This is a genomic window from Type-C symbiont of Plautia stali (assembly GCF_059730935.1).
Genome location: NZ_AP035923.1, coordinates 858,747 through 916,417, shown reverse-complemented (window position 1 = coordinate 916,417; position 57,671 = coordinate 858,747). Strand labels below are relative to the sequence as shown.

Genomic DNA, 57,671 nt, shown 5'->3' with positions numbered 1-57,671 from the left:
ATGATAAACAGCACGATGCCTTCCAGGCACAGCTCGTACAGCTGTGACGGATGGCGCGGCAGCACGCCGTACGTGTTCAGCAGTTCCTGATATTGCGGGTTGTTGGCCGCCAAAGCGAGGTCTTCGCTGCGCGAACCCGGGAACAGCATGGCGAATTTAAAGTCAGGCGCCACGCGGCCCCACAGTTCGCCGTTGATGAAGTTGCCGAGACGGCCAGCACCGAGACCAAACGGGATCAGCGGCGCAATGAAATCAGAGACCTGGAAGAAGGTGCGTTTGGTACGGCGGGCGAAGATTAGCATCACCACGATCACCCCAATCAGACCACCGTGGAATGACATGCCCCCGTCCCACACTTTGAACAGATAGAGTGGGTTGTCGAGGAACAGCGGCAGGTTATAGAACAGCACGTAGCCGATGCGGCCGCCGAGGAACACGCCGAGGAAGCCCGCGTACAGCAGGTTTTCAACTTCTTCTTTCTTCCAGCCGCTGCCGGGTTTGTTGGCGCGGCGCACCGCCAGCCACATAGCAAACACAAAGCCTACAAGATACATCAGGCCGTACCAGTGCAGCGAAACCGGTCCGATGGAGAAGATCACCGGATCGAATTGGGGAAATGAAATGTAGCCGTTAGTCATCTTTCACCATGTTTTTTCTGCCCGCAAAAGGGCGTGGCTAAAGGGCCATACAATAAAAGGCTGCGCATCATAGCACAGCCGCTTTTCACAATTTCCGCAGAAATGTAAACAGTTAACGTCCGCCGCGAATCAGTCCGCCCAGGCCGCGCCGTTCCATGAAGGCCGACACCAGATGGCGCACTTCCGTTGCGGTGTGCGCCATCACGCCCTGCTGGCTCAGTTTCTGCGCCTCTTCATAATCGAGGTGGCGCAGCAGGTATTTGACGCGCGGAATGTTCTTGCCGTTCATGCTGAGATGGTGATAACCCAGACCCACCAGCAGCGCGACGCACATCGGATCGCCCGCCATTTCACCACACAGGCACAGCTCAAGTTTGGCCTGGCGGGCTTCACTGGCGATGGTTTGCAACGCCCGCAGCATCGCCGGATGCAGCGAATCGTAAAGGTTGGCGACGCGGGTATTGTTGCGATCGACCGCCAGCAGATACTGGGTGAGATCGTTGGTGCCGACGGAGATAAAGTCCACGCGTTGCGCCAGATGCGGGATCAGAAACAGCATCGACGGCACTTCAATCATCACGCCAATACGCGGTTTTGGAATGGCATAACCGAGCATCTCTTCCACTTCGCGACCGGCGCGATCGATCAGGCGCCGCGCCTCTTCGATCTCGTCAATATGACTGATCATCGGCAGCAGAATGCTCAGGTTGCCCGAAGCGACGTTGGCGCGCAGCATGGCGCGCACCTGCACCAGGAAGATCTCCGGCTGGTCGAGCGTCAGACGAATGCCACGCCAGCCGAGACAGGGGTTCTCTTCACTGATCGGCATGTAAGGCAGCTGTTTGTCAGCGCCGACATCCAGCGTACGCAGCGTCACCGGTTTATCGTAAAACAGTTGCAGCATGCCCTGATATTGCGCCACCTGCTCCTCTTCCGACGGGAAGCCGCTTTGCAGCATGAACGGAATTTCGGTGCGATACAGGCCGATGCCGTCAACCCAGTTGTCGAGCGCCTGTTCGTGTTCCGGGCTGAGACCGGCGTTGAGCATCACCTGCACGCGCTCGCCGCTTTTCAGCTCGCCGGGCTGTTCCACCACGTCTTCGGCCATTTTGCTCAGCGCGTTCTCTTCGCTGATCAGCCGCTGATACTCCTGCACCAGCACCGGCTCCGGATCGATCAGCACTTCGCCGCGATAGCCGTCCACGATCAGCAGCCGCTTGTTGAGCTGCGACGGCAGGATATCCGCGCCCATCACGGTCGGAATACCCATGGCGCGCGTGAGGATCGCCGCGTGCGAGTTGGCTGCGCCATCGCGCACCACCACACCCGCCAGCCGCTCCTGCGGCAGCTCCGCCAGCGTGGTGGCGGTGAGTTCATCGGCCACCAGCACAAAGCGTTCCGGCCAGGCGTTGGTGCCCACCAGCGTGTCGTCAAGGTGGAACAGCAGGCGCTGGCCGAGCACGCGCAAATCCCCGGCGCGCTCGCGTAAATAGTGATCCTGCAGGCTGGCAAACTGTGCGGCAAACTTCTCGATCACCGTTTTGACCGCCCACTCGGCTACCGATCCGCGCTCGATCTCGGCAAATAGATCTTTTTTCAGTCGCGCATCGGTGAGCAGGTGCGAGTAGAGATCGAAGATCGCCGCGCTCTCTTTCTGCACGCTGGCCGCAAAACGCTTGCTGAAGCGGCGAAACTCGTTACCCGCCTCGCCCATGGCGACAATCAGGCGCTCGCGTTCACGCTGTGGATCGAGCGTAGAGGCGGCGGACACCTGGTCGAGCAGCGGCTGTGTTTCATCAACCCAGCCAGGTGCGACGGCGACGCCCGGCGCAGCGGCAATCGCTTTGACGCGCGTCTGGCGGAACTGACCGAACAGCTGGCCAAGCTGCGACTGCGACAGCAGCGCGGCCATCTGCGTGGCCAGCGTAACCAGAAATGACTCTTCGCTTTCGTCGAACTGACGATGCTCTCGCTGTTGCACCACCAGCACGCCGAGCAGCTGACGCCGGCTGATGATTGGCACACCCAGAAACGAGCGGTAGCGCTCTTCTTTGACGGAGGGAATGTATTTGAAGCTGGGATGACTTTGCGCATCGGCGAGGTTGATCGGTTCGGCCAGGCGGCCCACCAGACCGACGATACCTTCGTCGAACGCCAGCGTAACCGTGCGGCCGCGCGGCTTTTTCAGGCCGCGCGTTGCCATCAGGTAGTAGCAACGCCGATCGTGATCGGCGAGGTAAACCGAGCAGACCTCGGTCTCCATCGCCAGGCATATTTCGTTGACCAGAATGTCGAGTGCTTCATTCAGACGCGGTGCACTCGCCACTTTTTCTACAATTTCGCGCAACTGAGTGAGCATAAAGGGCGTGGCCTATCCTCTTTTACGTCGATGGGCGGCGTTGTTATTGCGCTGCCCCGCACTCTCCTGCATAGACATCACCACGCCAGCGAATTCCTTCATGACGCGGCGATACACATCGCGCTTGAAAGAGACAACCTGACGTACCGGATACCAGAAGCTGACCCAGCGCCAGCCATCGAACTCCGGCGTGCTGCTGTGTTGCACATTGATATCCGCGTCACTACACATCAACTGCAGAAGAAACCACTTTTGTTTCTGGCCGATACACACCGGCTTTGTGTCCCAACGCACCAAACGTTTTGGCAACTTGTAACGTAACCAGTTACGGGTTGAAGCAAGTATTCGAACATCTTTGCGGTGTAAACCCACTTCTTCGAACAGTTCGCGATACATCGCCTGTTCAGCGGTTTCACCCGGATTGATGCCTCCCTGAGGAAACTGCCAGGAGTGCTGTCCAAAGCGCCTGGCCCATAACACTTGTCCTTGCCTGTTACAGATTACGATACCAACATTCGGGCGGTAGCCATCATCATCGATCACTGGACTACCTCAAAGCTAAATTTGAATAGCCTGATTGTTTCATACTCCTTACAGGCGGTAAACCACTGGATATCCGCGCCGCTGACCGGATAACAATGGGATAACTCACAGATAATAGCCATGTTATAAACAGACAGGGGCATTTAACGGCGATCTTATTCACCTTTTCTGTGGATAGCTTTGTGCAGAACACGGGAATGAGTTGAATAACCGCTTCGGAAAATTCTCATGCACGCCGGGAAGAATAGCACTAAACCCCAAATTTATCATAGTGATAGCCAATTAACCCGTTCAGATACACGGTGTGAAAGCCGGTTATTCTTCCCCACGCGGTTACCGCTGCTCAAAGATCCATCACCGTTGATTTTATCCACAGAGAATGTCCTAAACCTGGGCAGAGAATGGAAAAAAAGCGCGCAGTTCGGCAAAGTCAAGGCTGTAAATGGAAACAGGGGTGGGCAAAACGTGGGGTTATCCCACTTTTCTGTGGATAACTGGGTTTAAGATCCTGTTCATTGTCGATAACAAACCGGGATAACCGCCTCTTACCTTGGATAGCTCCTGGTCAATCGCGCTAAAAAAGCATGCTGAATCATGCTATTATCACGTTTACATTGTCCGGCACGGTGTGGACAACACGCGCTGACCTTTACTGACCATATTTTGACCAATGCGAGTTTTATCATGAATTGCCCTGCCGCCTTGCCTGCTGCGCCCCGTAACGAAGCCGAACTGCTCCAGCGTGCCCAACAGCTGGCTGGTCAGAGCTTTGCCGCGCTGGCCGCGCAGCTTGGCCTGCCGATGCCCGCCGATTTACGCCGTGACAAAGGCTGGGTCGGTATGCTGCTGGAGCTGCTGCTGGGCGCCAGCGCCGGCAGTAAAGCCGAGCAGGATTTTGCGCATCTCGGTATTGAACTCAAAACCATTCCGGTCGACGCGCTGGGTAAGCCGCTGGAAACCACCTTTGTCTGCGTGGCACCGCTCACCGGCAACAGCGGCGTTACCTGGCAAACCAGCCACGTGCGCCACAAGCTGGCGCGGGTGCTGTGGATCCCGGTGGAGGGCGATCGCACCATTCCGCTGGCCGAGCGCCGCGTGGGTTCGCCGCTGCTGTGGCAGCCGAATGCGCAGGAAGAGCAGCAGTTACGTGAGGACTGGGAAGAGCTGATGGACATGATCGTGCTTGGCCAGGTGGAGCGCATCACCGCCCGCCACGGCGCGTGGCTGCAAATCAGGCCAAAAGCGGCCAACAGCAAAGCGCTGACCGAAGCCATCGGCGAACACGGCGAGCCGATCATGACGCTGCCGCGCGGTTTTTATCTCAAGAAGAGCTTTACCGGACCGCTGCTGGCACGGCATTTTCTGCTGTAATTCCCGGTACAACTTCGCCCTTGCAGGATCGCTTTAGGCAGCGCCGCCTGCGCCGTGTATAATTCCCGTTTACTTTTCGTTTAGGAATGAAGGATTCATGTTTGACTGGATTGCTGATCCCAACGCCTGGCTGGCGCTGGGAACATTAACCATTCTGGAAGTGGTGCTGGGTATCGATAACATTATTTTCCTGTCTCTGGTGGTCGCGAAACTGCCGCAGCACCAGCAAAACCGGGCGCGCCGGCTGGGTCTGATGGGGGCGATGTTGATGCGCCTCGGGCTGCTGGCCTCCATCGCCTGGGTGGTGAGACTGACGCAGCCGTTGTTTTCCATCATGGACCACGCCTTTTCCGCGCGCGATCTGATTCTGCTGTTCGGCGGCCTGTTCCTGCTGTGGAAGTCGAGCATGGAGATCCATGAAACCATCGAAGGCGGCGAAGAGGAGCATAAAACCAATGTGCACTCTTTCTTCGGCGCCATCGTGCAGATCATGCTGCTCGACATCATCTTCAGCCTGGATTCGGTGATTACCGCCGTCGGTCTGTCCGATCACCTGTTCATTATGATGGCGGCGGTGGTCATTGCGGTGCTGATGATGATGGTGGCCGCGCGCGCGATTGGTGAGTTTGTTGAGCGGCATCCGTCGGTCAAAATGCTGGCGCTGGCGTTTCTGATTCTGGTCGGCTTTACCCTGATCCTCGAGAGTTTTGGTATGCATGTACCAAAAGGTTACATTTATTTTGCGATGTTCTTCTCCATGGCGGTAGAGTGTCTGAACCTGATGCGCAGCAGGAAAAACAAAGCGTAACCTGTCAAGGGCGAGCGCATCTCGCCCTGTTATTTTAGGAATGATGCGATTACTCCAGCTGGCAAAAGCATTTATTACTACACTTTTGCTGTTGAAGTGGCTTGAGGGAGCTGAGAATGAAAGGGTTGGTAAGTGCAGTGGGCCTGCTGCTGGCGGCGCTGGCATTAAGCGGTTGCAGCAGTGATTACGTTATGGCCACCAAAGATGGCCGCATGATTATGACCGAAGGTAAGCCGTCGATTGATAAAGAAACCGGTCTGGTGCAGTACACCGACGAACAGGGCCATGTTATGCAAATTAATGGTGACGAGGTTTCCACCATCATTGAGCGTTAAGTGCCAAATTGCCTCGCCTGTACGCGTTTTCCCCCTGTGCAGGCGATTTCCCGAACTTTCCCCCCTTCCTTCTGCGCCACTTCACAGGCTATAGTCCCAGAGAACACAACATTCCGTTTCATAATGAAAAAAGGAAGCCGGCAATGCATTATCACCGTATCCCCCATAGCACGCTGGAAGTCAGTCAGCTGGGGTTAGGCACGATGACGTTTGGTGAGCAGAATAGCGAAGCCGACGCCCACCAGCAGCTTGATTACGCCGTTAGCCAGGGTATTAACCTGATTGATACCGCCGAGATGTATCCGGTGCCACCGCGTCCGGAAACCCAGGGCCTGACCGAAAAATACATTGGCAGCTGGCTGCAAAAGCGCGGCAGCCGCGACAAAATCATTCTGGCGAGTAAAGTCGCCGGCCCGGTGCGCGGCAGCGATGCGCTGATTCGCCCCAACCAGGCGCTGGACCGCAAGAACATCCGCGAAGCGCTGGACGCCAGCCTGAAGCGCCTTAATACCGATTACCTCGACCTCTACCAGCTGCACTGGCCGCAGCGCCAGACTAACTACTTTGGCAAGCTCGGTTATCAGTACAGTGATAACACCGCCACCGTTACGCTGCTGGAGACGCTGGAAGCGCTGACCGAACAGGTGCGCGCGGGCAAGATCCGTTACATTGGCGTCTCGAACGAAACGGCCTGGGGCGTGATGCGCTACCTGCAACTGGCGGAGAAGCACGAGCTGCCGCGTATCGTCACCATTCAGAATCCGTACAGCCTGCTGAACCGCAGTTTTGAAGTGGGTCTGGCGGAGATTAGCCAGCATGAGGGCGTGGAACTGCTGGCTTATTCCAGCCTGGCCTTTGGTACGCTGAGCGGCAAATACCTTAACGGGGCGAAACCGGCCGGCGCACGCAATACGCTGTTCAGCCGCTTTACCCGTTACAGCGGCGAGCAGTCACAGCAGGCGATTGCTGCCTACGTGGCGCTGGCGAAACAGCACAACCTTGATCCGTCACAGATGGCGCTGGCCTATGTGCGGCAGCAGCCGTTTGTGGCCAGCACCCTGCTCGGTGCCACCACCATGGAACAGCTGAAGGTTAACGTGGAGAGTTTCAACCTGACGCTGAGCGGCGAGGTGTTAGAGGCGCTGGAAGCGATTCACCGTCAGTATACGTATCCGGCACCGTAATCTCCCTGGTGCGCGTTAACGCGCACCCTACAGGGGTTTGTTACCCTCGCGTACCTGCTGCGGTTTTGGTGCGTGTTAACGCGCACCCTACAGGGTTTGTTACCTTCGCGTATCTGCTGCGGTTTTGGTGCGCGTTAACGCGCACCCTACAGGGTTTATGGCCCTGGCGTACGTGCTGCGGTTTCGGTGCGCGTTAACGCGCATCCTACAGGGTTTGTGTTACCCTCGCGTACCTGCTGTGGTTTTGGCGTACGCGCCGGGCCAGGGTAGGGTCGCCATTCATGGCGACCTGGTCCTTTTCTGCGCCGCTCAGCGACGCGCTCTCCACCACAACACGGCAATCGCCATGGCGAACAGCGCGCCGAAGCCCACGCCCGTCGCGACCGCCGGCGTCCCCAGCTTAATCGCCACAGTATACAGCCCCAGCATCAGCAGCATCGCGCTGTTCTCACCCAGGTTTTGCACCGCAATCGCGTTGCCAGAACCCACGGTATCTTTGCCGCGCTCCTGCAACAGCGCGTTGAGCGGCACCACAAAGAAGCCGCCGAGCGCACCAATCAGCATCAGCAGCAGATACGCATTCAGCAGGCTATGCTGCAGCGAGAACAGCACCACCATCACGCCAATCAGCACGCCGGCTGGCATGCAGCGCCGCACCGTTTGCAGCGTGACCAGTTTTGCCGCCGCGCCCGCGCCGATAACAATACCGATCGCCACCATGGCATTTAACGTGGTCGGCGTTTTGTTGTCCGTGATGCCGAGCGCCACCGGCACCCACAGCACCAGCAGGAAGCGCAGCGTGACGCCGGCGCCCCAGAACAGGCTGGTGCCGAGCAGCGAGAAGCGGGTTTCACCGTTACGCCACAGCAGCTGTGCCGAGGCGATAAAGCTGCGCAGCATCGCGCCAGCGTGCCAGCTCTGGCCGGGGCGCGCTGGCTGCAGACGCGGAATGAACAGGTTCGCCACCACCGCCAGTGCGTAAGTGAGCGCACACACCACCAGCGCCGCCAGCAGATGCCAGTCGGCGAGCACGCCGCCTGCCACCGAGCCGAGCAGAATCGCCGCGATAGTCGACGACTCCATCAGCCCGTTGGCTTTCACCAGCCGCGCGCCGCTGGTGATCTCCGTCAGGATGCCGTATTTCGCCGGCGAATACGCCGCCGCGCCGACCCCTACCAGCGTGTAGCCGAGAAACGGATTAAAGCCGAAGCAGATTACCAGCGCACCGAGCAGCTTAAGGCTGTTGGCAAACATCATCACCCGCCCTTTGGCAAAGCTGTCGGCCATCTGCCCGACAAACGGCGCGAGCAGAATGTAAGTGGCCACAAACAGCATCTGCAGGATCGGCTGGCTCCAGTCCGGATAGAACTGACTTTTCAGCAGCGCCAGCGTGGCGAACAGCAGCGCGTTGTCGCCAAAGGCAGAGAAAAACTGTGCCACGATCACCGCCAGCATACTGCGCGACAGCAACGGCGCGTCCGGATTCACCGACTGACTCATGCCCGCTCCTCTTCTGCCAGCTGTTTCAGGCTGACGTAGTCTGGTTTACCGCTGCCCAGCATCGGCAGCTGTTTCATGTAGCGAATGTCGCGCGGCACGGCCAGCTCTGGCGCCCCCATCTCACGCGCGGCCTGCTGCAGCCGGTCGCGGCTGAGTTCACTGTCGGTGGTAAACAGCACCAGCGCTTCGCCACGCTGGCCATCGGGCCGCAGCGACGCCGCGTGCTGTTTCTCCGCCGAGGCTTTCAGGGCAATCTGCTCCACGCTCTCCAGCGACACCATCTCACCAGCGATTTTGGCGAAGCGTTTAGCGCGCCCCTGAATCTGACAGAAACCGCCCTCGTCAAAGCTGACAATATCCCCGGTATCGTACCAGCCGGCTTCCTGTTCGCCTTCGCCGTTATCCGCCACCGGTGGCTCCAGCACGCCGGGGTTTTCCACCCGCAGGTAGCCGTTCATGATGTTCGGACCGCGCAGCTGCAGCCGTCCGCCCTGCTCAATGCCGGGTACCGCAATCAGACGTGAATCCATGCCCGGCAGAATACGGCCGACGGTATGCGATTTGGCGGCCATTGGTACGTTGATTGCCACCACCGGTGCACATTCGGTCACGCCGTAACCTTCAAGGATGCGGATGCCGTACTTCTCCATGTAGATCTGGCGCGTGCCTTCCTGCAGCTTCTCGGCACCGGCGACGACGTAGCGCAGCCGGGCGAAATCGTACGGGCTGGCAAAGCGCGCATAGTTGCCGAGGAAGGTGGAGGTGCCAAACAGCACGGTGCAGTTACGGTCGTATACCAGCTCCGGCACGATGCGATAGTGCAGCGGGCTGGGATAGAGAAATACCTGCGCGCCGGTCAGCAGCGGCGTGAACAGCCCGACGGTGAGACCGAAGGCGTGGAACAGCGGCAGCGCCGACATAAAGCGATCGCGCGGGGTGAAATCCGCCACGGTGCGAATCTGCTCCACATTCGCCAGCAGGCTTTTATGCGAGTGCACCACACCTTTGGGATTGCCTTCCGAGCCGGAGGTAAACAGCACCATTGCCGCGTCTTCTGGCTGCTGGGCAACCTGTGCCCGGCGTGGCAGCAGCAGGTGCGCGAGGATCCACAGTTTGTCCTGCAGCGTGACGGTATCCTTCAGATCCTCCAGATAGATCCACTGCACCTCCGTCAGCCCCTGCGGCAGGTGCCACAGGTTGCCCTTCTCGAGGAACTGGCGCGAGGTAAACACGGTTTTCACCTGCGAGGCGGTCAGCGCCGCGCGCATGCCGTTGATGCCGGCGGTGTAGTTGAGCATGGCCGGCACGCGACCGCGCAGTGAAGCCCCGAGAATCGCTGCCGCGGTCACCGTGGCGTTCGGCAGCAGCAGGCCAACGAATTCGCCCTGCTGGCTGTAGCGCTCCAGAATGCGTCCGACGCCGAGCGCTTTTTTCAACAGTCCGGTGTAGCTGTCCGGCTTAAAGTTGATGTCTTCGATGCAGGCTTTACTCAGCCCGTAACGGGTGCGCGCATTGAGAAAAGCGTCGAACAGCGTTTCGCGCGGGCGCACCGCCATGCGCGCTTCCATCATCACATGGTGTAAATGCTCACCGGCCAGCACGCGGCGGTCGCGCGCGCGTTTCGCTTCCGGCATGGGAATTACCGTGGCCGGCAGCACCGTCAGGGTAATGCGCGGGAACAGGCGGCGTTTAAACACCCCGGCCAGGCGGCCAAACGGCGTGTACTCTGCGCCTTCAATGCGCATCGGCACCACGGTGGCGGCGGATTTCGCAGCGACGAAGCCAGCGCCGCTGTAGATTTTCATCAATGAGCCGGTGACGGTAATGCGCCCTTCCGGAAAGATCACCACCGGACGCCCTTCGTTGATCATGCGCACCAGATGTTTGATCGACATCGGTTTGGTGGGGTCGAGCGGCACGAAGTCGATGACCGGCCTGAGCAGGCGCATATACCACTGTTCGCTGATCGAAGAATAGACGGCGAACACCGGTTTGATGGGCAGAAACAGCGCCAGCAGCACGCCATCGAGAAACGACATATGGTTTGGCGTGATCAGCACTTTTTCTTTGTGCAGGGCAGTCAGATCGCCACGCAGCTCAACGCGCCATAACAGGCGACAGAGGAAACGCAGAACGGTAAATAGCATGCCAGCTCCTTAGCAGCGGTAAAAAATGGTTCTTACCTTGCAGGATCCGGGGATGTTCGACAAGTAGCGCAGTGATTTATCGTGATGAATTCAGGGTGATTCGCCCTGCCAGCCGCCGCCCAGCGCGGCGATCAGCGCCACGCTGCTCACCCACTGGCTGCTCTGCAGCGACAGCAGGCTCTGCTGCTCGCTCAGGCTGCTGTTTTCCGTGGTAGCGACATCAAGGTAATCAATCATGCCGGCGTCATACTGGTTGCGCGTTACGCGTGCTGACTCCTGTGCCGCCACGGCGGCGCGCTGCTGCGCGGCGATTTCCCCCTGCAAGGTATTCAGTTCCACCAGGTTATCTTCCACTTCTCCCAGCGCGCTCAGCACCGTCTGGCGATAGGTGGCCACGCTGGCATCATAGGCGGCACGCGCCTGCGCCACTTTCGCCGAGGTCGCGCCAAAGTCGAGCAGCGTACCGCTGAGCTCCGGCCCCAGCGACCAGGCGCGATTCGGCAGCGACAATAAGCTGTGGATCGCTGAGGCGGTCACGCCACCGCTGGCGCTGAGCGTCAGGTCGGGATAATAACCGGCAATCGCCACCCCGACCGCCGCGTTGGCGGCCGCCACGTTACGTTCGGCATAGGCGATGTCCGGACGGCGCTGCAGCAACGCCGAAGGCAGGCTCTGCGGAATGGACGGCAGCGTGGCATCCAGCTTCGCCACCAGCAACGTAAAGTCGGCTGGCGCACGCCCCAGCAGCAGCGCCACCGCGTGCTCCAGTTGCGCGCGCTGCCACTGATAATCCTGCGCCGAAGCGCGGGCGCTCTCCAGCTGCATCTGTGCCTGCGCCAGGGTTGCGCGGGATTCGCTACCGGCGCGGTACTTGTTGTTAATCACGCTGAGATAGCGCTGATAAGCTTCAATGCTGCGCTGATAGAGCGCGATCTTTTCGTCGATGATGCGCAGCTGAAAATAGTCCTGCGCCAGTTCTGACTGGGCGCTCAGCGTGACATTGGCCAGTTCAGCCTGGCTGGCCTGCGCGCTGGCCTTATCTTCTTCCTGGGTGCGGCGCAGTTTGCCCCACAGATCCAGCTCCCAGCTGGCATTCAGCGTAGCGCTGTGGCTGTTGCTGACGCTGCGCTGACCGCTGGTGCTGGCACGGCTGCCGCTGCGCGTGCTGCTGACATCGTAGTCGAGTGAGGGAAACAGCGCCGCGCGCGACTGCGCGCTCAGCGCCTGGGCTTCGCGATACTGCGCCGCATAACTGGCGACGTTCTGGTTAGAAATGCTCACCTGGCGCAGCAGGCTGGACAAGGTGGCATCGTGATACACCGTCCACCACTCCCCTTTGCGACTGGCGTCCTGCGGCGTGGCCTGCGTCCAGCCTTTGGCCTCTTTATAGTGCGTCGGCAGCGCCATCGCCGGACGCTGATAATCGGGGCCAACGCTACAGCCAGCAACCAGTAGCGCCGCCGTCAGCGCGCCAATGTTCATCATTTTCATCAATCAGGATTCCACATGACGCACGCGCCGCCACTGACGCTGGGTGGCGCGGCTGAGACGATCCAGCCAGAGATAGACCACTGGCGTGGTAAACAGGGTCAGCAGCTGGCTCAGGGCCAGACCGCCGGCAATCGCAATCCCCAGCGGACTGCGTAAATCAGCGTCGCCACCGCTGCCCAGCGCCAGCGGCAGAGCGCCGAAGAAGGCGGCCAGCGTGGTCATCATGATCGGCCGAAAGCGCATCAGGCACGCCTGCGTAATCGCCTGCTGCGGCGACAGCCCCTGGCTGCGCTCGGCGTGCAGGGCAAAATCGATCATCATGATGGCGTTTTTCTTGACGATACCGATCAGCAAAATGATGCCGATCAGCGCAATCACCGTCAGCTGCGTATTGGTCAGCAGCAACAGCAGCAGCGCCCCGACGCCTGCCGACGGCAGCGTGGAGAGAATGGTCAGCGGGTGAATGTAACTCTCATACAGTACGCCCAGGACGATATACACCGCCGCCAGCGCCGCAATAATCAGCCACGGCATGGTGGCGGTGAGCTGAGAGAACGCTGCGGCGGTGCCGGCAAAGCCCGCCTGAATGCTGGAGGGCAACCCCAGCTGTGCCATCGCTTGCTTAATCAGCGTCTGCGCCTGCTCCAGCGACACGCCGTCGTTGAGGTTGAAGGCGATGGTGCTGGTCGCTGACTGGCCCTGATGCGCAACCGACAGCGGCGCGTTGCCGCCGCTGAAGCGGGCAAAGGCCGCCAGCGGCACGCGATCGCCGCTGTCGTTAATCACATACAGTTGTTGCAGCATGGCCGGATCGCGCGTGTCGCTGTCCTGCAGGGCCATCACCACATGGTACTGATTGAGCGTGTGATAGAGCGTGGCAATCTGTCGCTGGCTAAAGGCATTGTTCAGCAGCGTGTCCAGCATCTGCACGTTGACGCCCAGCCGCGTGGCGCGGTCGCGATCGATGTTGATCACCACCTCCTGTCCGCCGGTTTGCGCATCGGAATCCACGCTGTTGAGTTGCGGTATCGCGGCCAGCGCCGCCTGGACTTTCGGCGTCCAGCGGCGCAGCAGGTCGAGATCGTCAGCCTGCAGGCTGTACTGATAAGTGGCGTTGGCGCTGCGCCCGCCGATGTGCAGATCCTGCGCGGCCATCAGGAATAGCTGCGCCCCGGCAATATGGCGGGTTTTCAGGCTCAGCCGGTTAGCCACTTCGGTGGCACTGGCGCTGCGCTGGTCAAAATCTTTCAGCCGGACAAAAAAGTTGGCGCTATTGCGCGAGCCAAACATGCCGCTGCCCATTGACGACATCACGCTGTCTACCGCCGGATCGGCCTCAATGATTTTGGTGAACGCCAGCATCTTTGGCTTCATCGCCTGGAAGGAGATGTTCTGGTCAGCGCGCAGGGCGCCCATCAGAAGGCCGGTGTCCTGATTGGGGAAAAAGCCCTTTTGCACCACGCTAAACAGAAACAGATTGAGCAGCACGGTGAGCAGCAAACTCAGCAGGGTGATCTTCTGGTGCGCCATCACCCACGCCAGGCCACGCGCGTAGGCGGCCAGCAGCGCGTTGAGCGCATTTTCGATTAGCTGATAGAGCGGATGCGGCCGCCGGGTGACCTGCGGCTTCGGCCGCAGCAGCCGGGCGCACAGCATCGGGGTCAGGCTGAGCGAGACAAACATGGAGATCAGCAGCGAGACCGTCAGCGTCACCGCAAATTCGCGGAACAGGCGGCCAACAATGCTGCCCATCAGCAGAATCGGGATAAACACCGCCACCAGCGACACCGTCATCGACAGCACCGTAAAGCTCACCTCATGGGCACCGCGCAGGGCGGCACGCAGCGGACTCAGACCGGCTTCGATATGCCGGGTGATATTTTCCAGCACCACGATGGCGTCATCAACGACAAAGCCCGTGGCGATGATCAGCGCCATCAGCGACAGGTTATCGAGACTGTAGCCGAGCAGATACATCACCGCGCAGGTGCCGATTAACGACACCGGCAGCGCCAGCGCCGGAATCACCACCGCCTGCAAATTACGCAGGAAGACAAATACCACGGCAATCACCAGCAGCATTGCCACCAGCAGCGTCTCTTCGGTGTCATACAGGGAGGCGCGCACCGTTGGCGAACGGTCTACCACCACTTTGAGCTGGGTATCGGCAGGCAGATCTTTCTCCAGCTGTGGCAGCTGCGCTTTGATGGCATCAATGGTGTCGAGCATGTTAGCGCCGGCCTGACGCTTGATGGCGATCATCACCGACGGCTGTGAATTGAGAAAGCCGGCCTGATACTGATCCTCCACCGAGTCATACACCGTGGCGACGTCATGCAGTCGTACCGCCTTACCCGCCTGGTAGCTGACTATCAGGTCGCGGTACTGTGCTGCTTTGTCCAGCTGGCCGTTGCCGTCCACCATCCAGGACTGGCTGCTGCCCTGCAGCATGCCTTTCGGCAGATTGGTGGTGCTGCTGGCGACGGCGCTGCGCACCGTATCCAGCGCAATGCCATAGTGCGTCAGCTGTTGCGGCTGCAGATCGATGCGGACCGCCGGCAGCGCGCTGCCCATCAGCGACACCTCGCCCACGCCCCTGACCTGGCCCATCGCCTGTTCAATTTTGCTTTCGGCGAGGTCATACAGTTCACCCGGCGTGCGCGTGGCGGAGGTAAGCGCCAGCATCACAATCGGCGCGTCCGAGGGATTCGCTTTGCGATAGGTCGGCAGCGACTCCATAGCACTCGGTAACAGGCTGCGTGCCGCATTGATCGCCGCCTGCACGTCGCGCGCCGCACCATTGATATCGCGGTCAAGTTCAAACTGCAGTATCACGCTGGTCGAGCCCTGCGAGCTGGTCGATGTCATCTCCGTCACACCGGCAATCTGGCCGAGCGAACGCTCCAGCGGCGTCGCCACCGTGGCCGCCATGGTTTCCGGGCTGGCGCCGGCCAGGCTGGCGCTGACCATGATGGTAGGAAAATCCACCTGCGGCAGCGGCGCGACGGGCAGCAGCCGGTAGCCCAGCGCCCCGAGCAGCAGGATCGCCAGCGTCAGCAGCAGCGTGGCAACCGGGCGAAAGATAAACAGCCGGGTGATGTTCATGGCTCGCCCCGCGCCTGCTGCTGCCGGCGCTGCACGTAGCGCTTACCGCGCTGCGCCAGCCCATCAAACCACAGATAGATTACCGGGGTGGAGAACAGCGTCAGCACCTGGCTCACCAGCAGGCCACCGACAATCACCAGCCCGAGCGGCTGACGCAGTTCAGCACCGGAGCCGGAGGCCAGCATCAGCGGCAGCGCCCCAAGCAGCGCCGCCATGGTGGTCATCAGAATCGGCCGGAAGCGCAGCAGGCAGGCTTGGTGAATCGCTTCGCGCGGCGTCATATGCTGCTTATGCTGCGCCTCCAGCGCGAAGTCGATCATCATAATGGCGTTCTTTTTAACGATGCCAATCAGCAGAATGACGCCAATTAGCGCGATCAGGCTGAATTCGCTGCCCGCCAGCATCAGCGTCAGCAGCGCCCCGACCGCCGCCGACGGCAGCGTGGAGAGAATGGTCACCGGATGGATAAAGCTCTCATACAGAATGCCCAGCACCACGTACATGGTGATCAGCGCCGCCAGAATCAGCCACAGCGTATTGCCGGTGGCACTCTGAAACGCCGCGGTTTCACCCTGATAACGCAGCGTTATGCTGGCGGGTAGTTTAAGCTGCTGCGTGACCTGCGCAATCGCCCGCTGCCCCTCCTCCAGCGAATAACCGGGGTTAAGATTGAACGACACCATCACCGCCGGGAACTGATTCAGGCGCATGTGCATCAGCGCCCCGGTCCGCGCATGCACGCTGGCGATGGCGGTGAGTTTCACCATGCCGGTGGTGGTGGTCTCACTGTCGCTGTCACTGCTGGTTGATGCACTGCTGCTCACCGGCAGATAAACGTCATCAAATGACGCCGGCGACTGCTGATACTGCGGCGCCACTTCCAGCACCACGCGATACTGGTTCGCCTGGGTAAAAATGGTGGAAACCAGCCGCTGACCAAAGCTGTTGTACAGCGCGGTATCGACGTCAGCTGCCGTGATGCCGTAGCGCGCCGCTTTATCGCGATTCAGCTCCACATAGGCCACGCGCCCCTGATCCTGCAGGTTGCTGACCACGCCATTAAACTCCGGGCGCTGCTGCAGCGCAGCTATCAGCTGCGGCGTCCAGCGCACCAGGTTTTCGCTGTCGGCATCATCAAGGGTGAACTGGTACTGGCTCGGCGTCACCTGATCGTTGACCGTCAGGTCCTGTGCTGGCTGCAGATAAAGCTGAATGCCGGCGACCTGGCGCGCCGCCTGCTGTAGCTGCGCAATCACCTCATCGGCTTTGACGTCGCGCTGGTCAAACGCTTTCAGGTTGATCTGCAGGCGTCCGCTATTGAGGCTGGTGTTATTGCCGTCGATACCAATGGTTGAGGACACACTCTCGACCGCCGGATTTTGCAGGATCACCGTTGCCAGCGCCTGCTGACGCTGCGCCATCGCCGTGAAGGAGACATCCTGCGACGCCACGGTCACCCCCTGAATCAGCCCGGTATCCTGCGTGGGAAAGAACCCTTTCGGGATGGCCAGATACAGCAGCGCGGTGAGTGCAAAGGTTGCCAGCGCCACCAGCAGCGTCAGCTTCTGATGGTTGAGCACCACGCTGAGCAGGCGGTCATAGCCGCGGACCAGTTTGTCAAACAGCTCGCCGCCTTTGCGCGCAAAGCGTGACTGCTGCGCCTCAGGAATATGCCTTAACAGCCAGGCACACAGCATCGGCGTCAGCGTCAGCGACACCACCATCGACACCAGAATCGACACGGCCAGGGTGATGGCGAATTCGCGGAACAGCCGTCCGACCACATCCCCCATAAACAGCAGCGGAATCAGGACCGCAATCAGGGAAAACGTCAGGGAAATAATGGTGAAGCCAATCTGCTGCGAGCCTTTTAACGCGGCCTGCATCGGCGTTTCCCCCTGCTCCAGCCGGCGCGAAATGTTCTCCACCACCACAATCGCGTCATCAATGACAAACCCGGTGGCGATGGTCAGCGCCATCAGCGACAGGTTGTTGAGGCTGAAATCGGCGAGATACATCACGCCAAAGGTGCCAATCAGCGACAGCGGTACTGCCACGCTGGGAATCAGCGTCGCCGCCACGTTGCGCAGAAACAGGAAGGTCACCATCACCACCAGTGCGATCGACAGCATCAGTTCAAACTGTACGTCGCTGATCGAGGCGCGGATGGTCTGCGTGCGATCGGCGAGCACACGCATTTTCACGCCATCCGGCAGCGCCGCCTGCAGTACGGGCAGCTGCTTTTTAATGCTATCCACCACCTGAATGACGTTGGCGCCGGGCTGGCGCTGCACGCTGATGACAATCGCCGGACGGTTATTGGCCCACGCCGACTGAAAGCGATTCTCCGGCCCCTGTTCGATATGGGCGATATCTTTCAGCCGCAGCGCCGCACCGTTCTGCCAGGTGAGAATCAGATTGCCGTATTCGGCCGCGGTGCGCAGCTGGTCGTTGGCGTCGATGGTCACCGAGTGATATTTGCCGTCGAAGCCGCCTTTCGAACCGTTGACGTTGCTGTTGGCGATCAGCGTATTGACGTCTTCCAGCGACAGCTTGTGCGCCGCCAGCGCTTTTGGATCCATCTGCACGCGAATCGCCGGCTGATTACCGCCCGCCAGGGTCACCATCCCCACACCGTTGATTTGCGACAGCTTCAGCGCCACGCGCGTGTTCACCAGATCCTGCACCTCAGTCAGCGGCAGCGTGTCGGAACTGGCGGCCAGCGTGATCACCGCACTGTCGGCCGGATTGACCTTTTTATACGTCGGCGGATTGGGCAGATCGTCCGGTAGCAGATTATTCGCTGCGTTGATTGCCGCCTGAACTTCCTGTTCAGCGACGTCAAGCGACAGATCGAGGCTGAACTTTAGGGTGATAATCGATGATCCGCCCGAGCTGGCAGACGTCATCTGGCTAAGACCGGCCATCTGACCGAGCTGACGCTCCAGCGGCGAGGTTACGGATGAGGCCATCACGTCCGGGCTGGCGCCAGGATAAAGGGTAGTAACCTGAATGGTCGGATAATCCACCTGCGGCAGCGCCGAGGTGGAGAGAAAGCGATAAGCGAACAGGCCGGCGATCAGCACGCCGATCATCAGCAGAATCGTCGCCACCGGGCGCAGGATAAACAGACGAGACGGATTCATGGCTGGGTACTTTTGCTGTCGTCAGCCAGCTGGACTTTGCTGCCGTTAGTCAGACGATCGATCCCCTCGGTCACCAGACGATCGCCTGGCGCCACGCCCTGCAGGATCGCCTGACGATCTTCCCCCAGTGCCGGTCCGGTGGTGACCGCTTTTCGCGTCACGCTATTATCTTTGTTGATAATAAACACAAAGCTCCCGTCGCTGCTCAGCTGGAGCGCCTGCGCCGGAATCACCGTCGCGTTTTTCAGCGTGCCGGTTTGCAGACGCAGATTAACGAACTGGTTGGCAAACAGCGCTTCGTCCTGGTTAGGAAAGCTGGCTTTCAGTTCGATGGTGCCGGTGCTGGTATCGATCTGATTGCTGATGTACTTCACCTCACCCTGCGCCAGTACGCTGCTGTTGTCCTGATCGAAGGCCGTCGCGGGCAGGCTCTGGCCGTTGCGCAGTGCGCGCGTCAGCTGCGCGATGTAGCTCTGCGGCACGCTGAACGTCACGGCGGCAGGCTGCATTTGCGTCACCACCACAATGCCGGTGGTGTCGCTGGTCTGCACCATATTGCCGGGATCGACCAGCCGCAGGCCCACGCGACCGCTGATCGGCGAGGTGATGCGGGCATACTCAATATCCAGTTTTGCGCTGGCGATTTGCGCCTGATCCGCCGCCACCGCGCCCTGATACTGGCCGACGGTAGCAATCTGGCTATCCAGATCCTGGCGCGACAGCGAGTCCTGCGCTGCCAGCTTTTTGTAGCGTGCCAGCGTCAGTTGCGCACTGTGCAGCAGCGCCTGGTTCTGGCTGAGATCGCCCTGATACTGCGCCAGCGTCGCCTGATAACTGCGCGGATCGATCTGCGCCAGCAGCTGACCGGCGCTGACTTTCTGCCCTTCAGTAAAGAACACCTGCTGCAGCTGCCCGGCCACGCGGCTGGTGACGGTGACGCTGGCGTTGGGGATCACCGTGCCGAGCGCATTCAGGTACACCGGCACGTCGGCCGTCGCGGCAACGCCGCTGTGCACCAGCGTTGCCGGGCCGCTCATCTGCGCCGCGCCGCGATGACCGCCTGGCGGCAGGTCGCCGGGTGCTGCGCCCCGCTTGCCGCCTGCCACACGCCAGATCACGCCTGCCGCGATCAGCAGCACCAGCAACACAAGCAGCCATTTCAGCCAGCGGGAGAAACCAGAACGGGGAGCATGGATAGTCATCAGCGTCTTCAGATCAGCAAAAGTGTGGGTAAAAACCCCGGTAAGCAGGGGATTATTTCAGCGAAAATCATCACGACGCGCATTATCGGCGGATCGCCAGAACGTTTTCTATACGCAAACCGTAAGCGTTTCGTTAAGAGATGCAGGATTTAAACCGCGCCCGGCAGCGGTCGGTGATGGCGCGCGCAGGCGCTATAAACGGGAGAGGAGGACAACTTACAGGCAAAAAAAACCCACGCATCCGCGTGGGTCGGTGCAACCGAACAGGGTGAATACCATAAGGGTATCGCTGCCACAGCAGCCGATCTTCACACCAATCAATACCTCTGGGACCTTTATCGTCGCGCAATGGCGGCACGGATAACAGCCGCAAATCGCAACGGAGTTCGGCGAAATGCAACGAGGTGTGAAAAGCTCGACTGTGCGTTTACATCCTGATTTCGTTAAGATTTATCTGATGCCGGTTTACTGTAAATCGCGTCTGGTGCCACGTTCATGTGTTTCAGCACCGGCCCCATGATGTTGCCAAATACCGGCGCGGCCACCGATCCGCCAAAGTGATCGCCAGCGGTAGGATGGTTAATCATCACCACCAGCGCCACTTCCGGATGGCTGGCCGGCGCGATGCCGGCGGTGTAGTTGACATAGCCGCCGTCATATTTGCCGCTGCTGCCCATCTTCTCCGCGGTGCCGGTTTTGGTCGCCAGCCGGTAGCCCGGAACCGCTGCTTTCACCCCGGTACCGCCCGGCAGCACGTCACTCTCCAGCATGTGCACCACGGTTTGCACGATCTGCGGATCCGCCACCTGCCTGCCCAGCACCGGTGGCGTCACTTTGGTGATCGACAGCGGGCGATAGACGCCATACGAACCGAGCGTGGCGTACTCACGCGCAATCTGCAGCGGCGTTACGCGCAGACCGTAACCGAACGAGAAGGTGGCGCGCTCGATGTCCGCCCAGCGCTGGCGATGCAGCGGGAAGTAACCCACGCTCTCACCGGTCAGCCCCAGCCCGGTCGGCTTGCCGAGACCAAACGCCTGGTAGGTGTTCACCAGCGCTTCCGCCGGCATTGCCAGCGCGATGTGCGACACGCCGATGTCGCTGGATTTCTGCAAAATGCCGGTCATGGTCAGGCGTGGCCAGTGGCCAACATCACGGATCAGGTGGCCGTTGACGCTGTAGGGCGTGGTGTCGATCACCGAATCGGGGCGAACCAGATGACGCTGCAGCCCTTCCATCACCACCAGCGGTTTCACCGTCGAACCGGGCTCGTAGCTGTCGTTGATGGCGGTATTGCGCATTTGCGCCGGCGTGGCGTTGTCATAATTGTTGGGGTTGAACGAAGGATAAGACGCCATAGCGAGGATCTCGCCGGTGTCGATCTTCACCAGCACCGCCGCGCCCGAATCGGCCTTGTTGAGCAGCACGCCGTCGCGCAGCTTGCTGTACAGCGTAAACTGGTCAAACTTATCGATGCTGAGCTGCACCGTCGGCGGCTGCTTCGGCGGCTCGTAATCGATCATCGCAATAATGTTGCCGTCCCCATCCTGGCGATACACCTCTTTACCCGGCTCGCCCTGCAGTACCCGGTCAAAGCCCTTCTCCAGCCCGTTAAGCCCGTTATTGTCCGCCCCGACGATGCCAATCAGCGGCGCCGCGGCCTCACTCATCGGATAAAAACGGCTGTCGTCATACACCGAACTGATGCCTTTCAGATGCAGTTCTGCAATATCTTTGGCAATGCCCAGCTCGATTTTGCGCCCGAGATAGAGGAAGCGCTTTTTCGGATTGGCGGTGATCTGCGCGCGCAGCTCGTCCGGTCGCAGATTCAGCGCCGCCGCCAGATAGCTCCATTTGGCGCTGGTGAAATCGGGATTGGCCTCCAGCACGCGCAGCGGATCGGCGATGATATCGCGCGATGGCACGCTGAGCGCCAGCGCCTGGCCGTCGCGGTCGAGCAGCGTGCCGCGGTTGGTCGGCAGCGTCACGGTACGCAGCGAGCGCTGGTCGGCCTCGTGCTCCAGCATCGGATGATTGATCAGCTGCAGATCGCCGACGCGCGCCAGCAGCAGGCCCATGCAGCCTAATACGCCCAGACAAATCAGACGAAAACGAAACGGGTTAAACGGGGCTTTAATCTGGTCTTTTCCCAGAAATTTTTTAATCGGGGGCATGGCGATCCGCTGCGATAAAAGATGAATCCAAAGGGGTTAGCTGCAGTTATAAAGAAAGGTAAAGCGAGTTGACAGGAAAACAATGTATCAGTTCGTTTATGCCCGATTGAGGTCACCGCAACGGGACGCTTCACACCGGCAGATCGCAGGCAAAAAAAACCTGCGCATCTGCGCAGGTCGGTGTAATCAAGAAAACTGTTGATGTTCACCCATCAATACCTCTGGGACCCTGACTGTAGCAAGTTGCTCAGCGCAGAAACTATCACTCAAACGCAACAGTTACCGGCAAAATGTAACCAGCGGTGAGATTGTTAGCCGATTGTGCAACTGGCGTGTTTTTTGATTTCCACCAGGCAGCTCATGGCGTTCGGGCCCTGAGTTAACGACGAGGTCCCGATGTCGAGCGTCAGCACGTTAGGGTTGCCGGCGCGGTCCCACGGCTGCCACGCTTTGCCAAAACCGGGATCGAACCAGGCGCCGGTGGCGATGATCACCACGCCGGGCGTCAGGCCGTCCGTCAGGCGTACGCCAGCCAGCATACGGCCACGCGCGTTGCTCACTTCAATCTCATCGCCGTCACTGATACCGCGCGCGGCGGCGTCGTCAACGTGCATATACAGCGTTTCGTGACCGGCAGTTTTGCCGGCCTGCACCGTGGCGGTGGCATCCAGCTGACTGTGCAGGCGATCCGCAGGCTGCACCGAAATCATGTGCAGCGGGAACTGCGCGCTGAGCGCTGCGCCAAGCCACTCCTGCGGCGCGCGCCACTCCGGATGCCCGGCGAAATCCGCCAGCTGGTAATCGGCGATGGTCTGGCAAAACAGCTCAATTTTGCCGCTGGCGGTGTGAATCGGATGCGCCTGCGGATCAGCGCGGAAATCATCCATAAACACGTACGGCTTGCCGCCCTGCGGAATCTCAACAAAACCGCGCTGCCAGAATGCCTCGAACTCCGGGAACGCGATGTCCAGCTGCGCATGCGCCTGCGCGCACTGCTGGTAAAGATGCTCAATCCACTGCATCTCGTTGCGTCCTTCGGTAAAGCGATCGCGGTAGCCAAGGCGATCGGCCAGATCGGCAAAAATATCAAAGTCGTTACGCGCCTGATGCTGCGGTTTAATTGCCTGGTGCATCGCCAGCACGAAGCGGTCACGCGAGGAGCCGCCAATGTCGTTGCGCTCCAGCGTGGTGGTGGCCGGCAGCACGATGTCCGCCATCTGCGCCGCGGGCGTCCAGACGATATCCTGCACGATGACCGTATCCGGACGCTGCCAGCCCTCGACCAGTCGGTTGAGCTGCTGGTGATGGTGGAACGGATTGCCGCCTGCCCAGTGCACCAGGTGAATGTCGGGATAGTGCAGCGTCTCGCCCTGAAACGCATACGGCTGGCCGGGATTGAGCAGCATGTCGCTGATGCGCGCCACCGGGATCGACAGGTTCGCCGGATTCGGGCCGGTGCTCATCAGCGGCGCCGGGCCTTCCTGGCGCGGATTGCCGACGCTGTTCATCGAGCCATGGCCAAAAGAGAAGCCGCCGCCCGGCAGTCCCGGCTGGCCCAGCATCGACGAGAGCGCAATCATCATCCAGTACGGCTGCTCGCCGCGATGGGCGCGCTGCACCGCATAAGCACAGGTGATGAAGCTGCGTTTGCCCGCCAGCTGCTGCGCCAGCAGCGCGATACGCGCCGCCGGGATGCCGGTTATCGCACTGGCCCACGCGGGCGTTTTTGCCACGCCGTCGCTTTCGCCCAGCAGATAGGCACGCAGCTGCGGCCAGCCGGTGCAGTGGCTGGCGAGGAAAGCCTCATCGATCGCGTTGCGGCGGGTAATTTCATAGCCGAGCGCCAGCATCAGCGCCACGTCAGTGTTCGGGCGAATCGGAATCCACTCGGCGTTAACGAATGCCGGGCAGTCATCGCGCATCGGGCTGATGTTAATGATCGGCGTGCCTTTGGCGCTCAGCTGCTGCAGCGCCGGTTTCAGGCTGTGCTCGCCGGCGCCGCCGGAGGCCACCTGCGCATTTTTCAGCGCCAGGCCGCCAAAGGCGACGAAAATTTCTGCGTGCTCCACCACCTGCGGCCAGTCGGTGACGCGGCCGGTGAGCGGCATATAAGTGCCAATCACGTACGGCAGAAAGAACTGTGCCGCACCCCAGCTGTAGTTACCCTGCTGATCAACGCCACCGCCGCCCTGGAAATAGAAGCGACGAATCAGGGTGCGCGCATGGTTAACGCGACCGGCTGATGACCAGCCGTACGAACCGTTGAAAATGCCGGAAGCGCCGTAGCGGTCGCGCACCCGGCGGTTCTCTTCCGCCACCAGATCGAGCGCGGTGTCCCAGTCCACGGCGACAAAATCTTCCCGGCCGCGCAGCGTGCGATCGCTGTTTTCACGCGACTTCAGCCACGAACGGCGCACCATCGGCTGACGGATGCGTTTATCCGAGTACACCAGTTCAGGGATAGTGTGGATCATCGGGGAAGGATCGGCATCGGCGAAGAAAGGTTCGCAGGCAATCAGGCGCTGATTTTCGGTGACGGCGGTAAACGCGCCCCAGTGCGCAAGGTGCGGCACACGAGTTTTCATGGTTATGGGTCCGGCAGGCAGGTGTGATTCAGGCTGGCAGCATAGCACGGTGCCGTTACCGGGCTAAAGCCTCACCGTGAGCGTCTGATTTTCCGCACTTTTGCGACAGCGCTGACATTCTGGCGGGTTGCGGCTGCCGGGCTTTTCCGTAACACTGAGAGCATGTGTAAACGTTTTCCCGGATGTCGACCATTGCATGGCTACTATTAAGGATGTTGCCCGCATGGCGGGGGTGTCGGTCGCGACCGTGTCCCGCGTCATCAATAATTCGCCCAAAGCCAGCGAGAGTTCGCGCCTCGCCGTTACCCAGGCCATGGAACAGCTGCAGTATCACCCGAACGCCAATGCCCGCGCGCTGGCGCAGCAATCCACCGAAACGCTCGGGCTGGTGGTAGGCGATGTGTCAGACCCGTTTTTTGGCGCGATGGTGAAAGCGGTCGATGAAGTCGCCGGGCAAACCGGCAACTTTCTGCTGATTGGTAACGGTTACCATAATGAGCAGAAAGAGCGTCAGGCGATTGAACAGCTGATGCGCCATCGCTGTGCTGCGCTGGTGGTGCACGCCAAGAAAATTCCCGATGACGATTTAGAGCTGCTGATGAAGCAGGTGCCAGGCATGGTGCTGCTGAACCGGCTGCTGCAGGGGTTTGAGTCACGCTGCATTGCGCTGGATGACCGCTACGGCGCCTGGCTGGCTACGCGCCACCTGATTCAGCAGGGTCATACGCAGATCGCCTTTATCTGCTCGACGCACACCATTTCTGACGCCGAAGATCGGCTGCAGGGCTACTACGATGCGCTGAAGGAGCACGGTCTGCCGTGCAACGACCGGCTGGTGGCGTGGGGAGAACCGGATGAGGTCGGTGGCGAGCAGGCAATGACGGAACTGCTCGGACGCGGCAAGCAGGTGAGCGCGGTGGCGTGCTACAACGATTCGATGGCCGCCGGTGCGCTGGCGGTGCTGAGCGATAACGGCATTCGCGTGCCCGAAGAGATGTCGCTGATTGGCTTTGATGATGTGCTGGTGTCGCGCTACGTGCGTCCGCGCCTGACCACGGTGCGCTATCCGATTGTGACCATGGCGCAGCAGGCCGCGCAGCTGGCGCTGGCGCTGGCCAACGGCACCGCGCTGCCGGAGGTGACCAATATGTTTAGCCCGACGCTGGTCAGGCGGCATTCGGTGGGTGGACCAGGTTAAACGAGTGCGGGCTTTCCCTCACCCTAACCCTCTCCCTGAGGGAGAGGGAACGTTCCAGAGCGCGCGGCAAGGAGAGCGCGGTCAGCCCCCTCTCCCGCTTGCGGGAGAGGGTTGGGGTGAGGGCCAGCGCGCGCGGTCAGCCCTTGCGGAAAGGGGACGTTCCAGAGAGCACGGTCAGCCCCCTCGCCCGCTTGCGGGAGAGGGTTGGGGTGAGGGCCAGCGCGCACCCAACCTCCTATAAATCCTGCGAATACACCTTCACCTGCACCTCAGGAAACTCCAGCGCATCACACTGATACTGCCAGCCGAATCGCTCGTAGTAGCCGCCAAACGTTGACCACAGCCACACCGTTGCATAGCCGCGCTGGCGGGCATAGTCCAGCACGTGCTGCTGCAGGGCGGCGCTCAGTCCCTGCCCGCGCGCCGCTTCATCCACATACAGCGCGGCAACCCACGGATAGAGATCCTGACGGCTAATCAAATCGCAGCGCCAGAACCCTACCGTGCCGTGCGGCACGTCATCCTCGTCCAGCGCGACAAAGGTCACCGGAAATGCGGCACCGTTCAGGCTACTGCGTACAATGCTGTCGTAAAACGCGCGCGAGGTGCCGTCACCAAACGCCTGCCATAGCCAGTCGGTGATCTGGCTGGCGTGATGCGGCACACTGCTGAGCGGCACGATGCGCATCAGTTCAGCTCCAGCGCCAGCAGTTCCTGAATGGTCTGCGCACGGCGAATCTCACGCGGCACGCCCTGCTCAAACAGCACTTCCGGGATCAGCGGACGGCTGTTGTAGTTGGAGGACATTGATGCGCCGTAAGCGCCGGTATCATGGAACACCAGATAATCGCCGACCTGTGCCGCTGGCAGCGCGCGGGTTTCCACTTTGCCCCCTTCCAGCTGGGTAAACACATCTCCCGACTCACACAGTGGCCCGGCCACCACGCTCTCCACATGCGCCTCACCCGGCGCGCTGCCATCGGCAGGCAGCAGCGAAATATGGTGATAGCTGCCGTACATCGACGGACGCATCAGATCGCTGAAACCGGCATCCACCAGCACAAAGTGACGGCTGCCCATCTGCTTCACCGCCCGCACCTGCGACACCAGCACGCCCGACTCCGCCACCAGGAAACGGCCCGGCTCGATCTCCAGCTTCACCGCATGGCCGAGGTGCGCCGCGATACGCTCGCGCGCGCCGTTCCACAGCCCGTAATAGTGCTGCGTATCAATCGCCTCCTCACCAAAGCGGTAAGGAATCGACAGCCCACCGCCCGCCGAAATGGCCTGCAGGTCCTGGCCAAAGGCCACTACCTGGTCGACCATCGCGTCGCACACCTGCTGCAGATGGCCGTAATCGACGCCGGAACCGATGTGCATATGTAAACCTATCAGCTGCAGGCCATGCTGCTGAATCGCCGCCAGCGCCAGCGGCAGATCGCTGTGCCAGATGCCGTGCTTACTGTTTTCGCCGCCGGTATTGGTTTTCTGGCTGTGACCGTGGCCAAAGCCCGGATTAATGCGCAGCCAGACGCTGTGACCCGGCGAAACCGCGCCAAGCTGATGCAGCATATCCACGGATCCGGCATTTACCGGCACCTTCAGCTCGGCGATGCGCGCCAGCGTCGGCGAGTCCAGCACATCGGCGGTGAACACAATATCCTCGCCGCCCGGCTGAAAACCGGCAGCCAGCGCACGTTCGATCTCGCCGAGCGAGACCGAATCGACCTTGACGCCGGCAGCGCGCATCAGCCGCAGAATATGAATATTTGAGCAGGCCTTTTGCGCAAAGCGCACCACGTCAAACGCGCTGAGCTGCGCAATACGCTGCTGAATGATTTCGGCATCGTAAGCCCAGAACGGGCCGCTGTAGCGCTGCGCCAGCGGCAGCAGATTTGTGGCGTTAAGCGCCGTCTGGGAATCGTTAAGTGGACGTGGCATGAGCATTCTCCTGAGTCGTTGCTGTCATTTAGCCACAGCACAGTGATGCAGAAAAATATCTGTTTAAGCATCAGCTATGCAAATATGATATGGATGACACGGAGGCAAGGATGGCAAAAATTAACTGGCGGCATATCGAAATCTTTCACGCGGTGATGACCAGCGGCAATCTGACCCAGGCCGCCACGCTGCTGCACACCTCGCAGCCAACCGTGAGCCGCGAACTGGCGCGGCTGGAGCAGCAGCTGGGCTTACAGCTGTTTGAGCGGGTGCGCGGCCGCCTGCAGCCCACCGTGCAGGGGCTGCGGCTGTACGAAGAGGTGCAGCGCTCGTGGTACGGTCTGGATCGCATCATGGATGCCGCCGAAGGGCTGCGCAATTTCCGCCAGGGCGAGCTGTCCATCGCCTGCCTGCCGGTTTTTTCCCAGTCGCTGTTACCGCCGCTGCTGCAGCCGTTTTTACAGCGCTATCCGCAGGTGAGCCTGAATATTATTCCGCAGGAGTCGCCGCTGCTGGAGGAGTGGCTGTCGGCGCAGCGCTACGATCTCGGTCTGACCGAAACCCAGCATGCACCCGCCGGGACTGAACGCCTGGCACTGCTGACCTGTGATGAAGTGTGCGTGCTGCCGCCGCAGCATCCGCTGTGTCAGCGGGCGGTGCTGACGCCGCAGGATTTTCACGGTGAAAACTATGTCAGCCTGTCGCGCAGCGATAGCTATCGTCAGTTGCTGGATGCGCTGTTCCATGAGCAGCAGGTGGAGCGGCGGCTGGTGCTGGAGACGCACAGCGCCGCGTCGGTGTGCGCGATGGTGCGCGCCGGGGTGGGTATTTCGATTGTTAATCCGCTGACGGCGCTGGATTACGCCGACAGCGGCGTGGTGATGCGCCGCTTCAGTATTGCCGTGCCGTTCACGGTGAGCCTGGTGCGGCCACAGCATCGGCCGGCATCGGCGCTGGTCGATCACTTCTGCGACCACCTGCAGCAGCAGGTGGCCACCTTTCCGCAGCGCATCGCCCAGCGGCTGGCTTAAGCGCGCACCGTCTCGCGCTGACCGCCCGATTTGCGGAAGGTCAGCAGACAAACCACTAAGCCCGCTGCCGCCAGCGCTGCTGCCGCGACCGGCACCGCCGTCAGGCCATAGCCTTTGTCGATCACTGCGCCGCCCACCCACGCACCAAGTGCGTTACCGACGTTGAAGGCCGAGATGTTGAGCGTCGACACCAGGTTCGGCGCGTCTTTGCCGTGGCGCACCACGTTGATTTGCAGGCCCGGCACGGTGGCGAAGGTCGCCATCGCCCACAGGAACAGGGTTATCTCTGCCAGCCACAGTGCATGGCTGGTCCAGCTGAACAGCAGCGAGAACACGGCGATCAGCGAAAAGCTGAGGATCAGGCTGAACGACACTTTCCAGTCCGCCAGTTTTCCGCCAACAATGTTACCCACCGTCAGGCCAGCGCCAATCAGGAACAGCGTCCAGCTGACACCGCGATCGCTGATGCCGGTCACCTGCAGCAGCAGCGGCGCAATGTAGCTGAACAGCGCAAACATCGCGGCGGCAAAACACACCGTCATCAGCAGTGACAGCCACAGTTTGCCGTTGGCCAGCGCGCTGATTTCGCTTGCCAGGTGCACCGGTTTTTCATCTTTGTTAGTCGGCAGGCTGACGATCAGCGCGATGAACGCGAGGATGCCAATAATCGCCACGCCCCAGAAGGTGGCGCGCCAGCCAAACAGCTGACCAAACCAGGTGCCGAGCGGCACGCCCAGTACGTTGGCCAGCGTCAGACCGGTAAACATTAGCGCCACCGCCGACGCCTGACGGCTCGGTGCCACCAGGCTGGCCGCCACCACTGAACCGATGCCGAAGAACGCACCGTGACACAACGCGGTAATGACGCGCGCCAGCATCAGCAGGTTATAGGTATAAGCCAGCGCACAGAGTACGTTGCCGATGATGAAGATGATCATCAGCAGAATCAGGGTACGTTTACGCGGCAGTTTCGCGGTCAGCAGCGCCATGATTGGCGCGCCGATAGCCACGCCCAGCGCATAGCCGCTGATCAGCCAGCCCGCAGAAGGAATCGACACCTGCAGGTCACCCGCCACTTCCGGCAGTAACCCCATGATGACGAACTCCGTGGTGCCGATGGCGAACGCACTCAGCGCCAGCGCCAGTAATGCAACAGGCATAACACACTCTCCCAAAATAATTTTGCAGGCGGGCCGCACGACGAACGCCGTACGGTTAAGACAGACGCGTATCCCTCCGACAGTGCGGGGATGTTTATTTTTGAACTGCGTCACAGTCTGCTATTAAAGCACAGCCTCCGGCTATCAACCACCCGGGCGGCAGCAAGGCTATTTTGCCTGCGCGGCAATAATGCCGGCGCTAAAAAGTGTCGCTTATGCATCACTGAGACAGGACGGCGATAACAGACTACGCTTGATAACAGGTTGTGATCGCTGTCACAGCGACGGCGCTTTCTGGCGTTAAATCAGGCAGTAAAGGATGGTCGCACATTGCCGATACCCCAATGGATTGCCCGGTAATGCGGCGTCAACACAACAGGGGGACAGAGTTATGCGATGGATCATCGCGCTGGCGATCGGCGGCTTAAGCGGCTGTTCGGTCGGGCACTATGAATACAGCTCAGAAGCGGCCAGGCGCGTCGATATGACCGTTACCGGCATCCCCACCGTGCTCGGCATGGGTGCGCTGGGCACCACTATCCCCCTGACGCGCGAATATAGCCTGACGGCGGCACACGTGGCCAAATATTCGCTGTATCGGGTGAAGGCCTGGCATCCGGAGTGCGATATCGCCGTGGTTTATCATGCGAATAAAGAAGCCAATCTGCCCCCGCAGTTCCGCAACAGCCATATCGGCGACAACGTTAATCTGTATGGGTATAGCTTTATCTCCGCGCTGCCGGTGGCATCAAGCGGCAAAAATCTGATCAATACGACGCTGAGCAATGACTGGAATAAGGCCAGCTGCGTAGTGGTGGCGGCCAATGCCGGCGTGGTGAAAGGCATGTCCGGCGGCGCGGTGTATAACGCCAGCGACGACACGCTGGCCGGGGTGATTGTCGGCTATAGCAGTCGGATTGATGATAATAAGAGCGGCAAAACGCTGTTTAAAGATGTGGCGCTGTATGTGCCTTATGCGCGGTTCCAGGCGTGGCTGGATGGGGTGGTGAAGTCTTAGGTTGGGTGCGCGCTGATGCCCTCACCCCGGCCCTCTCCCACGGGGAGAGGGAGAATACCACAGCGGTCCTCTGCCACAGGGGGAGGGAGAAAACCACAGCGGCCCTCTGCCACAGGGAGAGGGAGATAACCACAGCGGCCCTCTCCCACCGGGGAACAGGCAAGTCCCCTCTCCCCATGGGAGTGAGGGTGAGGGCAACCTGATTACTTACCGGTCGGGCGCAGAGCCGGGAACAGGATCACGTCACGAATGGTGTGGCTGTTGGTGAACAGCATGACCAGACGGTCAATACCAATGCCCAGACCCGCAGTCGGTGGCAGACCGTGCTCCAGCGCGGTGACGTAGTCTTCGTCGTAGAACATCGCTTCGTCATCACCGGCGTCCTTCGCGTTAACCTGCTGCAGGAAACGCTCGGCCTGATCTTCCGCATCGTTCAGCTCGGAGAAGCCGTTACCGATTTCACGGCCGCCGATGAAGAACTCAAAGCGGTCGGTGATTTCCGGGTTCTCGTCATTACGACGCGCCAGCGGTGACACCTCTGCCGGATACTCGGTGATGAAGGTTGGCTGAATCAGGTGCGCTTCGGCGGTCTCTTCGAAGATCTCGGTCACCACGCGGCCCAGACCCCAACTCTTCTCCACTTTAATGTGCAGCGCGTTGGCAATCGCCACTGCTTTATCAAAGTCATCCAGATCGGCGAGGTCCGTCTCAGGACGGTATTTCTTGATCGCTTCACGCATGGTGAGCTTCTCAAACGGCTTGCCGAAATCGAAGGTGTGCTCACCGTAAGGCACTTCCGTCGTGCCCAGCACGTCCTGCGCCAGGGTACGGAACAGACTCTCGGTCAGTTCGATCAGATCTTTGTAATCCGCATACGCCATATAGAGTTCCATCATGGTGAACTCTGGATTGTGGCGCGGCGAAATCCCTTCGTTACGGAAGTTACGGTTGATCTCAAACACGCGATCGAAACCGCCAACCACCAGACGCTTCAGATACAGCTCCGGCGCAATACGCAGGTACATGTCGATGTCGAGCGCGTTGTGATGAGTGATGAACGGACGCGCGGATGCGCCGCCAGGAATCACCTGCATCATCGGCGTTTCTACTTCCATAAAGTCGCGGTTAACCATGAACTGACGAATGCCGGCCATGATTTGTGAGCGAATTTTGAAGGTCTTGCGCGAATCGTCGTTGGAGATCAGGTCAAGGTAACGCTGACGGTAACGGGTTTCCTGATCGGCGAGGCCGTGGAATTTGTCCGGCAGCGGACGCAGCGCTTTGGTCAGCAGGCGCAGCTCAGAGATATGGATCGACAGCTCGCCGGTTTTGGTTTTGAACAGCTTACCGCGCGCGCCGAGGATATCGCCGAGATCCCACTTTTTGAACTGCTCGTTGTAGACGCCTTCCGGCAGATCGTCACGGGAAACGTAGATCTGAATCTGACCGCCCACATCCTGCAGGGTGGCGAACGACGCCTTACCCATGATGCGGCGGGTCATCATACGACCGGCTACGCTCACCTCAACGCCGAGCGCTTCCAGCTCGTCGTTCTCTTTGCTGTCATAGTCGGCATGCAGACGATCGGAGGTGGTGTCACGGCGGAAATCGTTAGGAAACGCCACGCCCTTTTCACGCAGCGCGCTGAGTTTTTCGCGACGCGCTTTCAGTTCGTTGTTTAACTCAAGGGCGGCATCAGCGCTCTGCGGTTGTTGTTCAGACATGTCGGTTCCTTATAGCCCTGCTTTTAAACTTGCTTCAATAAAACGGTCAAGATCGCCATCCAGTACGGCCTGGGTGTTACGCGTCTCTACGCTGGTACGCAGATCCTTGATGCGCGAATCGTCAAGAACGTATGAACGGATCTGGCTGCCCCAGCCGATGTCCGACTTGTTCTCTTCCGCCGCCTGCTTGTCGGCATTCTTCTTCTGCATTTCGTATTCATACAGCTTGGCACGCAGCTGTTTGAAGGCCTGATCTTTGTTCTTATGCTGCGAGCGGTCGTTCTGGCACTGCACCACAATGTTGGTCGGCAGGTGAGTAATACGCACCGCGGACTCGGTTTTGTTAACGTGCTGACCACCGGCACCCGAGGCGCGATAGACGTCGATACGCAGGTCGGCCGGGTTGATTTCGATGTCGATGTTGTCATCCACTTCCGGGTAAATAAATACCGAACTGAATGAGGTGTGACGACGACCGCCGGAGTCGAACGGGCTCTTACGCACCAGACGATGAACGCCGGTTTCGGTACGCAGCCAGCCGTAAGCGTAATCACCGATGATTTTGATGGTGGCTGATTTGGTACCGGCCACTTCGCCTTCGGACTCTTCGATGATCTCGGTTTTGAAGCCTTTGGCTTCCGCCCAGCGCAGATACATACGCAGCAGCATGCTGGCCCAGTCCTGCGCTTCGGTGCCGCCGGAGCCGGCCTGAATATCCATGTAGCAGTCGGCGCTGTCGTATTCGCCGGAGAACATGCGGCGGAACTCCAGTTCACCCAGCTTCACGTCCAGCGCGTCCAGCTCGACCACGGCTTCGTTGAAGGTCTCTTCGTCGTCGGCTTCAACCGCCAGCTCCAGCAGACCCTGCACATCTTCCAGCCCCTGCTGCATCTGGTCGAGCGTTTCAACTACCGCTTCCAGCGAGGCGCGCTCTTTGCCCAGCGCCTGCGCGCGTTCAGGTTCGTTCCAGACGTCCGGCTGTTCCAGCTCGGCGTTTACTTCTTCGAGGCGTTCTTTCTTGGCATCGTAGTCAAAGATACCCCCTAAGAACGCTGCTGCGCTCACTGAGGTCCTGGATACGATTTTTGACCGGATTAATTTCAAACATGGCTTTTCAGTCTTTTTTGACGATTCGGTGAGAGGAGATAAAAGTAACGCGCTAGTTTACCCGAAAGCGCGCCTGGTTTGTAGCTTTGCACATCAATGGCTATACCGCGTATGAACCGGCAGAAAATAATTGCGCCAGTTCTGGAAACCGGCAGGTATGGCGGTTGCCAGAAATCCCGCTGTCACTCGCCATCGGCGCGGTGCGCCTTCAGAATTTTCCTACATAATCACGGCAATAAACGCCAGCTGGCGTCATTAAAACCCATGATTTCTCAAACAAAATCATTAAAACTCCACCATCAGAAATGTCTGGTTCGAAGCGTGATATAGCGCGATTAGCCTGCGCAATGCTGCGCTGTCCTGGCCATCAACCGGCCAGTGCGCACCTTATCCTTTCTGCACCCTGGCGGAATCTCAGGGGTTCGTGCTTCATCTATTGCGTTCTGTCTGTCAGCCACGTTGCTCAGGAGTATTCGTGACAGGGAAAGACTGCATTCAGGCCCGTTAACGTGAACGGGCGACAACATGCCCTGAGAGGCATGAGGAGTTGCCATGCATTATCCTGTTGTTACTTTTCGATCCTCACCGCGCCTGCTGGCGCTGATCATCCCGTTTCTGCTGAGCGCCTGTGGTGGCGGCGGCGGCGGCGGCGGTGGTAGCGGCGGCGGCGGCACCCTGACCCCGGTCACGCCCGTTATTGAACCCACAGTGCCGGCCATCGCTGCCAGCAGTAAAGTGGGCATCATTGACTCTGGTCTGGCCCCGGGCCGCAGCGAAATTAATTACGCCAACGTGAATTTCTCCAGCTATGTCGGCAGCAACACCACGCTGAACGACAACATGGGAATCAACGGCCACGGCACGCTGGTGGCGATGACGCTGCTGGGGCTGTCGCCTGACAGCGCGCTGTATGTGGCGCAGGCGTCACAAAATAATATTTTCAGCTACGACAATACTGCGCGCGCCGTGCAGGGATTAGTGGCACAGGGTGTACGCATCTTCAATATGTCCTACGGTTCGCAGGAGCGCCTCACCAGCCAGCAGGCGTTAACCGATGCGCGCCAGCGCTATCAGTCGCTGTATCAGGGGCTCAACGCGGTGGCTGCGGCAGATGGGCTGGCGGTGATGATCACCGGCAACAACAGCGGCGCCACGCCGGCACCGGACGTGCTGACACCGCTGATGTATAACGACCCGCAGCTGGCGCGTAATCTGCTGGCGGTGACCGGTATCCTGAGTCATACCGGTTATGACCTGCCAGGCCGCGCAGCCGGCACCGGACCGTTTGACGCCTGCGGCGCGGCCGCCGCGTGGTGCCTGACCGCGCCGGGCTATACCGATTACCTGTATCAAAACTCCGACGGCAGCTGGGTGCAGGCGCGCAGCTACGGCACCTCGTTTGCCGCACCGCGCGTGACGGCTGCGGCCTCGCAGCTGCTGCAGCGTTTCCCGTGGATGAGCGGCCATAACCTGCAGCAAACCCTGCTGACCACCGCCACCTACCGCAGTGATGCGCACGATAACGTCGCCGACAGCGCGAACGGGCGGCCATACAATGAGACGTTCGGCTGGGGCGATCTTAACGCCGCCAAAGCCTTAAACGGGCCGGGACAATTCTGGGCAGAGGACTTCAGTGCGCGCCTCGACGGCGGCCAGTATGTGTTCAGCAATGACATCAGCGGCGATCGCGGGCTGGTGCTGGACGGCAGCGAACGCGGCGGTACGCTGCAGCTGACCGGTAACAACAGCTATCAGGGTCTGACGCAGGTCTCCGCCAATAGCCTGCTGATTGACGGTGCGATTGCCGGCAATGCGCTGGTAAACGGCAGCGGCAAACTGGGTGGCAGCGGACGCATCGGCGGCAATCTGGTCAACCAGGGATCGGTTAACGGCGGCCTGCAGGTGGCGGGCAACTATCAGCAAAGCGCCAACGGTACGCTCAACGTCACGCTGAACAATCCGCTGCGCGTGACCGGCAACGCGGCGCTCGACGGCACGCTGAATCTCGCGCCGCCCTCCGCCAGCTACGTGGTGAAACAACAGGAAACGCTGCTGACCAGCGGCGGCGGCGTAAGCGGTCAGTTTAGCCAGGTCAATACCGGCGTATTTCTCGACGGTTCCGTCAGCTATGACGCCCACAGCGTTACCGGCCAGCTGACGCGCAAGAACACTGCCGCAGCGGCACAGGCGATGGGAATCGATAGCACCAGCGCGCAGCAAACCAGCCGCAACCTGGAGCAGGCGTTTGAGCTGGCGGACCGCTGGCAGGGTCAGGCGACGCTGAGCAGTGCGCAGCAGTCAGCGCTGGCGGCCGCAGGCGCCTTCCAGACGCTGGCGGACACCCGCAGCGCACAGGCGGCGATCAACTCCCTGTCCGGCCAGGCGCATGCCTCCGGCAATGCGGTGCTGTTCAACGCGCTTGATTATCAGACGCGCCTGCTCAACAACCGCATCGATGATGCCAGCGAACAGGGGCGCTTCGGCTTCTGGCTGGAGAGCGGTCAGCTGCGCGGTTCGCTCGACCAGGACGGCTATCTCGGCAACCGCTATCGCAACACCCTGACCGCGCTGGGTGCCGACAGCGATTTTGGCCTGCCCGGCCTGCGCCTCGGCATCGCCTGGACGCACACTCAGCTTGATGCCACCTATGACGACACCGGCGGCAACAGCCAGAACAGCCTGCAGGGCGTAATGCTGTATGGGCGCTATGCGGTGACGCCAGCCTGGTACTGGCAGGGCAATCTCAGCTATCAGCATGGACGCGACAAACTGCAGCGCCTGGTGCTGCTGGATGAAGCTGCACCGGTTTCCTCTTCCGCCCGCACTGACAGCTGGCAGGCGGCGCTGCAGAGCGGCTATCGCTGGACGCTGCAGGAGGATTATCGCATTGAGCCCTATCTCGGCTGGCGTGAAACCGGCCTGCAAACCGGCAGCTTCAGCGACAGCGGCAGCGCGTTTGGTCTGCAGGGCGACGGCGACAGCTATCGCCGCAGCGTCGGTTACGGTGGCCTGAATCTCAGCGCGCGCCAGGACTGGTCGGCGGGCTGGTGGAGCATGCTGAGCCTGTATGGCGAATACCAGTACGCGTTCAGCAATCCGTCGATGGACGTCAGCGCGCGCTGGAGCGGCTTCGGCAGCGGTCAGCAGAGCTTCACCATCCCGGGTATGCAGCTCGATCGCCGCTCGCAGTGGTTTGGTGCGCGGGTTGATCTGGTGCAGTCGGCACGCGCGCGGCTGTTTCTGCGTGCCGACCGCCACGTGGCCGATAGCGGCGATGAGAAGGTGCTGCGCGGCGGTGTCGACGTCACGTTCTAAAGGTTACGACTGCGGCCAGATATGGTCGATGATCAGCTGTACCGAGCGATTGCCGCGGTATTCGTTGATATCCAGCTTGTAGGCCAGCTGCACCTGACGCACGCTGCTGTCTGGCCACAGGCTGGTGTCGACGTTAAAAGCGATACCATCCAGTAACGGGCCGCCGCCCAGCGGCTCGACCATCACCTTAAGGTGACGCTCGCCCACCAGACGCTGCTGCAACAGCTTAAACTGACCGTCGAACACCGGCTCCGGAAACGCCTGGCCCCAGGGGCCGGCTTCCCGCAGCATTTCCGCGGTGTGCAGGGTAAACTCCTGCGCATGCAGTTCGCCATCGGACCACATCACGCCCTGCAGCGCCTCGCCTTCCAGCCATTCGTCGATCAGCGCGGCAAAGCGCTGGCGGAACTCATCGTACTTCGCCTCTTCCAGCGACAGCCCCGCCGCCATGGCGTGCCCGCCAAATTTGATGATCAGGCCAGGATAGAGCGTGTCGATGCGTTCCAGCGCGTCGCGCAGGTGCAGCCCGGCAATCGAACGGCCAGAGCCCTTCAGCGTGCCGTCACCGGCGGGCGCGAAGGCGATGACCGGGCGGTGGAAGCGCTCTTTCAGGCGTGACGCGAGAATGCCAACTACGCCCTGATGCCACTCCGGGTGATAAAACGCCAGCCCGAGCGGCAGATCGCGATGCTGGCGCTCCAGCTCATCGCACAGCGCCAGCGCCTCGCTCTTCATGCCCTGCTCAATCTCTTTGCGCGTCTGATTAAGCGCATCAAGTTCGCTGGCCAGCATGCGCGCCTGGGCAATATCTTCTGTCAGCAGCAGCGCAACGCCAACCGACATATCGTCCAGCCGGCCGGCAGCATTGAGGCGTGGCCCGACGGCAAAACCGAGGTCGCTGGCCGCCAGCTGACGCGCATCGCGGTTAGCAATCTCCAGCAGCGCGCGGATGCCGGCACGGCATTTGCCGGCGCGGATGCGGCTCAGCCCCTGCCACACCAGAATGCGGTTGTTGGCATCCAGCGGCACCACGTCGGCCACGGTACCGAGCGCCACCAGATCCAGCAGTTCGGCCAGATTGGGTTCACTGCGTCCGTCGCTGAACCAGCTCAGCTGACGCAGATGGGCACGCAGCGCCAGCATCAGATAAAACGCCACGCCCACGCCTGCCAGCGAACGCGACGGGAATGCGCTGTCGCTCAGGTTAGGGTTAACGATGGCCTCTGCCGCCGGCAGCGTTTCGCCCGGCAGGTGGTGATCGGTGATCAGTACCGGAATACCGTGCTGGTGCGCGGTGTCGACGCCCGCGTGCGACGAAATACCGTTATCCACGGTGAGGATCAGCTCCGCGCCGCGCGCGCGCGCCTGCTCCACCACTTCCGGGCTCAGGCCATAGCCGTCCTCAAAGCGGTTCGGCACCAGATAATCGACGTTGCCGCCCATGCTGCGCAGCGCCAGTACGGTGAGCGCAGTGCTGGTGGCACCATCGGCATCGAAATCGCCCACCACCACGATACGGCGTTGCTGCTGCAGCATCTGGTGCAGCAGCGTCACGGCGCGCTCAATGCCGCCAAGGCTTTGCCACGGCAGCAGGAATTTCGCGCCGCGTTCCAGTTCGGCGGCGTCTTTGACACCGCGCTGCAGGTAGAGACGACGCAGCAGCGGCGGTAAATCATCGGGTAACTGCGCGTCGGCCTGGGCTTCACGCCGACGCAATTCTACAGAGTGCATCACTGTGTCTTAACCACCACGCTTCTGGCCGTCCAGTACCTGCTTCAGCTCCTGCGGTCCCTGGTAGCCAGGAATCATCATGCCGCTGTCGGTGAGGATGGCGGGCGTGCCCTGAATACCAAACAGAATGCCCAGCTTGTAGTGCTGATCGAGATTGATTTTGCAGCTCGCCGGCGCATCCATTTGCGGTGCGTCGCCTTTCATTGCGGCATCAAACGCCTTGTTGCGATCGGCGCTGCACCAGATGGCGGTCATGGCTTTCTCCACCTGGCCGTGCAGGCCTTCACGCGGGAACGCCAGATAGCGCACGGTGATGCCCAGCGCGTTGTAGTCAGCCATTTGCTCGTGCAGTTTGCGGCAGTAGCCGCAGGTGATGTCGGTGAATACGGTGATCACGTGCTGCTCTTTCGGCGCTTTGTAGACAATCATTTCCGGTGCCAGCGCGGCGACTTTTTTCTCCAGCAGCTGATTGGTGACATTCACCGGCTGCGCGCCGCTGACATCGTACAGCGGGCCCTGAATCATGTGCTTGCCGTCTTCGGTGACGTACAGCACGCCGCTTTCGGTCATCACCGTTTTGATACCCGGCAGCGGCGACGGCTGGATTTCCGCCTGCTGCATACCCAGTTTTTTCAGTGATTGCTGAATCGCGCTGTCATCGGCATGGGCCAGCGCAGAAAAGGCGCTGACCAGCAGAGCCAGCGTCGTAACGGTTTTTTTCATCTCAAATCCTTGTTGCCGCTGCTCAGGCGCGCGGATGATGCTGTTGATGTAACTGACGCAGGCGCTCAGTCGCCACGTGCGTGTAAATCTGGGTGGTCGACAGGTCGCTGTGCCCCAGCAACATCTGTACGACGCGTAAATCGGCACCATGGTTCAGTAAATGTGTGGCAAATGCGTGGCGCAGCACGTGCGGTGACAGCTTTTCGCTGTCGATGCCGGCAAGGGTGGCATAGTGTTTGATGCGATGCCAGAAGGTCTGGCGTGTCATCTGCTGCGCGCGGTTGCTGGGGAACAGCACATCAATGGTCTGCCCGTTCAGCAGCCACGGCCGCCCGTGTTCCATATAATGCTCCAGCCAGTAAATTGCTTCTTCACCTAATGGCACCAGCCGCTCTTTATTGCCTTTACCGATGACGCGCACCACGCCCTGACGCAGGCTGACATCACTCAACGTCAGACCGACCAGCTCAGAGACGCGCAGCCCGGTAGCGTAGAGCAGCTCCAGCATCGCTTTGTCACGCAGTTCAAGCGGTATGTCCGTTGCCGGCGTCTGTAACAGGCGCTCGACCTGATTTTCTGACAGGTCTTTTGGCAGGCGCTGCGGCAATTTCGGCGCTGATAACAGCGCGCTGGGATCGTCACTGCGCAGCTTTTCGCGGTACAGATACTGAAACAGACGGCGCATCGCGCTCAGAGTACGCGCTGAGCTGGTGGCTTTGTAACCGCCCTCAATCCGCTCAGCCAGAAACTGCTGTAAATCAGCGGCTTCCAGCGTCAGCAGCGTGCGCTCATGGTGGTGCAGCCAGGCAGTGAGCGTCTGCAAATCCTGACGATAGGACGCCAGCGTGTTCTGCGCCAGGTTGCGCTCAATCCAGAGCGCGTCGAGAAACTGTTCTATCAGATCGCTGTCCTGCACTGTTGCCCCTCGCCGTGTGAAATCGTGCTCATTATGCCTGAAACTGGCCTGCTTCTGGTACAATTGCGCCAGAGTGAGTTTCAGTCAGAGCATTAATTGCATGAATATCGGTCTGTTTTACGGTTCCAGTACCTGTTACACCGAGATGACGGCGGAGAAAATTCGCGACTTTATCGGTGAAGAATTAGTCACACTGCATAACCTGAAAGATGACGATCCGTCGCTGATGGAGCAGTACGATTTACTGATTCTCGGTATTCCGACCTGGGATTTCGGCGAGCTGCAGGAGGACTGGGAAGCGGTGTGGCAACAGCTGCCGGCGCTCAACCTGCAGGGCAAAATTGTGGCGCTGTACGGCATGGGCGACCAGGTCGAGTACAGCGAATGGTTCCTTGATGCGCTGGGTATGCTGCACGAACTGCTGCTGCCGATGGGCGTGCAGTTTGTCGGTTACTGGCCGCTCGACGGCTACCAGTTCACCAGTAAAAAACCGCTGACCGCCGATGGTCAGCAGTTTGTCGGTCTGGCGCTCGACGATGTCAATCAGTTTGAGCTGAGCGAAGAGCGCGTTGAGCAGTGGTGCGAACAGATTCTGACCGAAACCGCCGCGCTGCTTTAATGCGGCGTCGCGCCATCCAGCAAAAAACAGCGGGCGCGTAACGCGCGCCACGCGTCGGGCGGCATGCTGTCGTGCAGCAGCCACAGCCGCCAGCGCTGCCCGCGACGGTTACGCAGCACCAGCAACACGCCCCACGGTAGCCAGTCCGGCTGCCGTTGCGCCTGCCAGCGCTCACCGCGCCAGTACCAGTCACCCTTGTCATCCAGCATGAGCGCTCCGCAGCGCTGCTGCAGGCGACGCGCGTTACGCCAGCACTGCAGGGTCAGCAGGATGACTACCACGACCTGAACCCAGGCCCAGCCCGCCGGCCAGTGGCAGCTCAGCAACAGCGCGCCACACAGCCCGAACAGCGTCACATTCAGCGCCCGCGCGCTGCGTGACGCGCGCAGATCACATTGCCACCGGCCCGCGTTCACGGTTGCGCTGCTGAATCAGTTTCACCATGCGTTTGAACTCGGGATCGGCCGGTTCGCCGTGGTTCATCATCCAGTTAAACAGGTCCGGATCGTCGCTCTTCAGCAGCGCGACAAACACCTGCTTGTCGCTGTCGCTCAGCGAATCATACTCATATTTAAAGAACGGCATGATCGAGACATCCAGCTCCAGCATGCCGCGACGGCATGCCCACTGGACGCGCGCTTTGTCATGAATATCCATGTGTCTTCTTCCACAGCTGATAACAGTGGCGCTCAGTGTACCTGCTTTTTCGCCGCGCTGCAGGCGTGCAACCGGACGCTGCGCGCGGTGACGCACAGCAATGCCACCGGTTACAGGGTTATCACGCGATTTGTGCGCCAGATTCCGCAAACAGGTTGCAATGGCGCACTGCTCTTTTAACATTGGTAAGCATATTACTGGATAAACCTTATTGATCAGGACGGACTCATGCCGATTTTCACCCTTCCGCCTCGCCAGCCCGCTGCGGCGTCGCGCCTGCCTTTAACGCTAATGTCGCTCGACGAGTGGGCGCTGGTGTCGGTGCAGGGCAAAGACAGCACCTCTTATCTGCAGGGTCAACTGACGCTGGACGTGGCGGCGCTGGACGCAGCGCAGCATCGCCCGGCGGCGCACTGCGATGCCAAAGGCAAAATGTGGAGCAATCTGCGGCTGTTTCATCGCGGAGAAGGTTATGCCTACCTGGTGCGCCGCAATCTGCGCGAGCAGCAGGTAACTGAGCTGAAGAAGTATGCGGTGTTCGCCAAAGTGACCATTGCGGCCGATGATGACGCGGTCCTGCTCGGCGTTGCCGGTTTTCAGGCGCGCGCCGCACTGGCTAACGTTTTCACCACGCTGCCGGATGCCACAACCCCAGTGGTGCAGCAGGATGACACCACCCTGCTGTGGTTCGCCGAGCCAGCCGAACGTTTTCTGCTGGTCACCACGCCGGCGCAGGCCGAAGCGCTGCAGCAGAAGCTGGCCGGGGAAGCGCAGCTGAATGACAGCACGCAGTGGCTGGCGCTGGATATTGCGGCGGGCGTGCCGGTGATCGACAGCGCCACCACGGCGCAGCTGATTCCGCAGGCCACTAACCTGCAGGCGCTGGATGCCATCAGCTTCAAAAAAGGCTGTTATACCGGCCAGGAGATGGTGGCGCGCGCCAAATTCCGCGGCGCAAACAAACGTGCGCTCTACTGGCTGGCGGGCAGCGCCAGCAAAGTACCGGACGCGGCCAGTTCGCTGGAGTTGCAGATGGGCGACAAATGGCGTCGCACCGGCACGGTACTGAGCGGCGTACAGCTGGATGATGGCAGCGTGTGGGTGCAGGCGGTGCTGAACAACGATCTGGAGCCGGACAGCGTGCTGCGCGTTGAAGGCGATGAAAACGGTAAGCTGACCATTCAGCCGCTGCCCTATTCGCTGGAAGAGTAACGGTTACGGCTGGTATGCCGCAGGGTCGCTATCAGTGGCGACCCTGGCCTTGTTACATCACGTAAAAATAGATGGCGCAAAAGTGCAGCACGCTGCCGCCCAGCACGAAACCGTGCCAGATGGCATGATTGTACGGAATACGGCGCGACACATAGAAAATCACCCCGAGCGAATAGACAATCCCGCCCGCCGCCAGCAGCCAGACGCCGCCGGCCGACAGTTTGGTTGCCAGCTGATAAATCACCACCAGCGACAGCCAGCCCATGCTGAGATAGGTCACCAGCGACAGCACTTTAAAGCGATGCGCAATGGTCAGCTTAAAGATGATGCCCGCCAGCGCCAGACTCCAGATCACCACCATCAATCCCTGCGCCAGCGGTGATTGCAGCCCGACCAGCAGAAACGGCGTGTAAGTCCCGGCGATCAGCAAATAGATGGCGCAGTGGTCAAATTTCTTCAGCCAGTATTTGGCGCGCTGGTGCGGAATGGCGTGATACAGCGTCGAGGCGAGGAACAGCAAAATCATGCTGCCACCGTACAGGCTATAGCTGGTAATGGCAGTGATATTCGCCTGCATTTCAACGGCCTGGGTCAACAGCAACACCAGCCCCACGATGCCAAACACACAGCCCAGGCCGTGGCTGATGCTGTTGGCAATCTCTTCGGCCAGTGAATAGCCCTGGGCAATAAGTCGGTTCTGTACCATGGCGTCGGATTCCTGAACATCGTAACGAAAGTTGTGCTTTTTCTGTGCACCAGAGTAGCGAAGAACAATTTCAGAGTACACATGTACGCTAAAATTATTCTGTGAAGAGGTGTGACAACCCAGCGGCAAACCAATCTGTTACACTGAGGCTTCTTTTTGCCGTGAGCGCCGCCCGAATGTTTTCACACAGCGACCTGTCCCGTTTGAATGACCTTGAGATGCAGGTTTATCACTTCATCATCAAACACCGGGAAAGTGTCAGTTATATGACCATCCGTGAACTGGCGGCGCAGGCGGGCGTCTCGACCACCACGGTGCTGCGCTTCTGCCGCAAAATGCACTGTGACGGCTGGTCAGAATTCCGCATCCGTTTTCGCCTGGCGCAGGAGCAAAGCGCGCCGGTGCTGCTGCCCTCCGGCGTCGGAGAAATGCTGAGCTTTTTTAAAAGCATCAATAACGCAGAATTTGATCAGCAGATTGCCACCGCGGCGCAAATGATTATTGAGGCTGAGCACATTTTCTTTATTGGTGCCGGTACTTCAGGCAGTCTCGGCAAATATGGTGCACGCTATTTTTCTAATATTGGTAAATTCAGCCATCACATCGATGATCCTTATTACCCGGTGAGTAAGAGCGCCTGGGAAAATGCGCTGGCGATTATTTTATCCGTCTCTGGCGAAACCGAAGAGATCCTGCGCTTTGCCAGTCAGTTCAGTCTGTATCACTGTAAAATCATCTCCATCACCAATCACGACAACTGCTCGCTGGCGAAAATGGCGGATTTCAATCTCTCCTATCATGTGCCGCAGGAGAAACTGCCTGACCGCTACGATATTACCACCCAGATACCGGTGATTTATATTCTGGAGACGCTGGGCCGTTATATTGCCCGACTCACGCAGGTATAAAACAGCCTGTTTTTCAGTGGTAACAAGTCACATTTCCGCGCCGGTGTTATAGCGTGACTTTGCTATTTCAGTTGTTACACTGCGGGCAGTATTATTTTCGCCAACAGCGTGACGAGGTATTGAAATGAGTGAAGGATTGCAGTTACCCAGCGGATTTCTCTGGGGCGGCGCGGTGGCAGCCCATCAGGTTGAGGGCGGCTGGGATCAGGGCGGCAAAGGCGTCAGTATCGCCGATGTTCTCACCGGCGGCGCACACGGCGTAGATCGCGTCATCACGCCCGGCGTTCAGCCCGGCCAGCACTATCCCAACCATCAGGCGGTGGAATTCTATTCGCACTACAAACAGGACGTGGCGCTGTTTGCCGAGATGGGTTTCAAATGCTTCCGCACCTCGATTGCCTGGACGCGCATTTTCCCCGACGGCGATGAACTGCAGCCCAATGAAGCCGGCCTGCAATTTTACGATGACCTGTTTGATGAACTGCTGAAATATGGCATCGAACCGGTGATTACCCTGTCGCACTTTGAGATGCCTTATCATCTGGTTAAAGAGTACGGCGGCTGGGCTAATCGCAAAGTGGTCGATTTCTTTGTGCGCTTCAGTGACGTGGTGATGACGCGCTATCGCCACAAAGTGAAGTACTGGATGACCTTCAATGAAATCAATAACCAGCGCAACTGGCAGTATCCGCTGTTCGGCTACTGCTGCTCCGGCGTCGTGTTCACAGAGCATGAAAAGCCGGAGCAGACGATGTATCAGGTGATGCATCACCAGTTCGTTGCCAGTGCCAAAGTGGTGAAGCGCGGCCACGAAATCAACCCGGATTTCCAGATTGGCTGCATGATCGCCATGGTACCGGTCTATCCGTTCTCCTGCCATCCGGACGACGTGATGCGCGCGCAGGAGTCGATGCATCAGCGCTACGTGTTCAGCGACGTGCAGATGCGCGGCGCGTACCCGGCTTATACGCTTAAAGAGTGGGCGAGCAAAGGCTATCACATTGCGATGGAAGCCGATGACGCCGAAACGCTGCGTCAGGGCTGCTGCGACTACATCGGTTTCAGCTACTACATGAGCAACGCGGTGGACACCAAAGCCAGCGGCGTCGACGACCCGATCACCGGCTTCGACGGCGTGGTGCCTAACCCGCATGTGAAAGCGTCCGACTGGGGCTGGCAGATTGATCCGGTCGGCCTGCGCTACGTGCTGAATGCGCTGTATGAGCGCTACCAGAAGCCGCTGTTTATCGTTGAGAACGGCTTTGGTGCCATTGATAAAGCCAATGCTGAGGGCGTGATCGAAGATGACTACCGCATTGATTATCTGCGCGCGCACATTGAAGAGATGAAAAAAGCGGTGGCGCTGGATGGCGTTGATCTGCTGGGCTATACGCCGTGGGGCTGCATCGACTGCGTCTCCTTTACCACCGGCCAGTACAGCAAGCGCTACGGCTTTATCCACGTCGATAAAAACGATGACGGCAGCGGCAGCTTTGCCCGTTCGAAGAAGAAGAGTTTCGCCTGGTATCAGCAGGTGATTGCCAGCAATGGTGAAGTGTTGTAACCGCTAATGGCGCGCGACGTATAGATGTGCGCCGCGCGCAGACAGGCTGTGAAGTGCGACTCAACGGCCGCCTGATGCATCAATAAAGCTGCCGGTGACGTATGAAGCGGCGTCACTGGCCAGCCAGACGATGGCGGCAGCGATCTCTTCCGCCTGGCCGCCGCGCTGCATCGGCAGCGATGCCGCGAGACGATCAACGCGCCCCGGCTCGCCGCCGTCGGCATGCATATCGGTGTAGATCAGCCCTGGCCGCACGCTATTGACGCGAATCCCCTGCGCCGCCACTTCCAGTGACAATCCTCTGGTCAGCGTGTCCATCGCGCCTTTCGACGCCGCATAATCGACATACTCATTGGGCGAGCCGGTACGCGCGGCCGCTGACGAGACATTAACAATAGCGCCGCCCTGACCGCCGTGTGCGGTGCTCATGCGTTTTACCGCTTCGCGGCAGCAGATAAACGTGCCGGTGACGTTGGTTGCCAGCACGCGCTGAATGCGCGCAGCATCCAGATCCTCAACCCGGCACTGGGAGAAGAGAATACCGGCGTTATTCACCAGCACGCGCAGCGCGCCCGGCTGCTGATCCAGCTGGCGGAACATGCGCACCACCTGCGCTTCATCAGCAATATCCGCCTGTAAGGCAAACGCGCTGCCGCCCTGCGCTTCGATATCTGCTACCACCTGCAACGCTTCTGCTTCGCGCTGCCGGAAATTGATTGCCACGCGATAACCCGCCTGCGCCAGCAGCAGCGATGTTGCCCGTCCAATTCCGCGGCTACCGCCGGTGACCAGTGCCAGATCCATATGTTTCTCCCATAAAAAAAGGCCGACAAATCGGCCTTTAGTATTACTGAAGGGTTTGGATTACGCCTGCAAATTACTGGTATTCACTCATCGGAACGCATGAACAGAACACATTGCGATCGCCAAACACATCGTCGAGACGCTTAACGGTCGGCCAGTATTTGTTGGCGCTGCCGGCCGGGAAGACCGCCAGCTCGCGGCTGTACGGATGAGTCCAGTCGCCGACGATTTCCATCTGGGTATGTGGTGCATTCACCAGCGGGTTGTCGTCAGCCGGCCATTCACCGTCGGCTACGCGATCGATTTCCATGCGGATCGCCAGCATCGCGTCAATAAAGCGGTCCAGCTCGATTTTGCTCTCGGACTCAGTCGGCTCGACCATCAGCGTGCCGGCGACCGGGAACGACATGGTCGGCGCATGGAAGCCATAGTCGATCAGGCGTTTCGCGATATCCAGCTCGCTGATGCCGGTCTGCTCTTTCAGCGGACGAATGTCGAGAATGCACTCATGCGCCACGCGGCCGTCGCGGCCGGCGTACAGAATCGGGTACGCCGACTGCAGCCGGCTGGCGATGTAGTTGGCGTTGAGAATCGCCACCGAGCTGGCCTGTTTCAGCCCTTCTGCGCCCATCATGCGAATGTACATCCAGCTAATGGGCAGAATAGATGCGCTACCGAACGGCGCCGCAGAAACCGCGCCCTGCTGGGTCAGCACGCCGTCAATCTGCACCACGCTGTGGCCCGGTACGAATGGCGCCAGATGCGCCTTCACCCCGATCGGCCCCATGCCCGGACCGCCACCGCCGTGCGGAATGCAGAAGGTTTTGTGCAGGTTGAGATGCGACACGTCAGCGCCAATGTAGCCAGGCGTGGTGATCCCGACCTGCGCGTTCATGTTTGCGCCGTCGAGGTACACCTGGCCGCCGTACTGATGCACGATCTGGCACACTTCGCGAATGGTCTCTTCGTAGACGCCGTGCGTCGATGGATAGGTCACCATGATGCACGACAGCGCGTCACCGGCCTGCGCTGCTTTTTCACGCAGATCGCCGAGATCGATATTGCCCTGCTTATCACAGGCCACCACCACGACCGCCATGCCCGCCATCTGCGCGGACGCCGGGTTGGTACCGTGCGCCGAGCTCGGGATCAGACAGATCGTGCGGCCCGCTTCATTACGGCTCTCATGATAGCGGCGGATGGCCAGCAAACCGGCGTATTCGCCCTGCGCACCAGAGTTCGGCTGCATGCACAGCGCATCGTAACCGGTGAGCTGGACCAGCCACTGGGACAGCTGGCCGATCATCTGCAGATAACCGCTCGCCTGCTCTGCCGGGCAGAACGGGTGCAGCTCAGCGAATTCCGGCCAGGTGATCGGAATCATTTCGGCGGCGGCATTCAGTTTCATGGTGCATGAGCCGAGCGGGATCATCGCCTGATTCAGCGCCAGATCCTTTTTCTCCAGGCTGTGCATGTAGCGCATCATCTCAGTTTCGCTGTGATGACGGTTGAACACCGGATGGGTAAGGAATTCGCTGGTACGTTGCTGGCCTGCCGGAATGGCGCTGTTTTCCGCCGCCACCGCGGCGTCCAGCGCCTCGATATCCTGGCCGTGCGCGTCGCCCAGCAGAATGGCAAACAGCGCCAGCACGTCTTCACGCGTGGTGGTTTCATCCAGCGTGATACCGACCGCATTGAGGATATCGCTGCGCAGGTTGACGCCGAAGCTCAGCGCACGGTTCAGCACCGCCGCTTTGTCCGCGACTTCAACGGTCAGCGTATCGAACCAGCTGTGATGGCGCAGCTTCAGGCCGCCGTTTTGCAGGCCTGCTGCCAGAATCGAGGTCAGACGGTGAATGCGCGAGGCGATGCGCTTCAGTCCGGCCGGGCCATGGTAAACCGCGTACAGGCCGGCGATATTCGCCAGCAGCACCTGTGAAGTACAGATGTTGGAGTTGGCTTTCTCACGGCGGATGTGCTGTTCGCGCGTCTGCATCGCCATGCGCAGTGCAGTGTTACCTGCGGCATCGCGTGACACACCGATGATACGGCCCGGCATGGAGCGCTTGTGCTCATCACGGCTGGCAAAGAAGGCCGCGTGCGGACCGCCGTAGCCCATCGGTACGCCAAAGCGCTGGGCGGAACCAAAGACGATATCAGCACCCTGTTTGCCCGGCGCTTCCAGCTGCACCAGCGCCATGAAATCCGCCGCCACGCTCACCACCACTTTGCGGCTTTTCAGCTCAGTAATCAGTTCACGGTAGTCGTGCACCTCTCCGCTGGTACCGACCTGCTGCAGCAGCACGCCAAACAGATCGTCGTGCTCGCGGGCTTTTTCGGCGCGATCGATAATCAGCTCAAAGCCAAAGGTTTCAGCGCGGGTGCGCACCACATCCAGCGTTTGCGGATGGATGTCATCGGCGATAAAGAATTTGGTCGCGTTTTTCAGCTTGCTGACGCGTTTAGCCATCGCCATCGCTTCGGCGGCCGCGGTGGCTTCATCCAGCAGTGAAGCTGAAGCAATATCCAGCCCGGTGAGATCGAGCGTCAGGGTCTGGAAGTTGAGCAGCGCTTCCAGACGGCCCTGCGACACTTCCGGCTGATACGGCGTGTAGGCCGTGTACCAGCCCGGGTTTTCCAGCATGTTGCGCAGAATCACCGGCGGGGTGATCACGGCGCTGTAACCCATTCCAATCCAGGATTTGTAACGCTGATTCTGGCTGGCAATGGCTTTCAGCTCTGCCAGCGCCTGCTGTTCAGTCGCGGCATCGCCTACCGCCGGCGGGCCTGGCAGCTGGATATCAGCAGGCACAATTGAAGCGATCAGCGAAGCCAGCGAGCTGGCACCAATCGCTTCCAGCATGGTGGCCTGCTGCGCGGCATCAGGACCGATATGGCGCTCAATAAAAGCACCGTTATGTTCGAGCTGGCTGAGAGTCTGGGTCATTTACAGTACATCCTGAATCGGGCTGGGTGACAAAATGGCATTAAATCAGGCAGATAAAAAAGAAGGCACCGCAGTGCGGCACCTTCAGAGACTACCGGTTACTCGTCGATGGACGCTTTGTAGGCGGCAGCATCAAGCATCGCGTCGAGCTCGGACTCGTCGCTGGCTTTGATGCGGAACAGCCAGCCGGCGGCGTACGGTTCGCTGTTAACCAGCTCCGGGGCATCGCCCAGCGCTTCGTTGACCGCAACAATTTCACCGCTCAGCGGGGCATAGATATCCGATGCCGCTTTCACGGATTCGGCTACCGCACAGTCGTCACCGGCGGCAAAGCTGGCACCCACGTCAGGCAGGTCGACAAACACCATGTCGCCCAGCAGTTCCTGCGCGTGTTCGGTGATGCCCACGGTAAACGTACCATCAGCTTCTTTACGCACCCACTCGTGGCTATCACGGTACTTCAATTCATTTGGCACATTGCTCATCGCCATTTCTCCTGAAAAAAAATTACTGAGCGACCGGCTTGCCGGCGCGAACAAAAATAGGTTTAGTCACTTTCACCGGCATTTCACGATTGCGGATTTCAACAATCGCCTGCTCACCGATACTGGCAGGCACGCGCGCCAGCGCAATGCTGTAGCCCAGCGTTGGCGAGAAGGAGCCGCTGGTAATGATGCCCTGCTGCGGCTGTCCCTGCGCATCGGTAAAGCGCACCGTCAGACCGTTACGCAGCACGCCTTTTTCGGTCATCACCAGCCCGACCAGTTTTTCCGTGCCGTTCTCGCGCTGCGCTTCCAGCGCCTCACGGCCAATGAAGTCACGGTCGGCGGGCTCCCAGCTGATGGTCCAGCCCATGTTGGCGGCCAGCGGCGAAACGCCTTCATCCATCTCCTGACCATACAGATTCATGCCGGCTTCAAGACGCAGCGTATCGCGTGCGCCCAGTCCGGCTGGTTTCACGCCTGCGGCCAGCAGCTGCTGCCAGAAATCTGCGGCCTGAGCGGCAGGCAGGGCGATTTCATAACCGGCTTCACCGGTATAACCGGTCGTGGCGATAAACAGATCGCCGGCCTGTACGCCAAAGAACGGCTTCATGCCTGCCACCGCGTCACGCTGTGCCGCGCTTAACAGGCTCTGTGCTTTTTGCTGCGCGTTCGGCCCCTGTACGGCGATTAGCGCCAGATCGTCACGCTCGGTGAGCGCAACCCCAAACGGCTGCGCATGCTCAGCGATCCACGCCAGATCCTTCTCGCGCGTGGCGGAATTGACCACCAGGCGGAAGAAATCTTCGCTCATAAAGTAAACAATTAAATCATCAATGACGCCAGCTGAAGCATTCAGCATGCCGGTATAGAGGGCTTTGCCGGGCTGGGTCATTTTGGCGACGTCGTTGGCCAGCAGGTAACGCAGAAATTCACGGGTGCGCGCGCCGTGCAGATCGACAATGGTCATGTGGGAAACGTCAAACATTCCGGCATCGTTGCGCACCGCATGGTGCTCATCCATTTGCGAGCCGTAGTGCAGCGGCATCATCCAGCCGTGGAAGTCCACCATGCGGGCACCGCAGGCCTGATGCTGTTCGAATAGAGGCGTTTGCTGAGTCATAACCATCCTGTGAAGACAAGTGAGTGTGACGCGCCTGCGCCGTCAGTTTTGAGCGACGCAAACGTTCTCTTTACGCTGAAGTTACCACCGAATACGGCAATTAACCATAAGGAAAACGAGGGTGAAACCTTATCATCCTTTGTGCTGCCCCGGCAGCTATGCCAGCACATCTCACTGCATTTATGTGATTTACCGCGCATATAATTCACCTGATGCGCAGTAATTCAGCCGAATAATGGAAGCTGTACCGCAGACAAGGGAAATGGTTCGGGGACGAAAAGCATTTAGGATTAGTTAAAGTAATGCGGATTGAGGCCTGAAATTAGAATAAATCAAATGAAGGGCAATTTGGGTGCAGCGATGCACAATAATGGTGCCGGGGCAGGTTTTGCAGTGACGTTACCGGGTGCGCACAGGGTCGCGATGGATGGCGACAACGCTGTGCAGTTCGGTGATTCATGAGCGGCAGCCGACTGCCACGCCCACCCTTGAGGGCGATCGCGTAACGTCAGTGCAGGAAAAACGGCACCTGAAAGGGTGCCGTAATAAGGAGGGTTAGCGGATCCAGCCGGGCAGGTCGTTGAGGCCCATGGCCTGCTTCAGCAGTAACGGCTTCACGCCAGGCAGCGTATCGGCCAGCTTCAGCCCGACGTCGCGCAGCAGTTTTTTTGCCGGATGGTGCCCGGCAAACAGCTCACGGAAACCCTGCATGCCGGCCAGCATCAGCGCTGCGCTGTGCTTGCGGCTGCGTTCATAACGCCGCAAATAGAGATGCTGGCCGATATCTTTGCCCTGCTGATGCAGACGGCGGATTTCGCCAATCAGCTCGGCGGCATCCATAAAGCCGAGGTTAACCCCCTGCCCGGCCAGCGGATGGATGGTATGCGCCGCATCGCCCACCAGCGCCAGCCGGTGCGCAGCAAAGTTGCGGGCGTAACGGGCCATCAGCGGGAAGGTTTTCCGTTCGCTTTCCACCTGGCACAGACCAAGGCGCATATCGAATGCCACCGACAACTGCTGGTTAAACAGCGCTTCCGGCATGGATTGCAGTCGCGCCGCTTCCTGCGGTGACAGTGACCAGACGATGGAGCACAGGTGCGGATCCTGCATCGGCAGGAAGGCCAGAATGCCGTCGCCGTGGAACACCTGGCGCGCGATGGCATCGTGCGGCATATCGGTGCGTACGTTGGCCACCAGAGCGTGATGTTCGTAATCCCAGAAAGTAATCGGGATATCCGCTTTGTCACGCAGCCACGAGTTTGCCCCGTCCGCAGCAATCAGCAGGCGCGCGCTCATCATGCTGCCGTCCTGCAGGGTAATAAAGGCTTCGTTATCGCCAAACGCCACCTGCTGCAGCTGAGCCGGCGCAATCAGCGTCACGTCGCTGCACTGACTGGCGCGCTGCCACAGTGCACTGTGAATCACCTCGTTTTCAATGATATGTCCGAGGTGCGACAGCCCCTGCTGCTCGTCATCAAAGCTGATCGAGCCAAAGCTGTCCTGATCCCACACTTCCATGCCGTGATACGCGCTGGCGCGCAGCGCGAGAATGGTGGACCAGACATCAAGTTTTTGCAGCAGACGCTCGCTGGCGGCGTTGATGGCCGAGACGCGAACCGACGCTGGCGCCGCCGCATCAAATTGTGGCTCAGGCGCTTTTTCCAGCACCGCAACGCGCAGGCCGCTGCCCTGTAAGCCACAGGCCACCGCCAGACCGACCATGCCGCCCCCGGCAATCGCCACATCAAATGTTTGCATTGCTGCCCCTTAATTCATGCTTAACGCTTAACCCAGCCGAGCGTGCGCACGGCAAGTGGGTTTCGCAGCCATGGCAGGTGGTCCATTGCCACCAGCCCAAGATTTCGTCCTGCCACCAGCGGGGCATAACGGTTGGCGAACAGCCGCACCAGACCGTCGGTGACGCCAATGGTCGCCACGCGATCCGGCTGGCGGCGCGCAGCAAAATGGTGCAACACCGCGTGGCTGCCCGGATCCTGCTGGTAACGATGCGCCGCCGCAAGGGTTTCCGCCAGCGACATCACATCGCGCAAACCGAGGTTAAAGCCCTGCCCGGCGATCGGATGCAGCGTCTGCGCCGCATTGCCGACCAGCGCCAGCCGGTGCGTCACCTGACGCTCTGCGGTCTGTAGCGCCAGCGGATAGATTTCGCGCTGGCCGGCGTGAGTAAAGCGCCCCAGCCGCCAGCCAAAGGCGCGCTGTAATTCATGCAGGAAGGTGGCATCGTCCCACTGCTTAACCGTGGCTTCGGCCGTCGCCGGATGACACCACACCAGCGACAGACGGTTGCCGGACATCGGCAGCAGCGCCAGCGGGCCATGCCGGGTGAAGCGCTCAAACGCGCGGCCCTGATGCGGCAACTGCGTCGCGACGTTGGCAATCACCGCCAGCTGCTGGTAGTCGTCGCGCTGCCAGCGCATGCCGCAGGATGCCGCCAGCGGCGAGCGTGCGCCGTCAGCGGCCACCAGCAGCGCGCCCTGTAACGTTGCGCCGCTGCTGAGCGTCGCCTGCACGCTATCGGCGCTGCGGGTTACTGAGGTCACGTGATCCGGGCAGCACAGCGTCACGCCGGGTGCCTCACGCAGACGTTTAAACAGGCGCTGTCCCACGTCATACAGCTCGACCACGTTGCCCAACGCCGACAGCTGATAATCCTCAGCCTGCAGCTGAACAAACCCGCTGTGCCCGCGATCGGAAACGTGGATGTGGGTAATGGGCGTGGCGCAATCCGCCAGCGAACGCCACAGGTCAATTTCCGCCAGCTGCTGACATGTGCCCGCCGCCAGCGCGATGGCGCGCCCGTCAAAGCCCGGGTGCGCGCGGCTGTCCGGCTGATGACGTTCAATCAGCGTCACCGGCAACTGGCCCTGCGTCAGATGCGAAATCGCCAGTGCCAGCGTGGCGCCGGTCATACCGCCGCCTGCAATCAGGATACTCATACGCTGCGCGCCGCCGCCATCAGTGCTTCGATCGCCTCAGCGTCTTTTACCACGCTGTCGGTCAGGTTTTCATTACCGTCGGCGGTGATGACGATGTCGTCTTCGATACGGATACCGATGCCGCGATACTGCGCCGGCACTTTGGCATCCGGCGCGATATATAGGCCCGGTTCAACGGTGAGCACCATGCCAGGCTCAAGCAGGCGGTCGCGGCTGGGCGTGCCGTAGTGGCCGACGTCATGCACGTCCAGCCCCAGCCAGTGACCAAGGCCGTGCATAAAGAACGGACGGTGCGCCTGCTCTTCAAACAGCGTATCGATATTGCCTTCCAGAATGCCCAGATCGACCAGACCGGTGATCATGATACGCACCACTTCGTCGTTGACTTCATGGATGCTGATGCCCGGGCGGAACATCGACAGCGCCTTATACAGCGAGGCGAGCACGATGTCGTAGATCTCGCGCTGCGGCTGGCTGAATTTACCGTTAACCGGGAAGGTGCGGGTAATATCGCCGGCGTAGCCATGGAATTCGCAACCGGCATCAATCAGCACCAGATCGCCGTCGCGCATTTCGCTTTCGTTTTCGGTGTAGTGCAGAATGCAGCCGTTCTCACCGGAGCCCACAATGGTGTTGTAAGACGGAAAGCGCGCGCCGTGGCGGGTGAATTCGTGATGGATTTCGCCTTCCAGCTGATATTCAAACATACCGGGGCGGCACGCCTGCATCGCACGGGTATGTGCCAGCGCGCTGATTTTTCCTGCGCGGCGCAGAATGGCGATCTCGTCTTCGCTTTTAAACAGGCGCATCTCATGCACCCAGGGACGCCAGTCGGTCAGCGTCTCCGGCGCGCTGAGGTTTTGCCGGAAACCGCGGCGCAGTTTCTCCAGCGCGCTGAACACCAGAGTATCCGCTTCCGCGTATTCACCCTGTGCGTGATAGACCACGTCGAGTCCGTTGAGCAGCTGGTGTAGCTGCTCGTCAATCGCATCCCACGGCAGCGCGCGGTCAACGCCCAGCTTCGCCGGTGCGGCTTCCTGACCAAGCCGACGCCCGAACCAGATTTCGGCCGTCAGGTCGCGTACGCGGTTAAACAGCACGCTATGGTTATGATTGTCATCGCTCTTGATTAATACCAGCAGCGCCTGCGGCTCGTTGAAGCCGGTGAAGTACCAGAAGTCGCTGTTCTGGCGAAAGGGATATTCGGTGTCGTTGCTGCGCGTCACTTCAGGTGCAGCAAAAATCAAAGCCGCGCTGCCGGGCGCCATGCGGGCGATCAGCGCCTGACGACGTTGCCGGAAAGTTTCCAGTGTAATCATATTTGCACTCCCTGTAGAAAACGGGCAGCGACCTGCCCACGATGACGCGCTTAGTGTAGCGTAGGTTTTTGCACTTCCGGTGCGGTCGGCGTGCGTGGCCGGGTGAAGGTGTCATGGCACAGCAGCGCGGCAACGCGCACGTACTCAATCACCTCTTCCAGCGACTGTTCGAGCTCTTCCTGATCTTCATCTTCATCGTAGCCAAGTTGCGCAATGGTGCGCAGATCGTCAATCGCTTCGCCGGTCTCACCGGTCACTTTGTCCAGCTTCGGCTGCGTCACGCCCAGGCCCAGCAGGAAGTGATTGACCCAGCCGGCCAGCGCGTCAGCACGATCGAACACCGTGATGTCCTCCTCATCCGGCAGCATCAGCTGGAACAGGAAACCCTCTTCATCCAGCGTGTTGGCCAGGTTTTCATGCAGCGCCTGCAGCGGCTGCGACAGGCTTTGCGAGAACGCCATGCCCTCGTTAGTCAGGTCGTGCACCAGGGTTTTCCAGCTGCTGTCCTGATTGCCGCCGCACAGAATGCCACACAGCAGTCCGTGCATCTCGGCGGGCGTCATGCCTACGCCCTGCTGGGAAAGTGCCGCGGCCAGCGCGTTGTAAGTGGGTGTTGCGTTCTGTAAAGACATAAGCTTTGGTCGTCGTTGGCAGAATAAGTTCGTGTTATGCTACCACCAGGTGCCTCAGGGTTTCCAGAAAAGGGGTTGTAACTTATCACGCGGGTCTATATAGTTGCGCACCTCCCAACCCATTGACAGGTAAGGGAGATGCGAACGAAGTAATCAGTCAGGATGGTGGCATGTCTGCACAACCGGTAGATATTCAGATTTTTGGTCGTTCATTGAGAGTGAATTGTCCGCCTGAACAGCAAGATGCGCTGAATCTGGCCGCAGAGGATCTCAATCAACGGTTGCAAGATTTAAAAGTTCGCACTAGAGTCACAAATACAGAGCAGCTGGTGTTCATCGCCGCGTTAAACATTTGCCACGAGCTGGCACAAGAGAAAGGTAAAACGCGCGATTACGCAGCCAATATGGAACAACGCATCCGTATGCTGCAGCAGACCATTGAGCAGGCATTAGTTGAGCAAGGTCGCATAACTGAACGTCAGGGCCCTAAATTCGAATAACACTTCATGGTACTCGTGTTAGAGTAACGGTGAAGTCAATTTTCTCTGAGATGTTTGCAAGCGGGCCAGTCCCCTGAGCCGATATTTCATACCAACAGAGTGTGACGCTCTGTAACCTGTGAGCATGCTCGGTCCGTCCGAGAAGCCTGATGGTTACGACGGCATACTCACCTTGAACCAAGGGTTCAAGGGTTACAGCCTGCGGCGGCATCTCGGAGATCTCCTCTTAGTTCCACCCTGTTATTCCCGGTGTGATAATGTGGCTATCAACAGCCTTATCAGCCGGGGACATCATGCCAGCACCTTCTCTTCTCGACCGACAGGATATTCGTCAGCATGTGCGCCATCTGCGCCGCAATCTTACGCCTGAGCAACAGGTTGAGGCCGCCGACCTGCTGGCTGAACATGCCATTAATTTTGCCCCGCTGGCCAGCGCACAACGCATTGCGCTGTTTCTCTCCGTCGATGGCGAAATCAATACCCGACCGCTGATTGCCAAACTGTGGCAGCAAAAGAAGCAGGTCTTTCTGCCGGTGCTGCACCCATTTGCGCCCGGTCACCTGCTTTTTTTGCGCTACACGCCAGAAACCCCGCTGCGACCTAACAAGCTGCGCATCCCTGAGCCGCCGCTGGATATTACGCAGCTGGCCACACTCGATCAGCTGGATGTGATGCTGGTACCGCTGGTGGCGTTTGACGCGCAGGGACAACGCTTAGGCATGGGCGGGGGTTTTTACGATCGCACGCTACAGCACTGGCAGCAGCATGGCTTTTTACCGCTGGGTATTG

44 protein-coding genes and 1 other RNA gene (2 of these 45 cut by a window edge) are annotated in these 57,671 nt (G+C 59.8%); 15 read left to right on the top strand and 30 right to left on the bottom strand.

Features of this window, described 5'->3' with window-relative positions; translation table 11 throughout:
* From lgt to rppH, 3 genes are all read right to left on the bottom strand, one after another.
* Window positions 1-638, bottom strand: partial view of a prolipoprotein diacylglyceryl transferase gene (gene lgt / locus AC6I7J_RS04120; RefSeq protein ID WP_021506703.1) — the 5' portion only. 244 nt of this gene lie to the left of the window's left edge; 638 of the gene's 882 nt are visible here — the first part of the coding sequence; the start codon lies at window positions 636-638; its stop codon lies off the left edge, out of view.
* A 112-nt stretch (window positions 639-750) separates the two neighbouring features.
* Window positions 751-2,997: a phosphoenolpyruvate--protein phosphotransferase gene (gene ptsP / locus AC6I7J_RS04115; protein WP_058757064.1), complete on the bottom strand. Its 2,247-nt coding sequence runs from the start codon at window positions 2,995-2,997 to the stop codon at window positions 751-753.
* Between the two features lie 12 nt (window positions 2,998-3,009).
* Window positions 3,010-3,540 (bottom strand): RNA pyrophosphohydrolase, encoded by a 531-nt coding sequence (gene rppH, locus AC6I7J_RS04110; RefSeq protein ID WP_031279497.1) that lies wholly within the window; start codon window positions 3,538-3,540, stop codon window positions 3,010-3,012.
* A gap of 684 nt (window positions 3,541-4,224) precedes the next feature.
* On the opposite strand from rppH, the gene mutH reads away from it, so the two are divergent.
* The 4 genes from mutH (at window position 4,225) to AC6I7J_RS04090 (ending at window position 7,238) form a co-directional block, all read left to right on the top strand.
* Window positions 4,225-4,911, top strand: coding sequence for a DNA mismatch repair endonuclease MutH (gene mutH, locus AC6I7J_RS04105; protein WP_262264556.1), 687 nt, complete (start codon window positions 4,225-4,227; stop codon window positions 4,909-4,911).
* A gap of 97 nt (window positions 4,912-5,008) precedes the next feature.
* Entirely contained in the window at window positions 5,009-5,719 is a 711-nt protein-coding gene (locus AC6I7J_RS04100) for a TerC family protein (RefSeq protein ID WP_021506699.1), read from the top strand.
* Window positions 5,720-5,835: 116 nt separating this feature from the next.
* A complete protein-coding gene (locus AC6I7J_RS04095) occupies window positions 5,836-6,054 on the top strand; it encodes a YgdI/YgdR family lipoprotein (protein WP_021506698.1) in 219 nt (72 codons plus the stop codon).
* A 143-nt stretch (window positions 6,055-6,197) separates the two neighbouring features.
* Window positions 6,198-7,238 (top strand): NADP(H)-dependent aldo-keto reductase, encoded by a 1,041-nt coding sequence (locus AC6I7J_RS04090; protein ID WP_021506697.1) that lies wholly within the window; start codon window positions 6,198-6,200, stop codon window positions 7,236-7,238.
* A 309-nt stretch (window positions 7,239-7,547) separates the two neighbouring features.
* On the opposite strand, the gene lplT is transcribed toward AC6I7J_RS04090, so the two are convergent.
* The 8 genes from lplT to AC6I7J_RS04050 form a co-directional block, all read right to left on the bottom strand.
* Window positions 7,548-8,738, bottom strand: a complete 1,191-nt coding sequence (lplT, locus tag AC6I7J_RS04085; protein WP_498006891.1) for a lysophospholipid transporter LplT — start codon at window positions 8,736-8,738, stop codon at window positions 7,548-7,550.
* On the bottom strand, window positions 8,735-10,885 hold the full coding sequence (aas, locus tag AC6I7J_RS04080; RefSeq protein WP_288424797.1) for a bifunctional acyl-ACP--phospholipid O-acyltransferase/long-chain-fatty-acid--ACP ligase: 2,151 nt from the start codon (window positions 10,883-10,885) through the stop codon (window positions 8,735-8,737). The genes lplT and aas overlap by 4 nt, the downstream gene beginning before the upstream one ends.
* Window positions 10,886-10,975: 90 nt before the next feature.
* Window positions 10,976-12,367: an efflux transporter outer membrane subunit gene (locus tag AC6I7J_RS04075; protein WP_371824678.1), complete on the bottom strand. Its 1,392-nt coding sequence runs from the start codon at window positions 12,365-12,367 to the stop codon at window positions 10,976-10,978.
* A 12-nt stretch (window positions 12,368-12,379) separates the two neighbouring features.
* The gene (locus AC6I7J_RS04070; RefSeq protein ID WP_498006890.1) at window positions 12,380-15,481 is read right to left on the bottom strand and encodes an efflux RND transporter permease subunit; all 3,102 of its coding nucleotides are present in this window, start codon (window positions 15,479-15,481) and stop codon (window positions 12,380-12,382) included.
* On the bottom strand, window positions 15,478-18,627 hold the full coding sequence (locus tag AC6I7J_RS04065) for a multidrug efflux RND transporter permease subunit (RefSeq protein ID WP_394515915.1): 3,150 nt from the start codon (window positions 18,625-18,627) through the stop codon (window positions 15,478-15,480). Before AC6I7J_RS04065 ends, AC6I7J_RS04070 begins: the two co-directional genes overlap by 4 nt.
* A complete protein-coding gene (locus tag AC6I7J_RS04060) occupies window positions 18,624-19,829 on the bottom strand; it encodes an MdtA/MuxA family multidrug efflux RND transporter periplasmic adaptor subunit (RefSeq protein ID WP_058780292.1) in 1,206 nt (401 codons plus the stop codon). Before AC6I7J_RS04060 ends, AC6I7J_RS04065 begins: the two co-directional genes overlap by 4 nt.
* 443 nt (window positions 19,830-20,272) lie before the next feature.
* Window positions 20,273-22,003, bottom strand: coding sequence for a penicillin-binding transpeptidase domain-containing protein (locus tag AC6I7J_RS04055; protein ID WP_021506690.1), 1,731 nt, complete (start codon window positions 22,001-22,003; stop codon window positions 20,273-20,275).
* A 311-nt stretch (window positions 22,004-22,314) separates the two neighbouring features.
* On the bottom strand, window positions 22,315-24,588 hold the full coding sequence (locus tag AC6I7J_RS04050; protein ID WP_031279488.1) for a molybdopterin-dependent oxidoreductase: 2,274 nt from the start codon (window positions 24,586-24,588) through the stop codon (window positions 22,315-22,317).
* Window positions 24,589-24,784: 196 nt separating this feature from the next.
* Here AC6I7J_RS04050 and galR point away from each other — a divergent pair, with 196 nt between their 5' ends.
* Window positions 24,785-25,786: an HTH-type transcriptional regulator GalR gene (gene galR, locus AC6I7J_RS04045; RefSeq protein ID WP_031279486.1), complete on the top strand. Its 1,002-nt coding sequence runs from the start codon at window positions 24,785-24,787 to the stop codon at window positions 25,784-25,786.
* A gap of 235 nt (window positions 25,787-26,021) precedes the next feature.
* On the opposite strand, the gene AC6I7J_RS04040 is transcribed toward galR, so the two are convergent.
* Together AC6I7J_RS04040 and lysA are read right to left on the bottom strand one after the other, a co-directional pair.
* The gene (locus tag AC6I7J_RS04040) at window positions 26,022-26,474 is read right to left on the bottom strand and encodes a GNAT family N-acetyltransferase (protein ID WP_021506687.1); all 453 of its coding nucleotides are present in this window, start codon (window positions 26,472-26,474) and stop codon (window positions 26,022-26,024) included.
* Complete coding sequence (gene lysA / locus AC6I7J_RS04035; RefSeq protein ID WP_125309798.1) at window positions 26,474-27,727, bottom strand: diaminopimelate decarboxylase; 1,254 nt, start codon at window positions 27,725-27,727, stop codon at window positions 26,474-26,476. The genes AC6I7J_RS04040 and lysA overlap by 1 nt, the downstream gene beginning before the upstream one ends.
* Window positions 27,728-27,837: 110 nt before the next feature.
* Between lysA and AC6I7J_RS04030 the strand changes: the two genes are divergently transcribed.
* Window positions 27,838-28,758, top strand: coding sequence for a LysR family transcriptional regulator (locus tag AC6I7J_RS04030; RefSeq protein ID WP_021506685.1), 921 nt, complete (start codon window positions 27,838-27,840; stop codon window positions 28,756-28,758).
* On the opposite strand, the gene AC6I7J_RS04025 is transcribed toward AC6I7J_RS04030, so the two are convergent.
* The gene (locus AC6I7J_RS04025) at window positions 28,755-29,918 is read right to left on the bottom strand and encodes an MFS transporter (protein WP_021506684.1); all 1,164 of its coding nucleotides are present in this window, start codon (window positions 29,916-29,918) and stop codon (window positions 28,755-28,757) included. The two genes, AC6I7J_RS04030 and AC6I7J_RS04025, sit on opposite strands and share 4 nt — an antisense overlap.
* A 391-nt stretch (window positions 29,919-30,309) precedes the next feature.
* Between AC6I7J_RS04025 and AC6I7J_RS04020 the strand changes: the two genes are divergently transcribed.
* Window positions 30,310-30,936, top strand: coding sequence for a hypothetical protein (locus tag AC6I7J_RS04020; RefSeq protein WP_021506683.1), 627 nt, complete (start codon window positions 30,310-30,312; stop codon window positions 30,934-30,936).
* Window positions 30,937-31,139: 203 nt separating this feature from the next.
* Here AC6I7J_RS04020 and lysS read toward each other — a convergent pair whose 3' ends face one another.
* On the bottom strand, window positions 31,140-32,660 hold the full coding sequence (gene lysS, locus AC6I7J_RS04015; RefSeq protein ID WP_021506681.1) for a lysine--tRNA ligase: 1,521 nt from the start codon (window positions 32,658-32,660) through the stop codon (window positions 31,140-31,142).
* A 9-nt stretch (window positions 32,661-32,669) separates the two neighbouring features.
* Window positions 32,670-33,768, bottom strand: a protein-coding gene (prfB, locus tag AC6I7J_RS04010; RefSeq protein ID WP_104093670.1) for a peptide chain release factor 2 whose coding sequence is annotated in 2 segments (ribosomal slippage) — window positions 32,670-33,692 and window positions 33,694-33,768 — 1,098 coding nt in all. Because the reading frame shifts where the segments join, the coding sequence is not laid out codon by codon here.
* Window positions 33,769-34,319: 551 nt separating this feature from the next.
* Here prfB and AC6I7J_RS04005 point away from each other — a divergent pair.
* Window positions 34,320-37,082, top strand: a complete 2,763-nt coding sequence (locus AC6I7J_RS04005) for an autotransporter domain-containing protein (protein WP_498006889.1) — start codon at window positions 34,320-34,322, stop codon at window positions 37,080-37,082.
* Between the two features lie 3 nt (window positions 37,083-37,085).
* On the opposite strand, the gene recJ is transcribed toward AC6I7J_RS04005, so the two are convergent.
* Genes recJ through xerD form a run of 3 tightly spaced genes read right to left on the bottom strand, consistent with a single transcriptional unit; the run spans window position 37,086 to window position 40,452 of the window.
* Window positions 37,086-38,813 (bottom strand): single-stranded-DNA-specific exonuclease RecJ, encoded by a 1,728-nt coding sequence (recJ, locus tag AC6I7J_RS04000; RefSeq protein WP_104188409.1) that lies wholly within the window; start codon window positions 38,811-38,813, stop codon window positions 37,086-37,088.
* A 9-nt stretch (window positions 38,814-38,822) separates the two neighbouring features.
* The gene (gene dsbC / locus AC6I7J_RS03995; RefSeq protein ID WP_021506677.1) at window positions 38,823-39,536 is read right to left on the bottom strand and encodes a bifunctional protein-disulfide isomerase/oxidoreductase DsbC; all 714 of its coding nucleotides are present in this window, start codon (window positions 39,534-39,536) and stop codon (window positions 38,823-38,825) included.
* Between the two features lie 22 nt (window positions 39,537-39,558).
* Window positions 39,559-40,452 (bottom strand): site-specific tyrosine recombinase XerD, encoded by an 894-nt coding sequence (xerD, locus tag AC6I7J_RS03990; protein WP_058771560.1) that lies wholly within the window; start codon window positions 40,450-40,452, stop codon window positions 39,559-39,561.
* 100 nt (window positions 40,453-40,552) lie between these two features.
* Here xerD and fldB point away from each other — a divergent pair, with 100 nt between their 5' ends.
* The gene (gene fldB / locus AC6I7J_RS03985; protein WP_010616927.1) at window positions 40,553-41,071 is read left to right on the top strand and encodes a flavodoxin FldB; all 519 of its coding nucleotides are present in this window, start codon (window positions 40,553-40,555) and stop codon (window positions 41,069-41,071) included.
* Here the strand turns inward: fldB and AC6I7J_RS03980 are convergent.
* Entirely contained in the window at window positions 41,068-41,487 is a 420-nt protein-coding gene (locus tag AC6I7J_RS03980) for a protein YgfX (protein ID WP_498006888.1), read from the bottom strand. The two genes, fldB and AC6I7J_RS03980, sit on opposite strands and share 4 nt — an antisense overlap.
* Complete coding sequence (gene sdhE / locus AC6I7J_RS03975; protein WP_010616925.1) at window positions 41,462-41,728, bottom strand: FAD assembly factor SdhE; 267 nt, start codon at window positions 41,726-41,728, stop codon at window positions 41,462-41,464. Before sdhE ends, AC6I7J_RS03980 begins: the two co-directional genes overlap by 26 nt.
* Before the next feature lie 228 nt (window positions 41,729-41,956).
* Between sdhE and ygfZ the strand changes: the two genes are divergently transcribed.
* On the top strand, window positions 41,957-42,940 hold the full coding sequence (gene ygfZ / locus AC6I7J_RS03970) for a tRNA-modifying protein YgfZ (RefSeq protein WP_498006887.1): 984 nt from the start codon (window positions 41,957-41,959) through the stop codon (window positions 42,938-42,940).
* Between the two features lie 52 nt (window positions 42,941-42,992).
* On the opposite strand, the gene trhA is transcribed toward ygfZ, so the two are convergent.
* Window positions 42,993-43,646, bottom strand: a complete 654-nt coding sequence (trhA, locus tag AC6I7J_RS03965) for a PAQR family membrane homeostasis protein TrhA (protein ID WP_021506671.1) — start codon at window positions 43,644-43,646, stop codon at window positions 42,993-42,995.
* Between the two features lie 176 nt (window positions 43,647-43,822).
* Between trhA and AC6I7J_RS03960 the strand changes: the two genes are divergently transcribed.
* Window positions 43,823-44,554: a MurR/RpiR family transcriptional regulator gene (locus AC6I7J_RS03960; RefSeq protein ID WP_498006886.1), complete on the top strand. Its 732-nt coding sequence runs from the start codon at window positions 43,823-43,825 to the stop codon at window positions 44,552-44,554.
* A 124-nt stretch (window positions 44,555-44,678) separates the two neighbouring features.
* Window positions 44,679-46,118: a 6-phospho-beta-glucosidase gene (locus tag AC6I7J_RS03955; protein ID WP_498006884.1), complete on the top strand. Its 1,440-nt coding sequence runs from the start codon at window positions 44,679-44,681 to the stop codon at window positions 46,116-46,118.
* A gap of 60 nt (window positions 46,119-46,178) precedes the next feature.
* Here the strand turns inward: AC6I7J_RS03955 and AC6I7J_RS03950 are convergent, their stop codons facing one another.
* The 8 genes from AC6I7J_RS03950 to AC6I7J_RS03915 form a co-directional block, all read right to left on the bottom strand.
* Window positions 46,179-46,922: an SDR family oxidoreductase gene (locus AC6I7J_RS03950; RefSeq protein WP_021506668.1), complete on the bottom strand. Its 744-nt coding sequence runs from the start codon at window positions 46,920-46,922 to the stop codon at window positions 46,179-46,181.
* A gap of 73 nt (window positions 46,923-46,995) precedes the next feature.
* The gene (gcvP, locus tag AC6I7J_RS03945; protein ID WP_459746510.1) at window positions 46,996-49,869 is read right to left on the bottom strand and encodes an aminomethyl-transferring glycine dehydrogenase; all 2,874 of its coding nucleotides are present in this window, start codon (window positions 49,867-49,869) and stop codon (window positions 46,996-46,998) included.
* Between the two features lie 98 nt (window positions 49,870-49,967).
* Window positions 49,968-50,354, bottom strand: a complete 387-nt coding sequence (gcvH, locus tag AC6I7J_RS03940; protein WP_058781308.1) for a glycine cleavage system protein GcvH — start codon at window positions 50,352-50,354, stop codon at window positions 49,968-49,970.
* 22 nt (window positions 50,355-50,376) lie between these two features.
* A complete protein-coding gene (gene gcvT / locus AC6I7J_RS03935; RefSeq protein ID WP_498006881.1) occupies window positions 50,377-51,474 on the bottom strand; it encodes a glycine cleavage system aminomethyltransferase GcvT in 1,098 nt (365 codons plus the stop codon).
* 555 nt (window positions 51,475-52,029) lie between these two features.
* Window positions 52,030-53,232: an FAD-dependent 2-octaprenylphenol hydroxylase gene (ubiI, locus tag AC6I7J_RS03930; RefSeq protein WP_059011499.1), complete on the bottom strand. Its 1,203-nt coding sequence runs from the start codon at window positions 53,230-53,232 to the stop codon at window positions 52,030-52,032.
* Window positions 53,233-53,252: 20 nt separating this feature from the next.
* Window positions 53,253-54,431 (bottom strand): 2-octaprenyl-6-methoxyphenyl hydroxylase, encoded by a 1,179-nt coding sequence (gene ubiH, locus AC6I7J_RS03925; protein ID WP_498006879.1) that lies wholly within the window; start codon window positions 54,429-54,431, stop codon window positions 53,253-53,255.
* Entirely contained in the window at window positions 54,428-55,750 is a 1,323-nt protein-coding gene (gene pepP / locus AC6I7J_RS03920; protein WP_104093679.1) for a Xaa-Pro aminopeptidase, read from the bottom strand. Before pepP ends, ubiH begins: the two co-directional genes overlap by 4 nt.
* Before the next feature lie 50 nt (window positions 55,751-55,800).
* Window positions 55,801-56,382 carry a YecA/YgfB family protein gene (locus AC6I7J_RS03915; RefSeq protein WP_058757098.1) on the bottom strand — a complete coding sequence of 194 codons (582 nt, stop codon included), beginning with the start codon at window positions 56,380-56,382 and terminating at the stop codon, window positions 55,801-55,803.
* Window positions 56,383-56,552: 170 nt separating this feature from the next.
* Between AC6I7J_RS03915 and zapA the strand changes: the two genes are divergently transcribed.
* The 3 genes from zapA to AC6I7J_RS03900 form a co-directional block, all read left to right on the top strand.
* Entirely contained in the window at window positions 56,553-56,882 is a 330-nt protein-coding gene (gene zapA, locus AC6I7J_RS03910) for a cell division protein ZapA (protein ID WP_021506660.1), read from the top strand.
* Between the two features lie 39 nt (window positions 56,883-56,921).
* Window positions 56,922-57,105, top strand: a non-coding RNA gene (ssrS, locus tag AC6I7J_RS03905) — 6S RNA.
* Between the two features lie 70 nt (window positions 57,106-57,175).
* Window positions 57,176-57,671, top strand: partial view of a 5-formyltetrahydrofolate cyclo-ligase gene (locus AC6I7J_RS03900; RefSeq protein ID WP_058771549.1) — the 5' portion only. It continues 110 nt past the right edge of the window; only the first 496 of its 606 coding nucleotides appear in the window; its start codon is at window positions 57,176-57,178; its stop codon lies beyond the right edge, outside the window.

Bases quoted from the DNA above. Each gene is read 5' to 3' on its own strand.
- aas (WP_288424797.1), bottom strand. From the start codon at position 10,885: ATGCTATTTACCGTTCTGCGTTTCCTCTGTCGCCTGTTATGGCGCGTT.
- AC6I7J_RS04050 (WP_031279488.1), bottom strand. From the start codon at position 24,588: ATGAAAACTCGTGTGCCGCACCTTGCGCACTGGGGCGCGTTTACCGCC.
- ptsP (WP_058757064.1), bottom strand. From the start codon at position 2,997: ATGCTCACTCAGTTGCGCGAAATTGTAGAAAAAGTGGCGAGTGCACCG.
- AC6I7J_RS03955 (WP_498006884.1), top strand. From the start codon at position 44,679: ATGAGTGAAGGATTGCAGTTACCCAGCGGATTTCTCTGGGGCGGCGCG.
- AC6I7J_RS04040 (WP_021506687.1), bottom strand. From the start codon at position 26,474: ATGCGCATCGTGCCGCTCAGCAGTGTGCCGCATCACGCCAGCCAGATC.
- lplT (WP_498006891.1), bottom strand. From the start codon at position 8,738: ATGAGTCAGTCGGTGAATCCGGACGCGCCGTTGCTGTCGCGCAGTATG.
- AC6I7J_RS04025 (WP_021506684.1), bottom strand. From the start codon at position 29,918: ATGCCTGTTGCATTACTGGCGCTGGCGCTGAGTGCGTTCGCCATCGGC.
- AC6I7J_RS04100 (WP_021506699.1), top strand. From the start codon at position 5,009: ATGTTTGACTGGATTGCTGATCCCAACGCCTGGCTGGCGCTGGGAACA.
- AC6I7J_RS04005 (WP_498006889.1), top strand. From the start codon at position 34,320: ATGCATTATCCTGTTGTTACTTTTCGATCCTCACCGCGCCTGCTGGCG.
- ubiH (WP_498006879.1), bottom strand. From the start codon at position 54,431: ATGAGTATCCTGATTGCAGGCGGCGGTATGACCGGCGCCACGCTGGCA.
- recJ (WP_104188409.1), bottom strand. From the start codon at position 38,813: ATGCACTCTGTAGAATTGCGTCGGCGTGAAGCCCAGGCCGACGCGCAG.
- AC6I7J_RS04095 (WP_021506698.1), top strand. From the start codon at position 5,836: ATGAAAGGGTTGGTAAGTGCAGTGGGCCTGCTGCTGGCGGCGCTGGCA.
- pepP (WP_104093679.1), bottom strand. From the start codon at position 55,750: ATGATTACACTGGAAACTTTCCGGCAACGTCGTCAGGCGCTGATCGCC.
- AC6I7J_RS04020 (WP_021506683.1), top strand. From the start codon at position 30,310: ATGCGATGGATCATCGCGCTGGCGATCGGCGGCTTAAGCGGCTGTTCG.
- mutH (WP_262264556.1), top strand. From the start codon at position 4,225: ATGAATTGCCCTGCCGCCTTGCCTGCTGCGCCCCGTAACGAAGCCGAA.
- gcvH (WP_058781308.1), bottom strand. From the start codon at position 50,354: ATGAGCAATGTGCCAAATGAATTGAAGTACCGTGATAGCCACGAGTGG.
- AC6I7J_RS04090 (WP_021506697.1), top strand. From the start codon at position 6,198: ATGCATTATCACCGTATCCCCCATAGCACGCTGGAAGTCAGTCAGCTG.
- AC6I7J_RS04075 (WP_371824678.1), bottom strand. From the start codon at position 12,367: ATGAACATTGGCGCGCTGACGGCGGCGCTACTGGTTGCTGGCTGTAGC.
- ygfZ (WP_498006887.1), top strand. From the start codon at position 41,957: ATGCCGATTTTCACCCTTCCGCCTCGCCAGCCCGCTGCGGCGTCGCGC.
- AC6I7J_RS03960 (WP_498006886.1), top strand. From the start codon at position 43,823: ATGTTTTCACACAGCGACCTGTCCCGTTTGAATGACCTTGAGATGCAG.
- AC6I7J_RS04060 (WP_058780292.1), bottom strand. From the start codon at position 19,829: ATGACTATCCATGCTCCCCGTTCTGGTTTCTCCCGCTGGCTGAAATGG.
- AC6I7J_RS04065 (WP_394515915.1), bottom strand. From the start codon at position 18,627: ATGAATCCGTCTCGTCTGTTTATCCTGCGCCCGGTGGCGACGATTCTG.
- AC6I7J_RS04070 (WP_498006890.1), bottom strand. From the start codon at position 15,481: ATGAACATCACCCGGCTGTTTATCTTTCGCCCGGTTGCCACGCTGCTG.
- AC6I7J_RS04055 (WP_021506690.1), bottom strand. From the start codon at position 22,003: ATGCCCCCGATTAAAAAATTTCTGGGAAAAGACCAGATTAAAGCCCCG.
- gcvP (WP_459746510.1), bottom strand. From the start codon at position 49,869: ATGACCCAGACTCTCAGCCAGCTCGAACATAACGGTGCTTTTATTGAG.
- AC6I7J_RS04030 (WP_021506685.1), top strand. From the start codon at position 27,838: ATGGCAAAAATTAACTGGCGGCATATCGAAATCTTTCACGCGGTGATG.
- sdhE (WP_010616925.1), bottom strand. From the start codon at position 41,728: ATGGATATTCATGACAAAGCGCGCGTCCAGTGGGCATGCCGTCGCGGC.
- lysS (WP_021506681.1), bottom strand. From the start codon at position 32,660: ATGTCTGAACAACAACCGCAGAGCGCTGATGCCGCCCTTGAGTTAAAC.
- galR (WP_031279486.1), top strand. From the start codon at position 24,785: ATGGCTACTATTAAGGATGTTGCCCGCATGGCGGGGGTGTCGGTCGCG.
- AC6I7J_RS03915 (WP_058757098.1), bottom strand. From the start codon at position 56,382: ATGTCTTTACAGAACGCAACACCCACTTACAACGCGCTGGCCGCGGCA.
- trhA (WP_021506671.1), bottom strand. From the start codon at position 43,646: ATGGTACAGAACCGACTTATTGCCCAGGGCTATTCACTGGCCGAAGAG.
- gcvT (WP_498006881.1), bottom strand. From the start codon at position 51,474: ATGACTCAGCAAACGCCTCTATTCGAACAGCATCAGGCCTGCGGTGCC.
- zapA (WP_021506660.1), top strand. From the start codon at position 56,553: ATGTCTGCACAACCGGTAGATATTCAGATTTTTGGTCGTTCATTGAGA.
- AC6I7J_RS03950 (WP_021506668.1), bottom strand. From the start codon at position 46,922: ATGGATCTGGCACTGGTCACCGGCGGTAGCCGCGGAATTGGACGGGCA.
- ubiI (WP_059011499.1), bottom strand. From the start codon at position 53,232: ATGCAAACATTTGATGTGGCGATTGCCGGGGGCGGCATGGTCGGTCTG.
- dsbC (WP_021506677.1), bottom strand. From the start codon at position 39,536: ATGAAAAAAACCGTTACGACGCTGGCTCTGCTGGTCAGCGCCTTTTCT.
- fldB (WP_010616927.1), top strand. From the start codon at position 40,553: ATGAATATCGGTCTGTTTTACGGTTCCAGTACCTGTTACACCGAGATG.
- lysA (WP_125309798.1), bottom strand. From the start codon at position 27,727: ATGCCACGTCCACTTAACGATTCCCAGACGGCGCTTAACGCCACAAAT.